General features: G+C 65.1%; 56 protein-coding genes and 1 riboswitch (2 of these 57 running past the window's edge). Of the genes, 23 read left to right on the plus strand and 33 right to left on the minus strand.

The features are described 5' to 3' along the window. The 6 genes from ppdK to BraRD5C2_RS32020 all read left to right on the plus strand — a co-directional run. Window positions 1-119: the end of a pyruvate, phosphate dikinase gene (gene ppdK, locus BraRD5C2_RS31995; protein WP_223975301.1), read on the plus strand. Its footprint begins 2,785 nt before the window's first position; 119 of the gene's 2,904 nt are visible here — the last part of the coding sequence; its start codon lies off the left edge, out of view; it ends in the stop codon at window positions 117-119. 398 nt (window positions 120-517) lie between these two features. Then, on the plus strand, window positions 518-1,999 hold the full coding sequence (locus BraRD5C2_RS32000) for a cell wall hydrolase (protein WP_223975303.1): 1,482 nt from the start codon (window positions 518-520) through the stop codon (window positions 1,997-1,999). A gap of 287 nt (window positions 2,000-2,286) precedes the next feature. After that, window positions 2,287-3,531, plus strand: a complete 1,245-nt coding sequence (locus BraRD5C2_RS32005) for an MFS transporter (protein ID WP_223975305.1) — start codon at window positions 2,287-2,289, stop codon at window positions 3,529-3,531. A 46-nt stretch (window positions 3,532-3,577) separates the two neighbouring features. Beyond that, entirely contained in the window at window positions 3,578-4,564 is a 987-nt protein-coding gene (gene acuI, locus BraRD5C2_RS32010) for an acrylyl-CoA reductase (NADPH) (protein ID WP_223975307.1), read from the plus strand. A 186-nt stretch (window positions 4,565-4,750) separates the two neighbouring features. Next, a complete protein-coding gene (locus BraRD5C2_RS32015) occupies window positions 4,751-5,329 on the plus strand; it encodes a hypothetical protein (RefSeq protein ID WP_223975309.1) in 579 nt (192 codons plus the stop codon). 137 nt (window positions 5,330-5,466) lie between these two features. Beyond that, window positions 5,467-5,700, plus strand: coding sequence for a DUF6894 family protein (locus BraRD5C2_RS32020; RefSeq protein WP_223975311.1), 234 nt, complete (start codon window positions 5,467-5,469; stop codon window positions 5,698-5,700). Between the two features lie 27 nt (window positions 5,701-5,727). Here the strand turns inward: BraRD5C2_RS32020 and BraRD5C2_RS32025 are convergent, their stop codons facing one another. The 5 genes from BraRD5C2_RS32025 to ygfZ form a co-directional block, all read right to left on the minus strand. After that, on the minus strand, window positions 5,728-8,427 hold the full coding sequence (locus BraRD5C2_RS32025) for a DUF2339 domain-containing protein (RefSeq protein ID WP_223975313.1): 2,700 nt from the start codon (window positions 8,425-8,427) through the stop codon (window positions 5,728-5,730). 210 nt (window positions 8,428-8,637) lie between these two features. Further along, window positions 8,638-9,144 carry a tyrosine phosphatase family protein gene (locus BraRD5C2_RS32030; protein WP_223975315.1) on the minus strand — a complete coding sequence of 169 codons (507 nt, stop codon included), beginning with the start codon at window positions 9,142-9,144 and terminating at the stop codon, window positions 8,638-8,640. 123 nt (window positions 9,145-9,267) lie between these two features. Then, the gene (locus tag BraRD5C2_RS32035) at window positions 9,268-9,879 is read right to left on the minus strand and encodes a YfbR-like 5'-deoxynucleotidase (RefSeq protein WP_223975316.1); all 612 of its coding nucleotides are present in this window, start codon (window positions 9,877-9,879) and stop codon (window positions 9,268-9,270) included. Next, window positions 9,876-10,502 carry a DNA-3-methyladenine glycosylase I gene (locus BraRD5C2_RS32040; RefSeq protein WP_223975318.1) on the minus strand — a complete coding sequence of 209 codons (627 nt, stop codon included), beginning with the start codon at window positions 10,500-10,502 and terminating at the stop codon, window positions 9,876-9,878. Before BraRD5C2_RS32040 ends, BraRD5C2_RS32035 begins: the two co-directional genes overlap by 4 nt. Further along, window positions 10,499-11,380 (minus strand): CAF17-like 4Fe-4S cluster assembly/insertion protein YgfZ, encoded by an 882-nt coding sequence (gene ygfZ / locus BraRD5C2_RS32045; protein WP_223975320.1) that lies wholly within the window; start codon window positions 11,378-11,380, stop codon window positions 10,499-10,501. The genes BraRD5C2_RS32040 and ygfZ overlap by 4 nt, the downstream gene beginning before the upstream one ends. Before the next feature lie 128 nt (window positions 11,381-11,508). Here ygfZ and BraRD5C2_RS32050 point away from each other — a divergent pair, with 128 nt between their 5' ends. Next, complete coding sequence (locus BraRD5C2_RS32050; RefSeq protein ID WP_223975322.1) at window positions 11,509-12,843, plus strand: dihydroorotase; 1,335 nt, start codon at window positions 11,509-11,511, stop codon at window positions 12,841-12,843. 83 nt (window positions 12,844-12,926) lie between these two features. On the opposite strand, the gene BraRD5C2_RS32055 is transcribed toward BraRD5C2_RS32050, so the two are convergent. From BraRD5C2_RS32055 to BraRD5C2_RS32075, 5 genes are all read right to left on the minus strand, one after another. After that, entirely contained in the window at window positions 12,927-13,193 is a 267-nt protein-coding gene (locus tag BraRD5C2_RS32055; RefSeq protein ID WP_097675200.1) for a hypothetical protein, read from the minus strand. Between the two features lie 157 nt (window positions 13,194-13,350). Then, window positions 13,351-14,007: an HAD family hydrolase gene (locus tag BraRD5C2_RS32060; RefSeq protein ID WP_223975324.1), complete on the minus strand. Its 657-nt coding sequence runs from the start codon at window positions 14,005-14,007 to the stop codon at window positions 13,351-13,353. Beyond that, on the minus strand, window positions 13,997-14,374 hold the full coding sequence (locus tag BraRD5C2_RS32065) for a TIGR02301 family protein (protein ID WP_223975326.1): 378 nt from the start codon (window positions 14,372-14,374) through the stop codon (window positions 13,997-13,999). The genes BraRD5C2_RS32060 and BraRD5C2_RS32065 overlap by 11 nt, the downstream gene beginning before the upstream one ends. A gap of 85 nt (window positions 14,375-14,459) precedes the next feature. Next, on the minus strand, window positions 14,460-14,879 hold the full coding sequence (locus BraRD5C2_RS32070) for an NUDIX hydrolase (RefSeq protein ID WP_176529753.1): 420 nt from the start codon (window positions 14,877-14,879) through the stop codon (window positions 14,460-14,462). A gap of 38 nt (window positions 14,880-14,917) precedes the next feature. Then, entirely contained in the window at window positions 14,918-15,418 is a 501-nt protein-coding gene (locus BraRD5C2_RS32075; RefSeq protein ID WP_223975328.1) for a hypothetical protein, read from the minus strand. 62 nt (window positions 15,419-15,480) lie between these two features. Between BraRD5C2_RS32075 and BraRD5C2_RS32080 the strand changes: the two genes are divergently transcribed. Next, a complete protein-coding gene (locus BraRD5C2_RS32080; protein ID WP_223975329.1) occupies window positions 15,481-16,242 on the plus strand; it encodes an SOS response-associated peptidase in 762 nt (253 codons plus the stop codon). Between the two features lie 360 nt (window positions 16,243-16,602). Here the strand turns inward: BraRD5C2_RS32080 and BraRD5C2_RS32085 are convergent, their stop codons facing one another. The 3 genes from BraRD5C2_RS32085 to BraRD5C2_RS32095 are packed head-to-tail and all read right to left on the minus strand — an operon-like array spanning window position 16,603 to window position 17,910. Further along, a complete protein-coding gene (locus tag BraRD5C2_RS32085) occupies window positions 16,603-16,989 on the minus strand; it encodes a RidA family protein (RefSeq protein ID WP_223975331.1) in 387 nt (128 codons plus the stop codon). 4 nt (window positions 16,990-16,993) lie between these two features. Continuing rightward, window positions 16,994-17,470 (minus strand): DUF6691 family protein, encoded by a 477-nt coding sequence (locus BraRD5C2_RS32090; protein ID WP_223975333.1) that lies wholly within the window; start codon window positions 17,468-17,470, stop codon window positions 16,994-16,996. Between the two features lie 2 nt (window positions 17,471-17,472). Further along, the gene (locus BraRD5C2_RS32095; protein WP_223975334.1) at window positions 17,473-17,910 is read right to left on the minus strand and encodes a YeeE/YedE family protein; all 438 of its coding nucleotides are present in this window, start codon (window positions 17,908-17,910) and stop codon (window positions 17,473-17,475) included. A gap of 206 nt (window positions 17,911-18,116) precedes the next feature. Here BraRD5C2_RS32095 and BraRD5C2_RS32100 point away from each other — a divergent pair, with 206 nt between their 5' ends. Then, window positions 18,117-18,551, plus strand: coding sequence for a hypothetical protein (locus BraRD5C2_RS32100; protein WP_223975335.1), 435 nt, complete (start codon window positions 18,117-18,119; stop codon window positions 18,549-18,551). Between the two features lie 92 nt (window positions 18,552-18,643). Here the strand turns inward: BraRD5C2_RS32100 and BraRD5C2_RS32105 are convergent, their stop codons facing one another. Next, window positions 18,644-19,159, minus strand: a complete 516-nt coding sequence (locus tag BraRD5C2_RS32105; protein WP_223975336.1) for a mismatch-specific DNA-glycosylase — start codon at window positions 19,157-19,159, stop codon at window positions 18,644-18,646. A gap of 198 nt (window positions 19,160-19,357) precedes the next feature. On the opposite strand from BraRD5C2_RS32105, the gene BraRD5C2_RS32110 reads away from it, so the two are divergent. Next, the gene (locus BraRD5C2_RS32110; protein ID WP_308444464.1) at window positions 19,358-19,777 is read left to right on the plus strand and encodes an HD domain-containing protein; all 420 of its coding nucleotides are present in this window, start codon (window positions 19,358-19,360) and stop codon (window positions 19,775-19,777) included. A gap of 258 nt (window positions 19,778-20,035) precedes the next feature. On the opposite strand, the gene BraRD5C2_RS32115 is transcribed toward BraRD5C2_RS32110, so the two are convergent. Further along, entirely contained in the window at window positions 20,036-20,431 is a 396-nt protein-coding gene (locus BraRD5C2_RS32115) for a hypothetical protein (RefSeq protein ID WP_223975337.1), read from the minus strand. A 166-nt stretch (window positions 20,432-20,597) separates the two neighbouring features. Between BraRD5C2_RS32115 and BraRD5C2_RS32120 the strand changes: the two genes are divergently transcribed. Together BraRD5C2_RS32120 and BraRD5C2_RS32125 are read left to right on the plus strand one after the other, a co-directional pair. Next, window positions 20,598-22,268 (plus strand): flavin-containing monooxygenase, encoded by a 1,671-nt coding sequence (locus BraRD5C2_RS32120; RefSeq protein WP_223975338.1) that lies wholly within the window; start codon window positions 20,598-20,600, stop codon window positions 22,266-22,268. A gap of 222 nt (window positions 22,269-22,490) precedes the next feature. Then, complete coding sequence (locus tag BraRD5C2_RS32125) at window positions 22,491-23,462, plus strand: MBL fold metallo-hydrolase (protein WP_223975340.1); 972 nt, start codon at window positions 22,491-22,493, stop codon at window positions 23,460-23,462. Window positions 23,463-23,641: 179 nt separating this feature from the next. Here BraRD5C2_RS32125 and thiC read toward each other — a convergent pair whose 3' ends face one another. The 6 genes from thiC to BraRD5C2_RS32155 all read right to left on the minus strand — a co-directional run bounded on the left by thiC (window position 23,642) and on the right by BraRD5C2_RS32155 (window position 29,229). Then, window positions 23,642-25,540, minus strand: a complete 1,899-nt coding sequence (gene thiC / locus BraRD5C2_RS32130; RefSeq protein WP_223975342.1) for a phosphomethylpyrimidine synthase ThiC — start codon at window positions 25,538-25,540, stop codon at window positions 23,642-23,644. Window positions 25,541-25,678: 138 nt separating this feature from the next. Then, complete coding sequence (locus tag BraRD5C2_RS32135; RefSeq protein WP_223975344.1) at window positions 25,679-26,287, minus strand: thiamine phosphate synthase; 609 nt, start codon at window positions 26,285-26,287, stop codon at window positions 25,679-25,681. After that, a complete protein-coding gene (locus BraRD5C2_RS32140) occupies window positions 26,274-27,056 on the minus strand; it encodes a thiazole synthase (protein WP_092116008.1) in 783 nt (260 codons plus the stop codon). The genes BraRD5C2_RS32135 and BraRD5C2_RS32140 overlap by 14 nt, the downstream gene beginning before the upstream one ends. A 171-nt stretch (window positions 27,057-27,227) precedes the next feature. Further along, window positions 27,228-27,425 (minus strand): sulfur carrier protein ThiS, encoded by a 198-nt coding sequence (gene thiS, locus BraRD5C2_RS32145; RefSeq protein ID WP_223975346.1) that lies wholly within the window; start codon window positions 27,423-27,425, stop codon window positions 27,228-27,230. Beyond that, a complete protein-coding gene (locus tag BraRD5C2_RS32150; RefSeq protein WP_223975348.1) occupies window positions 27,416-28,429 on the minus strand; it encodes an FAD-dependent oxidoreductase in 1,014 nt (337 codons plus the stop codon). Before BraRD5C2_RS32150 ends, thiS begins: the two co-directional genes overlap by 10 nt. After that, window positions 28,417-28,560: riboswitch (TPP riboswitch) on the minus strand. (Overlaps the previous gene by 13 nt.) 129 nt (window positions 28,561-28,689) lie before the next feature. Next, entirely contained in the window at window positions 28,690-29,229 is a 540-nt protein-coding gene (locus BraRD5C2_RS32155; protein ID WP_223975349.1) for a lytic transglycosylase domain-containing protein, read from the minus strand. Between the two features lie 378 nt (window positions 29,230-29,607). Here BraRD5C2_RS32155 and BraRD5C2_RS32160 point away from each other — a divergent pair, with 378 nt between their 5' ends. Next, entirely contained in the window at window positions 29,608-29,802 is a 195-nt protein-coding gene (locus tag BraRD5C2_RS32160; protein ID WP_050403193.1) for a hypothetical protein, read from the plus strand. Between the two features lie 46 nt (window positions 29,803-29,848). On the opposite strand, the gene BraRD5C2_RS32165 is transcribed toward BraRD5C2_RS32160, so the two are convergent. Further along, a complete protein-coding gene (locus BraRD5C2_RS32165; RefSeq protein ID WP_223975350.1) occupies window positions 29,849-31,204 on the minus strand; it encodes an ATP-binding protein in 1,356 nt (451 codons plus the stop codon). A 2-nt stretch (window positions 31,205-31,206) separates the two neighbouring features. Beyond that, window positions 31,207-31,944, minus strand: coding sequence for a response regulator (locus BraRD5C2_RS32170; RefSeq protein WP_223975351.1), 738 nt, complete (start codon window positions 31,942-31,944; stop codon window positions 31,207-31,209). 311 nt (window positions 31,945-32,255) lie between these two features. Between BraRD5C2_RS32170 and BraRD5C2_RS32175 the strand changes: the two genes are divergently transcribed. Then, window positions 32,256-32,633 (plus strand): PRC-barrel domain-containing protein, encoded by a 378-nt coding sequence (locus BraRD5C2_RS32175; RefSeq protein ID WP_223975352.1) that lies wholly within the window; start codon window positions 32,256-32,258, stop codon window positions 32,631-32,633. 370 nt (window positions 32,634-33,003) lie between these two features. After that, complete coding sequence (locus tag BraRD5C2_RS32180; protein ID WP_223975353.1) at window positions 33,004-33,525, plus strand: PRC-barrel domain-containing protein; 522 nt, start codon at window positions 33,004-33,006, stop codon at window positions 33,523-33,525. An 85-nt stretch (window positions 33,526-33,610) separates the two neighbouring features. On the opposite strand, the gene BraRD5C2_RS32185 is transcribed toward BraRD5C2_RS32180, so the two are convergent. The 4 genes from BraRD5C2_RS32185 to BraRD5C2_RS32200 form a co-directional block, all read right to left on the minus strand. Then, window positions 33,611-35,008, minus strand: a complete 1,398-nt coding sequence (locus tag BraRD5C2_RS32185; protein WP_223975354.1) for a glycerophosphodiester phosphodiesterase family protein — start codon at window positions 35,006-35,008, stop codon at window positions 33,611-33,613. A gap of 202 nt (window positions 35,009-35,210) precedes the next feature. Next, window positions 35,211-36,182 (minus strand): HlyD family secretion protein, encoded by a 972-nt coding sequence (locus BraRD5C2_RS32190; RefSeq protein ID WP_223975355.1) that lies wholly within the window; start codon window positions 36,180-36,182, stop codon window positions 35,211-35,213. Then, window positions 36,169-38,520, minus strand: a complete 2,352-nt coding sequence (locus tag BraRD5C2_RS32195) for an ABC transporter permease (RefSeq protein WP_223975356.1) — start codon at window positions 38,518-38,520, stop codon at window positions 36,169-36,171. The genes BraRD5C2_RS32190 and BraRD5C2_RS32195 overlap by 14 nt, the downstream gene beginning before the upstream one ends. Next, the gene (locus tag BraRD5C2_RS32200; protein WP_223975357.1) at window positions 38,517-39,488 is read right to left on the minus strand and encodes an HlyD family secretion protein; all 972 of its coding nucleotides are present in this window, start codon (window positions 39,486-39,488) and stop codon (window positions 38,517-38,519) included. Before BraRD5C2_RS32200 ends, BraRD5C2_RS32195 begins: the two co-directional genes overlap by 4 nt. A 486-nt stretch (window positions 39,489-39,974) precedes the next feature. On the opposite strand from BraRD5C2_RS32200, the gene BraRD5C2_RS32205 reads away from it, so the two are divergent. From BraRD5C2_RS32205 to BraRD5C2_RS32220, 4 genes are all read left to right on the plus strand, one after another. Then, entirely contained in the window at window positions 39,975-41,720 is a 1,746-nt protein-coding gene (locus BraRD5C2_RS32205) for a CocE/NonD family hydrolase (RefSeq protein WP_223975358.1), read from the plus strand. Between the two features lie 24 nt (window positions 41,721-41,744). After that, the gene (locus BraRD5C2_RS32210) at window positions 41,745-42,533 is read left to right on the plus strand and encodes an enoyl-CoA hydratase/isomerase family protein (protein WP_223975360.1); all 789 of its coding nucleotides are present in this window, start codon (window positions 41,745-41,747) and stop codon (window positions 42,531-42,533) included. Window positions 42,534-42,627: 94 nt separating this feature from the next. Then, window positions 42,628-43,305 (plus strand): TetR/AcrR family transcriptional regulator, encoded by a 678-nt coding sequence (locus BraRD5C2_RS32215; protein ID WP_223975361.1) that lies wholly within the window; start codon window positions 42,628-42,630, stop codon window positions 43,303-43,305. Between the two features lie 216 nt (window positions 43,306-43,521). Beyond that, on the plus strand, window positions 43,522-43,824 hold the full coding sequence (locus tag BraRD5C2_RS32220; protein ID WP_223975362.1) for a hypothetical protein: 303 nt from the start codon (window positions 43,522-43,524) through the stop codon (window positions 43,822-43,824). Window positions 43,825-43,938: 114 nt separating this feature from the next. Here the strand turns inward: BraRD5C2_RS32220 and BraRD5C2_RS32225 are convergent, their stop codons facing one another. The 3 genes from BraRD5C2_RS32225 to BraRD5C2_RS32235 form a co-directional block, all read right to left on the minus strand. Continuing rightward, entirely contained in the window at window positions 43,939-45,153 is a 1,215-nt protein-coding gene (locus BraRD5C2_RS32225) for an ABC transporter substrate-binding protein (protein ID WP_223975363.1), read from the minus strand. Window positions 45,154-45,288: 135 nt separating this feature from the next. Next, window positions 45,289-46,857 (minus strand): DUF4403 family protein, encoded by a 1,569-nt coding sequence (locus BraRD5C2_RS32230; protein WP_223975364.1) that lies wholly within the window; start codon window positions 46,855-46,857, stop codon window positions 45,289-45,291. Between the two features lie 212 nt (window positions 46,858-47,069). After that, window positions 47,070-47,759 carry a L,D-transpeptidase gene (locus BraRD5C2_RS32235; RefSeq protein WP_223975367.1) on the minus strand — a complete coding sequence of 230 codons (690 nt, stop codon included), beginning with the start codon at window positions 47,757-47,759 and terminating at the stop codon, window positions 47,070-47,072. A gap of 250 nt (window positions 47,760-48,009) precedes the next feature. Between BraRD5C2_RS32235 and BraRD5C2_RS32240 the strand changes: the two genes are divergently transcribed. Beyond that, a complete protein-coding gene (locus tag BraRD5C2_RS32240; protein ID WP_223975369.1) occupies window positions 48,010-49,230 on the plus strand; it encodes an acyltransferase family protein in 1,221 nt (406 codons plus the stop codon). Between the two features lie 25 nt (window positions 49,231-49,255). Here BraRD5C2_RS32240 and BraRD5C2_RS32245 read toward each other — a convergent pair whose 3' ends face one another. Further along, window positions 49,256-50,038, minus strand: a complete 783-nt coding sequence (locus tag BraRD5C2_RS32245; protein ID WP_223975371.1) for a sulfite exporter TauE/SafE family protein — start codon at window positions 50,036-50,038, stop codon at window positions 49,256-49,258. A gap of 111 nt (window positions 50,039-50,149) precedes the next feature. Continuing rightward, window positions 50,150-51,535, minus strand: a complete 1,386-nt coding sequence (locus tag BraRD5C2_RS32250; protein WP_223975373.1) for a TAXI family TRAP transporter solute-binding subunit — start codon at window positions 51,533-51,535, stop codon at window positions 50,150-50,152. A 138-nt stretch (window positions 51,536-51,673) separates the two neighbouring features. Between BraRD5C2_RS32250 and BraRD5C2_RS32255 the strand changes: the two genes are divergently transcribed. From BraRD5C2_RS32255 to BraRD5C2_RS32265, 3 genes are all read left to right on the plus strand, one after another. Further along, window positions 51,674-52,729, plus strand: a complete 1,056-nt coding sequence (locus tag BraRD5C2_RS32255; protein WP_223975374.1) for a glycosyltransferase family 4 protein — start codon at window positions 51,674-51,676, stop codon at window positions 52,727-52,729. Between the two features lie 35 nt (window positions 52,730-52,764). Then, on the plus strand, window positions 52,765-53,454 hold the full coding sequence (locus BraRD5C2_RS32260; RefSeq protein WP_223975375.1) for a class I SAM-dependent methyltransferase: 690 nt from the start codon (window positions 52,765-52,767) through the stop codon (window positions 53,452-53,454). A gap of 243 nt (window positions 53,455-53,697) precedes the next feature. Further along, window positions 53,698-54,315 carry a hypothetical protein gene (locus BraRD5C2_RS32265; protein ID WP_223975376.1) on the plus strand — a complete coding sequence of 206 codons (618 nt, stop codon included), beginning with the start codon at window positions 53,698-53,700 and terminating at the stop codon, window positions 54,313-54,315. 296 nt (window positions 54,316-54,611) lie between these two features. Here BraRD5C2_RS32265 and BraRD5C2_RS32270 read toward each other — a convergent pair whose 3' ends face one another. Further along, window positions 54,612-54,642 carry the 3' portion of an aminotransferase class III-fold pyridoxal phosphate-dependent enzyme gene (locus BraRD5C2_RS32270; RefSeq protein ID WP_223975377.1) on the minus strand. The gene runs 1,634 nt beyond the window's last position, so only the last 31 of its 1,665 coding nucleotides appear in the window; its start codon lies off the right edge, out of view; its stop codon occupies window positions 54,612-54,614.

Here is a 54,642-nt window from a genome sequence, read left to right on the forward strand (position 1 = left end):
TCGCGTTCTGCCACGAGGTCGGGCTCGATTACGTCTCGTGCTCGCCCTATCGCGTGCCGATCGCGCGTCTCGCAGCCGCCCAGGCCGCGCTCGGCAAGGAGATCGCCAGCCAGGCGTGAGTGATCGCGCAGCGGCCAACAAAGTCATGCCCGGGCTTGTCCCGGGCATTTTCGTTTGAGCACCGCCAGAAGACATCGTCATTGCGAGCGGAGCAAAGCAATCCATCGCGCCGCTTGCGGTGACGTGGATTGCTTCGCCGCTGGCGCTCCTCGCAATGACGGAGGCCTGCAACACTTTGTTCACCATCTCCGTTGACCTGTTGTTTACGACTTTCATGCGCCGCGCATTTACCAAGCCGCGTGATGCGACGCGCGTCGGGTGTGCGATCGCCTGAGTGTAGCGCGCGGGCAACGCCGATTAACTCCGCGGCAACCTAAACAAGTTAGCAACGGGAAAGGTCGAACTGCGCGGATGTACCGCGTTCGATTGCACTCAGTAAGCGTTGCGTGAGCGTACGATGTTTGTGTCGCGTAACCAGCCGAAGGGCGCACGTCTTGCGCTCTTCGGTCTCGGTCTCAGCATCTTCGCCTTGATGCCGACCGAGCTCGGATATCAGGATATTGCCTCGCTCCTGGCCCGGCAGCCCGGCGTCGCCGAGCGCTGGCAGAAGCGCGTCTTCGCCTCCGCGGTCGGCTCCATCCAGGTCGCGACCTACAGCTTCGGCCGTCCGATCGGAACTTCCGCGCCGCAGGATCCGCAAATCCTGCTCGCACGGCTGGACAGTTCGAGCGTCGACATCACCGGCACGGTGACGCGCAATCCGATCACAGCAACGCCGCCGCGCTACCAGGCATCGGATTTTCCCAAGGTCGATCGCACCCTGAAGGGCGATCGTCTCGTCGTCGGACGGCCCGACCAGGCCGATCCTGCACAGCCCGCCAATACCGCTCCGGCGAACGAGGATCCCGCGACGTCGAATGCGTCGGTCAAGGGCATGAAGACCGCGACCGCGCCGGCCGATAACGCGCCGCTCGATCCCGAATTGCAGGAGGCGCTGCGTGCGCCGCCACTGCCGCAATATACCAAGCCGTCGCCGCAGCAATACGACGTGTCGATGTCGCTCGAGGCCAGCCCGCTCGACGATCTGAAGCCTGTGCCCGCGAAGCCTGCCGCTGCGCCGCCGGTCGATGCAACGCATGCGCGCGATCCGTTTGCATTCAAGACCGCCAGTCTCTTTTTTGGCTCGTCGCTCGGCACGCCCGAAAATCTCGAGCGCTGGCAGCCCGGCGAGGCGCCGGTCGTGGTGGCGCCCGCGGTGCAGCCCGATCCCGACCTGAAGGTGATGGCGTCACTGCCGGTCGATGCCGACGGCCCGGTCAAGGCCGGTGAGATGGGCGAGAGCATCGCGCCGAAAGGCGAGGTCAACGCCGACGATCAGCACACCAAGACGCCGGCGGAACGGCTCGGCCTGTTCGACGAGAAATCGCGCGCCAAGTCGGAGAAGTGCCTCGCCGAGGCGGTCTATTTCGAGGCGCGCGGCGAAGCGGTGCGCGGCCAGATCGCGGTCGCCCAGGTGGTGCTGAACCGTGCGTTCTCCGGCAAATATCCGGAGACGGTGTGCGGCGTGGTCTACCAGAACAAGAATCGCCATTACGCCTGCCAGTTCACCTTCGCCTGCGACAACATCCCCGACGTGGTCCGCGAGCCCGACATGTGGGACCGCGCCAAGAAGATCTCGAAGGCGATCCTCGACGGCAAATTGTGGCTGCCGGAAGTCGACCGCTCGACCCATTACCACGCCTATTGGGTGCGGCCGTCCTGGGTCAGTGAAATGAAGAAGACGTACAAGTTCGGCGTCCACACTTTCTATCGCCCGCGCGCCTGGGGCGACGGCAGCGATGCGCCGAGCTGGGGCAACCCGGCCGAGACCGCCAAGATCTCGGCGCAACTCGCCGAGGCCGCCCAGAGCTCGGCCGAGCAGGCCAGCGCCAAGCGATAGCAGCTGATACGTCATTCCGGGATGGCCCGTAGGGCCAGACCTCAGATGCGCGCAGCGCATCGGGGAATCCCGATGTAAGGGGCAATCCCTCGAGATTCCCAGATGCGCAATTGCGCATCTGAGGTTCGCTCTTCGCGCGCCCCGGAATGACAGCCGCATAATCTGCAGAGCTGCCTTGCGAGCGAATATTTTTCTCCGCCTCCTCTTGGGATTTTCATGCATATGCATTAACTCCCCGTAATGTTTCGCGGGGCGGTTCCCCCGCAGCAGTTGCGGGGGAAGACAACATGGCCGTTACCAGCGGGGATCTTCGACCGACGTCCGGCACCTGGCGCACGCCGCTCGTCATCATCGTCTGTGGCTGTGCGATCGCGCTGCTGAGTTTCGGCCCACGCTCCAGCCTCGGCTTCTTCGTGCAGCCGATGGGCCGCGAATTCGCCTGGGGCCGCGACGTGTTCGGCCTCGCCATCGCGCTGCAGAACCTGTTGTGGGGGCTCGGCCAGCCGATCGCAGGCGCCATTGCCGACCGCTTCGGCTTGCTGCGCGTCATGGTCGTCGGCGCCTTGCTGTACGCCGCCGGCCTGCTGCTGATGCGCTACTCGACCACCTCATTGTCGCTCGACATCAGCGCCGGCGTGCTGATCGGCTTCGGCCTGTCGGGCTCGTCGTTCAATCTGGTGCTGGCGGCATTCAGCAAGCTGTTGCCGCCGGAGAAGCGCGGCATCGCGCTCGGCGCCGGCACCGCGGCCGGCTCGTTCGGCCAGTTCCTGTTCGCGCCGTTTGGCGTTGCGATGATCGACAATTTCGGCTGGCAGACCGCGCTCGTCGTGTTCAGCGCGCTGATGCTGTTGATCGTGCCGCTTTCGCTCGCGCTGGCGACGCCACCCGCCGCGACCGGTAATGTGCCGGCTGTCGACCAGCAGTCGTTCAAGACCGCGCTCGCCGAGGCGTTCGGCCATCGCTCCTATGTGCTGCTGGTGCTCGGTTTCTTCACCTGCGGCTTCCAGCTCGCCTTCATCACCATCCATCTGCCGGCCTATCTAGCCGACCGCGGCATTCCGGCGACCACCGGCGGCTGGGTGGTTGCGGCGATCGGCCTGTTCAACATCGTGGGCTCGCTCAGCGTCGGCTGGCTGCAGAACTTCTTTCCGAAGCGCTATTTGCTCTCGGTGATCTACTTTTCGCGCGCGCTGGCGACCGTCGCCTTCATCTCGTTCCCGGTGACGCCGTTCTCGGCGATCGCGTTCGGCGCAGTCTCGGGGCTGCTGTGGCTGTCGAGCGTGCCGCCGACCTCGGCGCTGGTCGCGCTGATGTTCGGCACCCGCTGGTTCTCCACCCTCTATGGCTTCGCCTTCGTCAGCCATCAGGTGGGCGGCTTCCTCGGGGTCTGGCTCGGCGGCGTCGTGTTCGAGCAGTATGGCTCCTACACGCCGATCTGGTGGCTGTCGGTGCTGTTCGGCGTGCTGTCGGCGCTGATCAACCTGCCGATCGTCGAAAAGCCGGTCGTGCGCCCGGTTGCGCAGCCTGCCTGATGGGTTAAACACTCCCCCGAAACCAGAATTACGGGGAGTGCTTATCGTGGCAACGTTCAAGGCAATCAGGATCGACAAGGCGGACAAGGGTACCACCGCCGCACTGACCCAATTCGACGACGCGGAATTGATGGACGGCGACGTCACCGTCCGCGTCGAATGGTCGACGCTGAACTACAAGGACGGCCTGGCGCTGACCGGCAAGGCGCCGGTGGTGCGCCGCTTCCCGATGATCGCCGGCATCGATTTCGCCGGCACCGTCGAGCAATCCAGCCATCCCGACTGGAAGGCGGGCGACAAGGTCGTTTGCAACGGCTGGGGCATGGGCGAAACCCATCTCGGCGCCTATGCTGAAAAGGCCCGCGTCAAGGGCGACTGGCTGGTGCGGCTGCCGGACGGCATTTCGGCCCGTGACGCGATGGCGGTCGGCACCGCCGGCTATACCACGATGCTCTCGGTGCTGGCGCTGGAAAAGCAAGGTCTCACGCCGAAGAGCGGCCCGGTGGTGGTGACGGGCGCCGCCGGCGGCGTCGGCTCGGTGGCGATCGCCGTGCTGTCGAAGCTCGGCTATCACGTCATCGCCTCGACCGGGCGGATGTCGGAGGCCGACTATCTCAAGGGCCTCGGTGCCACCGAGGTGATCGACCGCGCCGAACTGTCGGGTGCCCCCAAGGCGCTTGCGAAGGAGCGCTGGGCCGGCGGCGTCGACAGCGTCGGGTCGACCACGCTCGCCAATCTGCTTTCGATGACCAGGTATGGCGGTGCCATCGCGGCCTGCGGCCTGGCGGCCGGCATGGACCTGCCGTCGTCGGTCGCGCCCTTCATTTTGCGCGGTGTGTGCCTTCTCGGCATCGATTCCGTGATGTGCCCGATCGAGCTTCGCAGGACCGCCTGGCGGCGTCTTGCCAGCGATCTGGATAAGGCAAAACTGGCTGATATCACTCATGAAATCGCCTTGGACGATGTCATGGGTTATGGCGCGAAAATCCTCAATGGCCAGGTCCGCGGCCGCATCGTGGTAAAAATAGTCTGAGGACGTTCAGACTTTACCAACCAAGCTGCTCCAATGTTGCCACGGTTGGTATGGTAAGCAGCGGGTAAAGAGACTTGCGGCATGATCCCGGGGGGCCGGGTGTCCTCGCGCAGACGTCGAGAAGCGTCGGTGTGGGGATCATGCTCAACAAGGAGCGGGTGCCCGCGCTCGTAAGTGGAGTAGCTCATGCTTGCGCGTTTGGTGTTGGGGGCCGTCACGGCCGGAGCAATGGTCGTGCCGGCATTCGCAGGCAGCATGAACGCCGATGAGGCCCGCAAGTTCGTCGCGGGCAAGGTGTTCGCCTTCACCTGTTTCGACGGCACAAGGGGTGCCGGCCGTATCCTCGACGATCTGGGCGCGACAGGCTCGATCCAGTTCTCCGGCTCCGGACCGATCCGCCACGTGCGCCTGCCCGGCAATACGCTGCAAATCCGCGGTCAGAGCGTGTGCGCCTCGCTGAAGGGCATTCCGTTCGAACCGTGCTTCAATCTCGACAAGCAGGACGACCGCACCTTCCGCGGCTCGGTCTCCGGCATGGGCTTCGCCTATTGCGATTTCCATCACCAGGGCGGCCAGCAGATGCTGATGGCACGCGCGGTGGCGCGTCCGCGTTCGCTGCACCCGCGCACCCGATCCGCGGATGCCTCGCCGACCGAAGTGTCGCGCGTTGAGACGCCGCAGGTCGAAAGGGCGAAGCTCGAGCCGGTCAAGGCCGAGCCCGCCAAGGTCGAGAGCGCGCCGGAACTACGTCGCTCCACTGACTAACATTTCATCTGCGCGCTAGCGGGAATAGCTGCCGAGCCGTAGTCATACGGATGGCGGTCGCCACGCGTTGATAGCTACTCAATACCTTAGCGTTCGCCGACAGGCGGGATGACGAGGACACCGATTTGAGTAGTCATATGGCGCAGTATTTTTTCCGTATCAGTGATGGCGATTACGCTGGTGCGTCCGACCACGCGACGGAGTTTGAGAGCCGTGACGTGGCCTGGGCCGAGATGACCAAGGTCTGCGGCAATTTCCTTGGCAGCATTTCGCGCAACATGAAGCAAGACAGCGAATGGCACATGGAGCTGCTCGACGAGAGCCACAAGCCCGTGTTCAGGATTCGGCTGGTTGCCGAATCCGTCGACTGAGGCGTTCGCCGTTCAGGACGACTAACTTCAACCCTCAGCCTGCGGGACAGGCGGAGCGGCCCGCCTGCGGAACAGGATCCGCTGATACAGCCAGCCGATCGCGACCAGCACGATGCCAAGACACATGAACGACAGCGCTCGGTAGACACCTGACAGCGTCGACATGTCGACCAGGAACGCCTTCAGGATCGTAAGCCCGATCACCGCGGCGGAGGCGAGCCGCGCCCGCTCTGAGTTGACGACGATGCCGATGCCGAGCAGCGCGACGCCGAACATCAGCCACGCGATCGAATAGGTGTATTGCTCTGCGCCCGTGGTTTCGCCGCGCGTCAGCACCGGTCCATGATAGAGCCTGCGGATTTCGAACGTGACGTAAGCGAGCGCAAGCACCAGCGCGCCGGCGGCGATCGTGTTGGCGTAGCTTGCGGGACGATGCCCCGCCACCGCGTAGGACAACAGCAGCGCCAGCACGGCCGGCAATGCATAGCCGAGCAGCAGCAGATTGATGAAGTTGCCGCCGACGTCCTGCCACCACAGCATCGGGTTCTCCAGCCCCAGCAGCCCGAACAGGCTGGCAAGGCCGGCGAACGCGGTCAGCAGCACCGCGCCGACATTGTGGACGATGCTGCCGCTGCGCAGCCGCAGCCGCTCCAGCCCGATCGCCATCGCCAGCGTCACGCCGACCTGCAACGCGACCTCGGTCAGTCCGGCGCTTTCCCGATAGACGTCGCCGGCATTGACGGCGTGGCGGATCTCCATGAAGGCGAGCAGCACCGTGAACAGGATCGCGGCGGATTCGACCATGCGCAGCGGGACGTCGTCGCCATTGCGGCGCAGGAAATGGCTTCCCGCCCAGAACGACAGCGCCGGAGCGCCGTAGCCCCACAGCAGCCAGTTGAAGATCGGCGTGGTGCCGACGGCGTCGCCGGCGATGCGCGGCTCGTAGCCGATCCGCAGCACCACGATGCCGGCCAGGATCGCGGCGAGCCAGCGCAGGAACGGGATCGGCCGCTGCACCGACAGCCATGCCGTGCCCATCGACACCAGCGCCAGCGCGATGGTGAGCCAGCCCTTGTCGAGCGCGAAGGTGAGCGCCAGCGCCAGCGAGGCGAGGGCGCCGGTGGCCGACAGCGCGATCGAGGGCGACAGCTCCGGTCGCTCGCCGCGCCGGGTCAGTGCTTCGGTCGCGGCCGCGTAGGCGGCTGCGAGCAGCACGGCGAGGATCGCGAACGGGATCGAGCGATCGAGATGCGCGATACGTGCATAGAGTGCGACCAGCAGCGCGACCGGCGTGAACACGGCTGCTGCGGCCCAGGTCACCGTGATCTTCGTGGTGGCAAAACGGAATTGCGCGAGGAAGCCGACGATGCCGAAGGCGGCCGCGAACAGCGCGGCGGTGACGAGATGCAGCGAGACCGAGCCGTCGGTCGCGGACGAGCCGATGCCCGGGATCGCCCCGCCGGGCAGCACCAGCATGTCGACGTTGCGGCGGACGGCCCACTCGCCGAACACGATGAAGACGAATGCCGACGCGGCGGCGATTGCGCCGGCAGCGGCGGGCGCGCGCCAGGCGACGAAAAGGCTGCCCGCCGTCAGCAGCGCGAAGCCGATCATCGCGCTGTCGGCATGCGCGCTGTTGAGCACGATCAGCATCGCGCCGAACAGATAGGCCGCGAGCGAGCCCGATGAGATCGGCTCGATCTCCTCGCCATCGCCGTCGGGACCGAACATGAAGCCGCAGACCACGAGCAGCGCCGCCAGCACGAAGCCCGCGATGACGTGGAAGACGTGCGGCGCGATCATCTCCGGCCCGCATTGCAGGCACGGCAAGGTCCATAGCAGCGCGAAGGCGATCGTCGTGACGGCGAGCCAGCGCCACAGCCGGATGCGCGCGAGGCAGAACGCCGCCGCCGTGACGATGGCGAGATAAATGTAGAGCGACCAGAAGTCGGGCTTGTCGGACGAGACCAGGATCGGCGTGACGAAGGCGCCGACGATGCCGAGCCCGGCCAGCGCTGGCCCGTGCAGCAGCGCGGCCGCGAGCGTGGCGAGTGCGACCATGCCGAGCAGGATGAAGGCGGTTGCCGGCGCGAGGAAACCATACAGCGCGTAAGCAGCGTAGACGGTCGCGAACGCCACTGCGGTGCTGGCGGCGGTGAGGATCGCCGGAATGTTGGCGACCGGCAGTGCCGCGATGCTGGAGATGCTTTCCTTGCGCCGCGTCCATTCGCCGGCGCCGAGCAAAGCGAGCGCAAATAGTCCGCCGAGCAGCGTACGCACGCCGGGGCCGAGCAGCCCGGCCTCGATCGAATAGCGCACCATGAAGAAGCCGCCGAGCGCGAGCGTCAGCCCGCCGATCCACACCACCCAGCGCGTGCCGAGCGTCTCCTCGAAGCCGGGCGCCGGGGGCGGCGGGGCGGGTGGTTCTGGCAGCGGCGGTGGCGCGGCGCCTGCCGCGGCTTTCTCTGCATGCGCATCCGGCTCGCTCGCGGCTGCCTCTGGGAGCGGCGGCGGCGCGACGGGAGGCGCTGCAGGAAGCGTCTGCTCGAACGCCTCGAGCGGCGCCAGCGGTGGCGGCACGGCCGTCCGCGCGGCGGACACGCCCGCGGCCTCGACCGCATCCAGCCGGCGCTGCAGCACCGTAATCTGGCCCAGCGCCTTGCGCGCGAAAATGATCGCGACAATGGCGATAACGAGCGTGAGGAAATCGAACGGCGAATCGAACATCGGGCCTCCGGCAGGACGCGCCGGACCATCGGCCAGCCGGCCGCCCGTCGCAACCTAGAGCATGATCCGGAAAAGTGTGTGCGGTTTTCCGAAAAGATCATGCTCAAATCAAAGAACTAGAGCGGGATGACGATTCGAAGAAAGTCATCCCGCTCTAGTAGTGCAGTTGAGCGGACTGGAAGTTCAAGCGCTCGGGCGTGGCAGGCCGCGTTAGTCCAGATCGATGTGGAAGGGCCGGCCCTCGACGCTCATGCTGCCGGGGCCCATCGCATCGAGCGCGCGCAGCATCCGGCCCTCGCGCCCCAGCGCCTTGTCGGCAAGGCTGACGATCAGGCGGTTGGGTGCGGCGATCGGCGAGGCCTCGCGGATCAGCCGGGCGATGGACATTTCGTCGCGGTGCGGATTGAGCGCGCAGACGGTGGCGAATGCGCTTGCGGTCGAGCGGCTGATGCCGGCGTAGCAATGCACCACCATCGGCGCGCGGCGATCCCAGCCGCGCACGAAGGTCAGCACGCGCTCGATATGGGTCTCGTTGGGGGCAACGAATCCGTCCATCTGTTCGACGATGTCGTCCATCGACACCTTCAGATGGTTGGCCGGAAGCACGGAGGGCGGCCGCTGCACCTGGTCGACATTGGCCATCACGGTCAGCACGTGGCTGGCGCCGGTGGCACGAACCGTGTCGGAGAGCGCGGCAAGCGAGCAAACGTGAAGCATGATGGTCCTTGGCTATCGGTACGCCCGATTATAACGGCTGCTCCCGGGCGGGCAAAGCCGGGCGGCGCGATGCCCGCGCTGCGTTTTGCGGCGCAACCGGCAGCAAGCTTCGTGATGCCGCGCCTACGATGCGTGCAATGCGTTGAAGCGTTCGAGGAACTGCTTTTCGGCCCTCGCTGCGGTCCATGGCGTCAGATAGTCGCGCTCGGTGGCTTCCGGCAATTCCGGATCGCGGCCGAACAGCCGCCTGGCTTCGGCTTGCGAAAACCCCGCCAGATGCGTCGCCTCGAGATAGGCGGCGCCGCGATCGGCGGCCTTGATCTGCTGGGTGATCTCGTCCGCCAGCACCGCCGGCAGGCCGAAGCGGATATGGATCGCCGACAGCAGCCGCTTCTCCACCACCTTGTATTCACCGGCAAGCACGGCCTTGAACGGCGAGATCATGTCGCCGATGACATATTCCGGCGCGTCGTGCAGCAGTGCTGCGAGACGATGGCTGATATCGACGCGCGGCGTCTGCTGGCGCATCACGGCCTCGACCAGCAGCGTGTGCTGGGCCACCGAGAAGATGTGCGCGCCAGAGGTCTGCCCATTCCAGCGCGCGACCCGCGCCAGTCCATGCGCGATGTCGACGATCTCGATATCGAGCGGCGACGGGTCGAGTAGGTCCAGCCGGCGCCCCGACAACATCCGCTGCCAGGCGCGGGTGGTCTCGGTCGATCGACGCGCAGTCATTTCTTCTTGAGCCGCGGTGTGCGGAGCTTGCCGCTGCACGCCTCGTGGCAGAAGCAGGTGACGAGGTGATCGTTGACCATGCCGGTCGCCTGCATGAAGGCGTATACGATGGTGGGGCCGACGAATTTGAAGCCGCGCGCGCCGAGCTCCTTGGAGACCTTGATCGAGACCGGCGTCGAGGCCGGCACGCTCGCGGTGGTCTTGAACTGATTGACCTTCGGCTTGCCGTCGACGAAGTCCCACAGGAATTTCGCGAAGCCGGGGCCCTTCTCCATGATCTCCAGATAGCCCTTCGCGCTCGCTATCGTGCCTTCGATCTTGGCACGGTTGCGAACGATGCCGGCATCGTTCATCAGCGCATGCACCTTCTTGTCGGTGTAGCGCACGATCTTCTCGGGCTGGAAATCGTCGAAGGCTTTGCGGAAGTTGTCGCGCTTGCGCAGGATCGTGATCCAGGACAGGCCGGCCTGGAAGCCGTCGAGGATCAGCTTTTCATAGAGTGCGCGGTCGTCATATTCCGGCACGCCCCACTCATTGTCGTGATAGGCGACGTAGAACGCGTCCTCGCCCGGCCACGGGCAGCGCGTCTTGCCGTCGGGATGCAGTTGTGCGGTACGGCTCATGCAACGGTCTGTTTGGGTGTGATGCGGACAGCGTCCGGTTCGGCGAGGTGAAGCGCAAGCCCGCCTGCGGTCAGCGGCAGGCCGGCGTCGATCGCGTCGGCGACGCGGTCGATGCGCACCAGCGCGAGGCCTTTGTCGCCGGCGGTCGAGCCCATGGTGCCGACCTGCTTGTCGCCAGCCTGGATCGTCGCGCCGGTCTCGGGGGAGGGGCCGTCGAGAATGATCTTCACCGTGCGGGTGCGCGCGGTGCCGCGATGCTGCATGCGCGACACGACTTCCTGGCCGACATAGCAGCCCTTGTCGAAATCGACGCCGTGGAGACGGTCCATATTGGTCTCGTGCGGGAAGGCGTCGCCATACATGAAGTCGAGCCCGCCGCGCGGCACGCCGGTCGCGATGCGATGTGCCTCATAGGCACTGCTGTCGACGAGATCGGCGCCGACCAGGTCAGCGAGCTTCTGCTTCAGATCTTCCGGGATCAGGACGCGCCAGCCGAGCGCCGGGTTGCGCGGATCGGCGAAAGCGAGATCGGGGATCGCCGCCGGCTCGCCATCCCAGGCGGCCAGCACGCCGAGGCTGTCGGAGAGGTTCTCGACCACGACCTTGGCGCGCAGCTTGTAGAAGCCGAGCTTGTCGGCAAGCCCCTTGGCGAGGGCGCGCGGCGCGTCGATCAGGAAGCCGCCGCCATGACCTGGGGGTATCTCGGTGATCAGAAAATCGACGATGATCTTGCCCTGCGGCGTCAGCAACGCGCCAAATCGGGCCAGTCCCGGGGCCAGCTGCTCGACATCGGTCGTGATGAGGCCGTTGAGGAAGTTGCGGGCGTCCTCGCCAGAGACCTTGATCACGCCGCGATCTGGAAGAAACGCTGCTTTCATTCGCAAAATTGGCTCTTTTCCAAGTTCCTTGGGAAACGCGCGGCGCGCGGATATCCCCAGCCAAGCTAAGGCGCTACAGTGCGCCGAACAAGGCCCGCGCGACACCCGAAAGCGGGCGCCGAGGACCGATGAATCAGCATTTTGACACCATTCTAAAATCCGGCACCGTGGTCAATCAGGACGGCGAGGGCGTGCGCGATATCGGCGTCACGAATGGCCGCATTGCCGCGATCGGATCGCTCGGCCAAGCCTCGGCCGGCGAAGTGATCGACTGCAAGGGTTTGCACATCCTGCCCGGCGTGATGGACACCCAGGTGCATTTCCGCGAGCCCGGGCTGACGCAGAAGGAAGATCTCGAGACCGGCTCGCGCAGCGCCGTGATGGGCGGCGTCACCGCCGTGTTCGAGATGCCGAACACCAACCCGCTGACGGTGACCGAAGAGGCGTTCACCGACAAGATCAAGCGCGGCCACCATCGCATGCATTGCGACTTCGCGTTCTTCATCGGCGGCACCCGCGAGAACGTGCAGGACCTGCCGGAGCTCGAGCGCGCGCCGGGCTGCGCCGGCGTCAAGGTGTTCATCGGCTCCTCCACCGGCGCGCTACTGGTCGAGGACGACGAGAGCCTGCGGCGGATATTTCAGGTGATCCGGCGCCGCGCCGCGTTCCATGCCGAGGACGAGTACCGCCTCAACGAGCGCAAGCCGCTGCGGATCGAGGGCGATCCACGCTCGCATCCGGTGTGGCGCGACGAGACCGCGGCGCTGATGGCGACTGAGCGGCTGGTCAATCTCGCGCGCGAGACCGGCAAGCGCATCCATGTGCTGCACATCTCGACCAAGGAAGAGATTCTGTATCTGCGCGACCACAAGGATGTCGCCTCCTGCGAGGCGACGCCGCACCACCTCACGATGGCCGCGCCGGAGTGCTACGAGCGGCTCGGCACGCTGGCGCAGATGAATCCGCCGGTGCGCTCGGCCGATCACCGCGCCGGCATCTGGTACGGCATCGAGCAGGGCATCATCGACGTGCTCGGCTCCGACCACGCGCCGCATACGCTGGAGGAGAAGGCCAAGACCTATCCGGGCTCGCCGTCGGGCATGACCGGCGTGCAGACGCTGGTGCCCTTGATGCTCGATCACGTCAACGCGGGTCGGCTGTCGCTGGCGCGGTTCGTCGACCTCACCAGCGCGGGGCCGGCGCGCCTGTTCAACATGGCCTGCAAGGGCCGCATCGCGGCGGGCTACGATGCCGACTTCACCGTGGTCGATCTCAAGCGCAGCGAGACCATCACCAACAAATGGATCGCCTCGCGTGCGGCCTGGACGCCCTATGACGGTGTGCGGGTGCAGGGCTGGCCGGTCGGCACCTTCGTGCGCGGCAAGCGGGTGATGTGGCAGGGCGAGGTCACGACGCCGTCAACCGGCGAGCCCGTCCGGTTCCTCGAGACGTTGAAGGCCTAGCGCATCAAATGCGCTAGATTCTTGTTTGACGCGTTTTCTTGACGCGAACCGGTGCCCACTTCGCTCGAAAGCGCTTTGTGGGATTACTGCCGGGCCAATGCCAGCGAGAATTCGCCGTTGCGCACGCGCGCGGCGAGACCCTCGGCAAACTTCGCCACTGCGTCCTCGCCATAGGTGCCGACCAGCTCGGCGAGCGCCGCAAACAGGCTCGCCTGCGCCAGGCAGTCGCCATCGACGCCGTCGTGACGCGCTTCCGCCCAGGCCTCGTTCAGGTAGCCCAGCGCGGCCTGCTTCTGTTCGTGATCGGGACGAGGGTCTTGGTGATGGGGGGAAGACGCTGGATGGCGCATGAAACTCTGCAAAATGAATGCGCGCGGTCCGAGGAGCGAACCACTGCGAGGCCCGCGAGATGTATCACGCATGCGGGTACCGCCTAGCCCACATCTTTCGAAAAGGTTAACGGCCGGGACGGCATTTAAAGGGGAATTCCTGACGCCGCCGCCGCGATCAACCAAATGAGCTGTGGATATGGTCCAGCACCGCGCGCGGCGAGGCGCACAGATGGCTGGCGCCGGCTGCGACCAGCTCCTCCGGCGTGCCGTAACCATAGGTGACGCCGATCGCGCGGATGCCGTTGCGATTCGCACCGACCACGTCGTGGCTGCGGTCGCCGATCATCACCGCTTTGCTCGGATCGACCCCGGTCTCCGCCAGCGCGTAGGCCAACAGGTCGACCTTGTTGACCCGGGTTCCGTCGAGCTCGGAGCCGAACACGTGGTCGAAATACGCGCTGAGGCCGAAATGCGCCACGATCCGCGTCGCGAACACGTGCGGCTTCGAGGTCGCAACAAAGATGCGCGCCGGCGCCTGCCGCAGCTCCGCCAGCACATCAGCGATATCGGGATAGACGCTGTTCTCGAACAGCCCGACATCGCCGAACCGCTCGCGGTAGAGCTCGACGGCGCGGTCGGCGAGCTCGTCGCCGCCGAGCAGCATGGCAAAGCTCGCCCGCAGCGGCGGCCCGATGCACCAGGTCAATTCGTCCTGCGACGGAACCGGCCGGCCGAGCTTTGCCAGCGCATACTGGATCGAGCCGGTGATGCCGGGCTTCGGGTCGGTCAGGGTGCCGTCGAGGTCGAAGAAGATCGCGCGGTCAGTTGGCATAGCGGGCCGTCAGGTCGCGCGAGATCTTCGAGCCTTCCTCGATATAGCGGCGGATCGCCACTGACGCCGCAGGGGTGCAGGTCCGGTAGGTCTGCTGGAACCCGTTGTAGCCACGGTTGAAGCCGGCGACCATGCGGGCGCGGCGGTCGCCGGAGGGGGTTTCGGCGTCGATCAGCGCCTGCATCTCGTTGCGCCACTTGGCGCCTTCGTTGGAGCCGCAGATGCCGCGCAGATAGTGCAGGGCGCCGAGGATCTCGGCCAGCCGCTGCAGGTCGCCGTCGAACGGCGCAGCCGCATCCTGCGCCCGGACGGGCGTCGCGAGGCATGCCGACATCAGGATCACAACGGCGAGAAAGGCTCTGATCATCAGGGGTTCCGGAATCGCCGTGGTATGCCTCCTCAATGCGCCCGAGGCAAGGCGGCAAGGCTCCGATACCGCCCCAAAACACGCCTCAAACCAGCCGCCGGGCGGCCGCAATGACCTCGTGCAGCCCGCCGGTGACCTTGAGATCGCCGATCTCCTCCGGCGCCAGCCATTTGAAATCGTCGTGCTCGTCGTTCAGCACAGGCTCGCGGGAGGCCCAGCGTGCCGCGAACGTCATGATCAGATAGTGCCCGGTGCCGGGACCGGTCGGCAGCACCTCGCGCCAGCCGGCCAGCCCCAAAATCTCGACCCGCAAGGCGGTCTCCTCGTCGATCTCCCGGTGCAGGGCGGTGTGCAGCGTCTCGCCGAATTCGACCCGGCCGCCGGGCAGCGAATAGAAGCCCTTGCCAGGCGAGCGGGCGCGGCGGACCAGCAGCACCTTGCCGTCGCGGAAAATCACGCCGGAGACGGCGAGCTGCGGGCGGATCGGAGGTTCGGGAGAGCTCAAGACGACAACCAGTTTTGACGACCATCATGCCCGATAAATCAGGCGCCGGCCATGATGCTGTCGACATCGGCCTCGGCGGCGCCGTTGATGACACCGGCGGTCTGCATCACCAGCGGCTTGACCCAGACGATGGCCTGCTCGGCCAGCGCGACCCGGCTCTTGTCCTGATGCAACTGCCGCATCGCGGCGCCGACCTCGGTCAGGATACTGGTCATGCTGGCGGTGAGCTGGTCGAATTCGGCCCGGATTCGAGCGTCCGCGGTCTCATAGGCCTCGATCGCGAGGTCGCGCGCCTTGAAGTTGGACGCGGTGAAATGCTCGGCATAGGACAGTGGCTGCCATTCCAGGAAATCGCTGGCGCATTCCGGCAGGTCCGGCACCATCTCCAGCAGCATGATGGCTTCGTTGAAGTGATTGAGGTAGTCGGTCGCAAGCCCGGTGCGGGGATTGATGTTGGCGGCGCGCAACTGCGCCGCCCGCGCCTCGTCGGGGTACGTCGGTCGCGGGCGAGAGCCCGCTATGGCGGCCGTTGAGGTCATTGGTCGCAGTCTTTAACGGTCCAAGTTAAGGCGGAATAAACGGATACCACCCTGGACAGGATATGTGCGGACGCTTTGTCATTACCTCGCCGCCGGCGGCCTTGCGAGAGATGTTCGGCTACATCGAGCAGCCGAATTTTCCGCCGCGGTATAATGTTGCGCCGACCCAGCCGATCCCGGTCGTGCTGCTGCAGAATGGCGGCCGGCATTTTCAACTGATGCGCTGGGGCCTGATCCCGTCCTGGGTCAAGGATCCCCGCACGTTCTCGCTGCTGATCAACGCCCGCTCCGAGACGGTGCGGGAGAAGCCGGCCTTCAAGAACGCGATCAAGCGGCGTCGCGCGCTGATCCCGGCCGACGGCTATTACGAATGGCAGGATGCCGGCGGCCGCAAGCGGCCGTTCTTCATTCATCGCCGCGACGGCCATCCGCTCGCCTTCGCAGCGCTCGCCGAAACCTGGATGGGACCGAACGGCGAGGAGCAGGACACGGTCGCGATCGTCACCGCGCCTGCGAGCCCCGACCTCGCGCAACTGCATCACCGCGTGCCCGTCACGATCCGGCCCGAGCAATTCGCCCGCTGGCTCGACTGCCTGCCCAACGATGTCGACGACGTGATGCCGATGCTGAAGGGCCCCGACGTCGGCGAGTTCGCCTGGCACCAGGTGACGATGCGCGTCAATGCCGTCGCCAACGATGACGCGCAATTGCTGCTGCCGATGACCACGGAAGAGATCGCGGCGGAAGACGCGCCGGCGGCGAAGAAGGCCGCAGCGCGCAAGGCGCCGGTGCGTGAGGACGACGGGCAGGGGTCGTTGTTTTAGGGGCTGGCTGAAGAAGCGCGGTGCAGCGTGGATTTGCGCCTAGCTCTCTCCACATCGTCGTCCCGGCGAAAGCCGGGACCCATAACCACCGAATTTGCTTGTGAACGGGAACGCGGCCCCAGCGCCGCGCAACAATCGAGATGCGGGGTAATGGGTCCTGGCTTTCGCCAGGACGACTGCGAGTGTGTTGCACGGCCCGGATTCTAAAACTCGCAACCCCGCGTTCTCGCGATGCGTTTTGTCCGAGCTTTCGCGATGTGCCAGCTTCGTAGGGCGGGTTAGCGAAGCGTAACCCGCCGTCTTCCTTGCCGGAGCATCGGTGGGTTACGCCTTCGGCTAACCCACCCTACGATCGCGGCATCACCCCTTCACGGACGCCACGCCCTCGATCTCGATCAGCATCTTCGGATTGGGCAGCGCCACCACGACGCAGGTGGTGCGTGCGGGGTAGGGCGCGGGGCCGAACGCGCCGGCATAGAGGACGTTCATCGTCGCGACGTCAGAGGCGCGGGTCAACAGCACGTTGACCTTGACGAGATCGCGCATCGTTGCGCCGGCCTCGGTCAGCACGCGCTTGAAATTGGTGACGACGTTGGCGAACTGCGCCTCGAAGCCATCGGGCAGCTCGCGGTTGGCGTCGAAGCCGGGAATGCCCGAGATGAACAGCAAATCGCCGACGCGGGCGCCGAACGAGAGCGGTGGCGCCGTGACGCCGGGCGGAGGAGGGAAGTGCTTGATCGTTGGCATGGGATCACCCGTCTGCGCGAGATGGAAGTGGAGGATTTTCGAGGCGCGGCGCCAGCGTACGCCGCCGCCAGAGATTCTTGCCGAACAGGTTCTGGCCGATCATGCCTGCCAGCATCGCGACGACGAACACCACGATCGGCAGCGAGAGCCCGGCGAGATTGACCAGTGCGGGCCCGGGGCAGATGCCGGCGAGGCCCCAGCCGATGCCGAACAGCACGGCGCCACCGACCAGTGGCGCATCGATGTCATTGCGGTCGGGCCAGAGGAAGCGCGCCGAGAAGGCGGGCGCCGCACGCCGCTGCGCGATCGCAAAGCCTGTTGCTGCGACCGCAACGGCTCCCGCCATCACGAAGGCGAGTGTCGCATCCCACGCGCCGAACAGATCGAGGAAGCCGAGCACCTTCTGCGGATCGGTCATGCCCGAGATCAGAAGGCCCGCGCCGAAGATCAGGCCGCACACGAAGCTTGCGAAAAGGGGCATGGCTAGCCTCCGATCCCGTGCCTGACGATCGCAACTGTTACGATCGCCGCCGTCATGAAGATGAACGTGGCCACGATCGAGCGGCCGGACAGCCGCGCGAAGCCGCAGACGCCGTGGCCCGAGGTGCAGCCATTGCCCATCCTTGTGCCGAAGCCGACCAAAAGGCCCGCGATCGCGATCACCACGAGGCTCGCATGCATCGCCGGCCGCGGCAGCGGCGCGCCGAACAATGCCGCAATCAGGGGCGCCGCGATCAGCCCCGCGATGAACGCGATGCGCCAGGAACGATCGGCGCTGCGGTCGGCGATATCGGGCTGGAGCAGGCCGCCGACGATGCCGGTGACCCCTGCGATCCGCCCGGTCAGCAGCATCAGCAGCGCCGCGGCGAGGCCGATCAGCGCGCCGCCGAGAAGGCCGGAAACTGGGGTGAAATCGTGCATCGATGCAGGTCCCTGTTGCGCAAACTCCTCAGCGATGGCGCAAAGCGGTGGGCGCACATGCGCCAATGGTCGCGTGGCTGCGTGGGCGATGATAGACTCCGCAATAACAGGAACAAGCGCAATCCTGCATGTTTTGCCGGCATTTCAATGTGCCGCCGCTCGGTCGGATTGCCGCGATTCGCTTCACTTCGTCCGGAGAACTCCCCATGAGATTGTCATCCGCTGCTCGCGCCGTGCTGTTCGCGCTGGCGCTGCTCACCGGCTCGTCCGCCGCACTGGCCGACGAGGGCGCGGTGACGCTCGTCATCTTCAAGGGCGGCTGGATATTCGGCGGCTCCGCCGGCAAGGGCGTGCTGACCTTCCACGGCCAGACCTACGGGCTCACGGCGGGCGGGCTGGATTACGGCCTCGTGTTCGGCGGCTCGCAGACCACGTTGCAGGGGCGGGTGCGCAACATCCGCCGCGCCCAGGATATCGCCGGCGTCTACGCCGCGGCGGGCATGGGCGTTGCGGTCGGCGCCGGCGTGCGCGGCATCCTCTTGACCAACCAGAACGGCGCCGTGCTCGAATTGAGCGGCAAGCAGATCGGACTGATGGCCAATGTCGATCTCAGCGGGCTTGCGATCACGCTGAAGGAGTAACAGCCCGGTGCGTAGGGTGGGTTAGCCGAAGGCGTAACCCACCGACTTATGTCCGCGATTGAAGATGGCGGGTTACGCTGCGCTAACCCGCCCTACGATTCTACGATCCACTGCGCCAGCTCACGCCACGGCTGCAAGCTCCAGTGCCCGGACGCCGCACCTGACGGTGACGGCAATACGAACACATCTGGAAAACCGCTTGTCGCCGGCTGCCGGCCGAGCGCAAGCGCACTGGTCGGCCTGTCGTAAAACAGGCTCGCCGCCTTCTTGCTGGTAAAGGCGATGGTCTTTGGCCGAACGATCTCTATCTTCGTCCTGAAGCCCGCGACATCGAACGAGCCGCGCGCGATCTCATGATCCATCCCGGCGCCGGTCTTGGAGAGATCGGTGAAGCCGATGCCGAGTTCGAGCAGCGCTGCGAACTCGTCCGGCCGATAGCGCCGCGGCGTGATGCCGGCCTCGTGCAGCACACGCCAGAAGCGGTTGCCGGGATGCGCGTAGTAATGTCCGACGGCGGCGGAGCGCGTGCTGGCCGCCGTGCCGACGAACACCAGCCGCAGATCGGCGCGGAGCTGGTCGGGGAGGCGATGAGTGTCGTTGTCGGGCATTGAGATCGTGGAAGGTGCCGCCGGTGTGACGGACCCGACCGCTACCATTTCCGCCGCTCCCGTCATATACCTCGGCGATGACCCGCGAAGAATTGGTCGCCGCCTACACGGCGCCCGGCCGCCACTATCACAACCTTGCGCATATCGACGACTGCCTCGCGGCGCTGGCTCGACGATCTTTCCGCGGCTGAGCGCGAGATGTTGTCGGAAGCGATCTGGTGGCACGATGTCGTCTACGATCCGACCCGGCCTGATAATGAGGAGCGCAGCGCGCAGCTCGCCGAACAACACGTTCGCGCCGACCTCGGCCATGAGGTCGGCCGCCTGATCCGTTTGACGAAGACGCACGACGTTGAGGCCGATGATCGCCTCGGCGCGATCCTAATCTCAATCGACCTCAGCATTCTCGGCGCCGAACCCGCGCACTACGATGCCTATGCCGCGGCGATCCGGCAGGAGTTCATCCATGTCGCCGATGCCGACTATCGCGCCGGCCGCGCCAAGGTGCTTCGCCACTTCGCCGCGCGCCAGGTCATCTTCCCCGATGCCGGTTTCGCCGCGACCTATGACCGCCGCGCCCGCGACAACCTCGCGCGCGAGATCGCGTCGCTGGGGTGAGGGGCTCCATCCGCATATGTCCTGCCTCCGCAGGGGCGCATTGCCAAAATATCGAAAACAACCCCATGCACAGTAGCCGGCGGCGTGCCGGCATTCGACGTGGCCACTTGACATGTCGGGCAAATCAGTGACATTATTCTATTATTCCGAAATGACGCAAGCGCGCCTCACCCTCCGCGACGCGACGCGACGCGACGGGACGTGCCTTGCCGCAAGCGGGGCGAGGTCGCGACTCGATTGCCCTGATCTCATCAGGTGCTAGCGCGCCGGCTCCTTGACCTCGTCTTCCGCCGCGACCGCTTGCGCCGGCCCCGTCGCGCGCAGCATCAAGAACCGTCCCGAGAACGCCGTGCCGCGGATGCTCCAGCGGCCGTCGATCTCGGTCGCGTCGGCATTGACGGCGCCTTCATAGTGGACGGTGTCATAGCCGTAGCCCGGCGGCTCGTAGCGTTTGACGAACGACACCGCGCTGCCGGAGCGATGACCCGCGAGCGAGGCATTGTGGGTGCTGAGCGGGCAGCCCGGCCTCACGCAGGGTTCGGTCACGCTGCCGCCGAGTGCGCCGCCGGCGTCGATCAGCGTCGCCAGGAAGGTGACCATGCCACTTGGCTGAACATAGCTGCCGTCCCAGACGCCGGTGAGATTGTCGGTCATGCTGCTCGTCCGGATTGCGCGCGTCGAATTGCAGAGATCGATGTGGTGCAGGCAGCGCCTCAACGCAAGTCGCGCGAGTGGAGCGCACGCCGCGCCCGGTTGCCTGATCAGGCAAAAGGGTCTGTAATCCGGCCCAACAGATCAAGAAGAATTTCGGGAGCAGGACATGACGGGAGAGCCGAAGACCCATTACGAGGTGATCGTGGTCGGCGCCGGCGTCGCCGGCATCTACCAGATCAAGCGGCTCGCCGATCTAGGCATCGACGCCACCGTGCTCGAAGCCGCACCCGATCTCGGCGGCACCTGGTATTGGAACCGCTATCCGGGCTGCCGTTTCGACTCGGAAAGCTATACCTACGGCTTCTCGTTCTCGCGCGAGCTGCTCGACGAGTGGCACTGGAAGGAGCGCTTCTCCGGCCAGCCCGAGAATCTGCGCTACCTCAACTACGTCGCCGACAAGTTCGACCTGCGCCGGCACATGCAGTTCAACTGCAAGGTCGAGGCCATGCAGTTCGACGAGACGCGCGATCTCTGGCAGCTCAAGCTCAGCGACGGCCGCACGCTGACCTGCCGCTTCGTCGTGCTCGGGATCGGCTTGCTCTCAGCGCCGACCATGCCGCGCGTGCCGGGCACCTCCGACTTCAAGGGCCGCTCGTTCCACACCTATTACTGGCCGCACGAGCCGGTCGATCTCGCGGGCAAGAAAGTCGCGGTGATCGGCACCGGCGCGACCGGCATTCAGGTGATCGGCGAGATTGCCGACAAGGTAGGCCAACTCACCGTGTTCCAGCGCCGGCCGAACTGGAGCGCGCCGCTCAACAACAGCGCGATCTCGGAAGCCGAAATGGCCGACATCCGCGCCCGCTATGACGAGATCTTCGCCGCCTGCGCACTGACGCCCGGCAGTTTCGTCCATGGCCCCGACAAGCGCGGCTTTTACGAGGTGAGCCGCGAGGAGCGGCTTAAGCTGTGGGACAAGCTCTACGATGAGCCTGGCTTCGGCATCTGGCTCGCGAATTTTCGCGAGATCTTCATGGATGAAGCCGCCAATGCGGAGCTCTCCGAATATATCGCCGGTCGTATCCGCCGCCGCGTGAAGAATCAGAAGGTCGCCGAAAAGCTGATCCCGCGCGATCACGGCTTCGGCGTGCAGCGGCTGCCGCTGGAGACCCGGTATTTCGAGGCCTACAATCGCGACAATGTGCATCTCGTCGACCTCAGCGAGACGCCGCTGGTGCGCGTCACCGAGACCGGCCTGCGCACCACGGCGCGCGACTACGAGTTCGACATCATCGTCTACGCCACCGGCTTCGATGCCATCACCGGCGCCTACGACCTGATCGACATCGAAGGTATCGGCGGCGCGAAGCTATCGGACAAATGGAAGCAGGCGCCGTCGACCTTCCTCGGCATGCTCGTGCACGGCTTCCCGAATTTGCTGATGCCGACCGGCCCGCAAAGCGCGTCAGCTTCGACCAACTTCCCGCGCGGCATCGAGAACGGCGTGAACTGGTGCACCAATTTGCTGCAATATATGTGGGACCGTGGCCTGACCCGCGCCGACGCCACGCTGGAAGCGCAACAGCGCTGGACCGCGCATGTCGCCAAAATGTACGAGATCATGCTGATGCGCAAAGCCAAGTCGTGGTTCACCGGCTACAACTCCAACGTCGCCGGCCACGAGGAGGGCACCGTCCGCTACTTCGTCTACAACGGCGGTACGCCGAAGTTCTTGGGGATCATCAACGGCGTGGCGGCGGAGGGGTATCGGGAGATTGAGTTTGGTGCGGTGGCAGCAGTCGGTACGCAGGTGGCGGTTGGCGCCTCGGCGTCGTAGGGTTGGTTAGCGCAGCGTGTCCCACCATTGTCTCGTCGAGCAGCCGGCGGGTTACGCCTTCGGCTAACCCCCCGTGCGTACGAATACATAGATTGAGATGTCCGCTTTCGACGGAGAGCGGCCACGACTTCGGAATGTCGGCTTGTGACCCAAAGCAGACGTTGACTGCGCCACAATTAAAGATCAGCCTTTTGGTTTCGCCGATAACGAAAGGTTGCGACGATGTCTAAGACGCTCGCTTCATTCTTCGGATTGTTGGCCTTCCTACTCGGTGCGACGGTCGGTGCGCAGGTCAAAGCTGATAGCGATTTTAGAGTCACGCTGCTTGGCACCGGCACGCCAATTCCCGATGCCGATCGGTTCGGCCCGAGCACGCTAGTAGAAGCGGGAAATCAGAGATTGCTGTTTGACGCTGGGCGCGGCGCGACGATCCGCTTGCGGCAAATCAACCCGACGCAAAACACGATCATGAGCAAGATCAATGCACTCTTCCTTACTCACTATCATTCGGATCACACCTTGGGCATCCCCGACCTATGGCTTACTGGGTGGCTGAATAACAGTCGAAAGGAGCCATTCCGATTGATCGGCCCGGTTGGCGCGAGGTCGCTGATGACCGGCCTAGAGGCCGCTTACGCCCTCGACATCAAGATCCGGCTGGAGGACGAGAAACTGCTGCCTGAGGGCATCGCAACTGTCGTGGAGGAATTCGAGAAGGACGGCGTCGTCTATGAGAGGGACGACGTCAAGGTCATTGCTTTCACGGTCGATCACGGGGCTGCCATCAAGCCTGCCGTAGGTTACCGTATCGAATACAAAGGTCGCGCGGTGGTGATTTCGGGCGATACTCGCTACGACCAGAACGTCATAAAATATGGCGCCGGCGTTGACCTGCTCATTCACGAAGTCTGTGCCGCTCGACCCGAATTGCTTTCCTCAAATCCGTACATGCGGCGCGTGATGGACCACCATACTAATCCCAGGGAAGCAGGACAGGTGTTTTCTTTGACCAAGCCTAAGCTGGCGGTTTATTCCCATCTCGTCTTTCTCGGCAGCGACAAGATCCCTCGTGCAACCGTTGACGACATCGTGGCGGGCACCCGCGAGACTTATAGCGGGCCGCTGGAGGTTGGTGAGGACTTAATGTCCTTCGAAATTGGCGATATAATTACGGTGCGCCAACGCAATCCGTAAGGTGCAATTTGTGACTGTGCTCTCATCAAGCTCAAAACCACGAGCATGAGTCTGCCTTTTGGCCCTATGCATCGTTGATGAGCGCGGGCCCTCGAAGCAAGGCCGGGCTTTCGCCCGGCCTTTCATCTAGTGCGAGAACGCGCTTCTGCGCGGACATGACGAACGGTAAGGAGGTGCCCTTACAACACCCGATTGCTCTCCTTCACCTTCTCCGCATCGAGATACAGGTTCTCGCCCATCTCCTTGAACTTGGCGCTCATCGTCGCCATGCCGTCCTCGATGGTGCCTGAGATCGACGCGCCGACGCCGGTCGGGTCGTTGAGCGTCGCGGCGTAGTCGCGGACGTCCTGGGTGATCTTCATCGAGCAGAACTTCGGGCCGCACATCGAGCAGAAATGCGCGACCTTGTGGGCTTCCTTCGGCAGGGTCTCGTCGTGGAAGTTCTTCGCGGTCTCGGGATCGAGACCGAGGTTGAACTGGTCCTGCCAGCGGAAGTCGAACCGGGCGCGGCTGAGCGCATCGTCGCGGAGCTGCGCGGCGGGGTGGCCCTTGGCGAGATCGGAGGCGTGGGCCGCGATCTTGTAGGTGATGACGCCGACCTTGACGTCGTTACGATCAGGCAGGCCGAGATGCTCCTTCGGCGTGACGTAGCAGAGCATCGCGCAGCCGAACCAGCCGATCATCGCCGCGCCAATGCCCGAGGTGATGTGGTCATAGCCCGGCGCGATGTCGGTCGTCAGCGGGCCCAACGTATAGAACGGCGCCTCGCCGCATTCCTTGAGCTGCTTGTCCATGTTGATCTTGATCTTGTGCATCGGCACGTGGCCGGGGCCCTCGATCATGACCTGGCAGCCCTTGTCCCACGCGATCTTCGTCAGTTCGCCGAGCGTCTCCAGTTCGGCGAACTGCGCGCGGTCGTTGGCGTCGGCGATCGAGCCGGGGCGCAGGCCGTCGCCGAGTGAGAACGAGACGTCATACTTGCGCATAAGGTCGCAGATCTCATCGAAATGGGTGTAGAGGAAGCTCTCCTTGTGATGCGCGAGGCACCATTTCGCCATGATCGAGCCGCCGCGCGACACGATGCCGGTGACGCGGTTGGCGGTGAGGTGGATGTAGGACAGCCGCACGCCGGCGTGGATCGTGAAATAGTCGACGCCCTGTTCGCACTGCTCGATCAGGGTGTCCTTGTAGAGCTCCCAGGTCAGCTTGACGGGATCGCCTTCGCACTTCTCCAGCGCCTGATAAATGGGCACGGTGCCGATCGGCACCGGCGAGTTGCGCAGGATCCATTCGCGGGTGGTGTGGATGTTGCGGCCCGTCGAGAGGTCCATCACGGTGTCGGCGCCCCAGCGGATCGCCCACACCATCTTGTCGACCTCTTCCTCGACCGACGAAGTCACCGCCGAGTTGCCGATATTGGCGTTGATCTTGGTCAGGAAGTTGCGGCCGATGATCATCGGCTCAAGCTCGGCATGGTTGATGTTCGAGGGGATGATGGCGCGGCCGCGCGCGATCTCGCTGCGCACGAATTCCGGCGTGATGAAGGCGGGGACCTCCGCGCCAAAGCTCTCGCCGTCGGCGAGCGCTGCCTCCGCGCGCTCGAGCTGCTGCTTGCGGCCGAGATTCTCGCGTTCGGCGACGTAGATCATCTCCTTGGTAATGATGCCGGCGCGAGCGAACTCGAGCTGCGTGATCTTGTGGCCGTCGAGGCCACGCAGCGGCGTGTGGTGCGCGGTGAAGGCCTTGGCGGCGTGGGAGGCGCCGACATTGCCGTTGTCCTCCGGCTTGATGTCGCGGCCGACATATTCCTCGACGCCGCCGCGCTCCTTGACCCAGGCGAGGCGATTGCGCGGCAGGCCGCTGTTGACGTCGATCGTGACGGCCGGATCGGTGTAGGGGCCCGAGGTGTCATAGACCGGCAGGTTCGGCTCGCCGGCGCCCTCGGAGAGGATGATCTCGCGCAGCGGCACGCGGATGTCGGGCGCGGCCTCCGGCGTTGCAAAGATTTTTCGCGATGAGGGCAGCGAGCCGGTGGTGACGGCGGGGAGCGTGGTGTCGGGGTTGGAGCGGATGTTCATGGGATCCTCCGGTTTATTTCGCGTCAGTTGAATTCGTCATTGCGAGCGCAGCGAAGCAATCCATGGTCCCGCAAGCGGAGGGATGGATTGCTTCGTCGCTTGCGCTCCTCGCAATGACGGTGGTGAGATTGGTGGCCATCACGCGGCCTCCGCACGGATGCCGAGCCATTGCCGCACCCGCGCGTCGGGGTCGGCGTTCTGGGTGACATCACTGACGACGGCGATCGAATCGGCGCCGGCGGCGAAGATCTCGGCCGCGTGCTCGAACTTGATGCCGCCGATCGCGACAAGGGGAATGGCGCCGATCCGCTTCTTCCACTCGGTGATCTTCGGAATGCCCTGCGGCGCGAACCGCATCGACTTCAAAGTGGTGAAGAAGATCGGGCCGAGCGCGACATAGTCGGGTTTCGCCGCGAGCGCGGCGTCGAGTTCGGCATCGTCATGGGTGGAGACGCCGAGCGTGAGTTTCGCTTTGCGGATCTCGGCGAGGTCGGCGTCGGCGAGGTCTTCCTGGCCGAGATGCAGATGCTCGGCGCCGGCGACAACAGCCGCGCGCCAATAGTCGTTGACGACGAGCTTGGTCGGCGTGCCCCTGGTCACGGCCAGCGCGTCGGTGACGATCTGCAGCGCCTCGGCATCGTCGAGCTCTTTGGCGCGGAGCTGGATGGTGCCGACGCCGAGCTTGGTCAGTCGCTCGACCCACTTGACGCTGTCGACGACGGGATAGAACGGATCAGGATACGGCATGCCAGAACGGGGTCCCAACGACAGGGGTGGAAGGGGAAGCGAAGTCGCGGGCTTCCATCAGCCCGGCTTCATAGGCGGTACGGCCGGCCTCGACGCCGAGCCGGAAGGCGTTGGCCATCGCAACCGGATCGGCGGCTTTCGCCACCGCGGTGTTGAGCAGCACGGCGTCGTAGCCGAGCTCGAGCGCTTCGGCGGCATGCGACGGCGCGCCCAAGCCCGCATCGACCACCAGCGTGATGTCGGGCAGGCGGTCGCGCAAAAGCTTCAGCGCATCGCGGTTGGTGATGCCTTTTGCACTTCCTATTGGCGCGGCCCACGGCATCACCACCTTGCAGCCGGCCTCGACCAGCCGCGAGGCGACCGAGAAATCCTCGGTGCAATAGGGGAACACTTCAAAGCCGTCCTTGATCAGGATGGTGGCGGCCTCGACGAGGCCGACCACGTCGGGCTGCAGCGTGTCGTTGTCGGCGATCACCTCGAGCTTGATCCAGGGCGTGCCGAACAATTCGCGCGCGAGCTTTGCGGTGGTGACCGCCTCGCGCACGCTGCGGCAGCCGGCGGTGTTGGGCAGCACGGTGACGCCGAGCTCGCGGATCAGCGCCCAGAACGCATCGCCGGTCTTGCCGCCGGCCGCCTCGCGGCGCAGCGACACCGTGACGATGCTGGCGCCCGAGGCGCGGATCGCGCCCTGCATGATCGCGGGCGAGGCATACAGCGCCGTGCCGATCAGGAGGCGCGAGGGGAAGGATTTGCCGTAGAAGGTGACCATGTGTCTCCTCACACTATGCCGTCGTCCCGGCGAAGGCCGGGACCCATACGCCGCGGCCCTTCAATGTGGCGCGCTGGGCGACGTTCTTTCCGACAATTACCGGTCGTGGTTATGGGTCCCGGCCTTCGCCGGGACGACGAGGGGAGAGAGCTTGCATGAAATGTCATCACATCACCCTCCCTGCCGCGGCGTGATGATCTCGATCTCGTCGCCGGCCTTGAGCGCGGTGTCGGCCCAGCGCCCCTTCGGCACCACGTCGTAATTCACTGCGATCGCAAAATGCGTGCCCTCGTAGTCGAGCTCGGCCAGCAGCGCGTCGACGCTGGAAGCCGCGATCTCCCGCTGCTCGCCGTTGACGATCACGCGCATTGCATCACCTCATTGTCGATTTCGCCCCGCGAAAGAAAGGCGAGCGTCAGCTCGGCCAGCGCCGGCGCGAGCAGGAAGCCGTGACGGTAGAGCCCGTTCACCGTGATGCGTTCCTGCTCGATTTTGATCTTGGGCAGATTGTCCGGAAAGGCCGGGCGCAGGCCGGCGCCGAATTCGACGATGCGCGCCTCGCCGAACGCCGGATGCACCACATAGGCGGCCCCTAGCAGCTCGAGCGCCGAGCGCACGCTGACGCCGTTGTCCTCGGCCTCGATCGAGGTCGCCCCCAGCATGAAGCGGCCGTCGCCGCGCGGGATCACGTAAAGCGGCCAGCGCGGATGGATCAGCCGCACCGGGCGCAACAATTCGACTTCCGCGGTCTCGATGACGATCATCTCGCCCTTGACGCCGCGCAAATTCGGTTCGCGGTCGCGCGCGGCAAGACCGCGGCAGTCGATCACGAGGCCGTCGAGATCGTCAGCCTCGGCGTCGCTGCCGAATTTGATGTCGCCGCCGGCGTTGGCGATCGCGGCATGCAGCCGCGGCAGCACGCGGCGCGGCTCGACATGACCCTCGTCGGGATAGAACAGGCCACTACCGAAGCGGCCCTCGAGCGACGGTTCGAGTTCGCGGACGCCCTCGGCGTCGAGCCGGCGATAACCTGACGTGAGGCGCGCAAAGCGCTCGAAATCGGCGCGGTCGCGCGGATGCGCCACCACTAGCGAGCCGTTGAACGCCGTTTCCGGAAGATGCTGCCGCCAGAGGTCCAGCGAGCGGATGCCGAGCCGCGAGATCACCGGCTCGGAGGCCTCCGCCTCGCACCACGGCGCCAGCATACCGCCGGCGAAGTGGCTTGTGGATTGCGTCATCGCGGCGTCACTGCGCTCATGCAGGGTAACCGCACGTCCGGCCTCTGCGAGCAACAACGCATGCCAGGCGCCGGTTATGCCTGCGCCGATGATGGAGACGGGGGAATCCCCCCGCGGTCGTAACGTCTGATACATCCCTGTCCCTTCGCCGGCATGACCCGGATCAGGTTCAAAGGGTCACCGCGGTCCCGAACCAATCGCCGTGATGGCGAAGTCCAAGCTTGCGGTATCTCAGCTCCTCCTTCGGAGCACCCCTCGGAACGCCCCTAATGTAGGCGGATGGGCGGTCGTGTCAACTTGTATGCCAGGAGCGGCACCGCGGTGGGCGCAGGGCGCGCTGCTCCGAAAGCAGCGCAGCGCGACAGCGGTGCGCCGCGTCCGGGACACGCAAGCAGCTATTTGGGAGCCAGTTCCGGCTTCGGCTCGGCGGTATCGGCCGACATTTGGTCCGGCATCAGGTCCTGTTTGGCGAGCTCCTTCGGTGGCGCACTTGCGCCTCCATGCATCGCCTCCTTGAGGTGACCGCCGCGCTGCCGCTTTGCGACGTAGTAATACCCGCCTGCGAAATAACGCACGGCTCGGTCGAAATCGCCATTGGCGGCGCGATAGGCGCCGGCGAGGTATTTGACGCCGTATTCGAGGTTGGTCGCGGCGTCGCGCAGACCTTCGGCGGTACCGGTGTAGCCGACCCCACGGGCGGTCGCGAGCTTGATCTGCATCATCCCGATGGCGCCGCCGCGCCCGATCAGCTGCGGATGGTACTTGCTCTCGCGCACGATGACGCGATGCACCAGCTCTTCCGGCACCAAATTGGCCTGGGCCTCCGCCGCCACCATCGCCTCATATTGCGCCCGCGATTGTGCATGCGCACCGGCGCAGGACGCCAGCACCGCAATCGCGGCGGCAAGGCAGCTAAGGCTCTGAAGGATCTTCATCTCGGGTTGCCCGGGTGATCAAACGCGCGTCGGTTCTGCGGTCTCATTGGTACGGCGAGCAGGCAGGAATGTGGCAAAACCTTCGCGTCAGCGAAACGTTCTGCGTCCGTGATTGTTCGGGTGCGGGTGAAGCGGACGACGCTTCTGCGCAGACAGATGCTTCAAATTGTTTGCTTCAATCGTCTCAGCCGAAAATTGCTTTCGCGTCCAATTTTCTTCTACGATTTTCTCGCCCGCGTTTTACCGCACACTATCCACAGCGGATTGTCGTGCAAACGACGCGATGAAGGTTTACACTCGTCAGTGACAGCGAGCGTGTTGAGTCAGCACGTCTGTCCATTCAAAAGCACGCAAGAAACAACATTCGGGAGATGCGCCATGGTCCGTCAGGACACCGGCTATATGCCTCGCGAAAATCCCTGCGCGCAATGCGGCAAGCCGATCGCCCGGCCCGATTGGGTGGAGCACAGCGAGGGGCGCACGTCGTTCCTGTGGAATTGCCGCGCCTGCAATTACCGCTTCGAGGCCATCGCAATCTACGACACAGCGCAGCTCACGCCGCTCGCCGCCTGATGCTCTAGGTTATCGGTCCGCTTCGTCGCCGATCAGCTCCAGCTGATCAGGCTGCGGATTTCCGCGGCTGCAATTGCTGCTGCCGCGCCGGCAGTTCGATCCGGACCACCAGCCCGTGCGGCTTGCGATCGTGCAGCGATAGCGTGCCGCCATGCGCGAGCACGATTGCGTTGGCAATCGACAGGCCAAGGCCAAAGCCTTCGGCCTCGTCCATGTTGCGCGCCTGGTCGCCGCGCACGAACGGCTCCAGCACGCTTGCCTTGTGCGCGTCCGAAATGCCGGGGCCGTCATCCTCGATGTCGATGACGAGGCGATCCGGCTTGACGTCGAGGCGAACCGCAACTTCGCCGCCGAAGCGCACGGCATTGTCGACCAGATTGGTGATGCTGCGATGCAGGTCGGCCGGCCGCGCGGTCGCCATCGCGTGCTGCGGACCTTCGTAGCTGACCTTGTGTCCCATGTCGGCGAACTGGTCGGTGACGAGGTGCAGTGTGCTCGCGATGTCGACCAGCGTCATCTCCTCGAGCTTGCGGTCGTTGCGCAGGAACGACAGCACCGATTCCAGCATCGAGCGCATCTGGTCGAGGTCGCGCAGCATGCGGTGGCGATGGGTCTCGTCCTCGATGAATTCGGCGCGCAGCCGCATCCGCGTGATCGGCGTGCGCAGGTCGTGGCTGATCGCGGCCAGCATCTTGGTGCGGTCGTCGATCAATGCCGTGATGCGCTCGCGCATCCGGTTCAGCGCCTTGGCCAGCGAGCGGATCTCTTCGGGGCCGCGTTCGGGCAGCGGCGCGGCAGCGCCGCTCAGGCTGAAGGTCTCCGCGGCCTTGACGAAGGATGACAGCGGCGCCGTCAGCGCCCATGCCGCCCACAGGCCGAGCAGGGTGACGCTGATGACGGCGAACAGCACCGTCATCATCCATGGCCCGCCCCAGAACGGCCGCATGTGCTGGTCCGGCATCAGGTTCGCGGCGAACATGCTGCCGTCGGGCAGGCGGATCGCGACGCGGCGAATCTCGTTGTCATGCGGCGTGCCGCCCGCCTCGCGCGGCAGAGAGTAGACGTGATAGCCGGCGCCGAGCCGGCGCAGCGCGTGCAGGCTCGGCGGGTCGGTCTCGGTGAGGGCGCCGGTATCGGACGTGAAGTCAGCGATCGCAAGCTGCGGGAAGGCTCTGATGACGTCGGCCTGGAGCCGCGGCCGCTCCGATGCCGGCGCGTGCCCGAGCAGTTGCGCGGCGGCGGCGAGCTGGGTGTGCCAGCGATCGGACGGCTCCGGCCGGTCCGGCCGATGAATCAGGAAGGTGGCGGTGATGATCAGGTGCAGCGCGACGATCGAGACGACGACCAGCGCCGCCATCTGGGCGCCGATCCCCCGCAGACTCAGCACGCGCAGCAGCTTCATGGTCAGTTGCTCGTGGCGGCAACCGCCCCCACCCTCGGAGTGAACACATAGCCGCCGGAACGCACCGTCTTGATCATGGTGGCTTCCTGCGGATCGGGCTCGATCTTGCGTCGGATACGGCTGACCAGCACGTCGATCGAACGCTCGAACGAGCCGGCGCTGCGGCCTTGCGTCAGGTCGAGCAGGCTGTCGCGCGACAGCACGCGGCCGGGCCGTTCGCAGAAGGTGCGCAGCAGGTCGAACTCGGCGCTGGTCATGGCGACGCGCGCCCCCTCGGGGTTGCGCAGCTCGCGCAGGCGGATGTCGATGCGCCAGCCGAGAAAGGTCAGCGTGGTCGCGCCCTCGATCGCGCTGGCGTTGCGCGCCGCGGCCTGCCGGCGCAGCACCGCGTTGATCCGCGCCAGCAGCTCGCGCGGGTTGAATGGCTTGGCCAAATAGTCGTCGGCGCCCATCTCGAGGCCGAGGATGCGGTCGACGTCCTCGCCGCGCGCGGTCAGCATGATGATCGGCGTCTGCGACTCTGCGCTTACCTTGCGGCACAGGCTGAGGCCGTCCTCGCCCGGCAGCATGACGTCGAGCACCAGCAGATCCACCCGGTGGTCGGTCATGGCCTTGGCCATCTCGCGGCCGTCGGAGGCGGTCGTGACATGGCAGGAATTGGTGCGGAGATATTTTGCGATGAGAGACCGCGTTTCGCGGTCGTCCTCGACGACGAGGATATTGGGCGCAGCCTGGGTCATACCGACTCTTTTGTCCGTGATTCGGGGGAAGCGGCTCAGGAATTTTGTTTCAGTGCATTTCTGGAATCTTGCCCAGCATAACGAGTTAACAGGTCGGCGCTGTGGAGAAAAGTTATCGTTCTGTCATCAAGCCTAATCCGTTGAAATACGGGCGGAAATTTCCGATGCCGCACGTCGGGTCCGTGGCGCCAGGGCCGCCCGGAAAAGGGTAGGGCGGCTGTCATATCCAGCGCCGGAACCCGTTCCCAGGCGACGCGTTGTTTCTCTTTCAGGCCAGACGCGTTGTTTCTCTTTCAGGCCAGGAGGGTGAGATGGCTGTCGAGGTCATGGCAAGGCCGCATCAGCTCATTGCAAGCGATCGCGTCGAGGGGACGGCGGTGCGCCGCGCCAACGGCGACATGATCGGCCATATCGAGCGCCTGATGATCGACAAGGTCTCGGGCAAGGTGTCGTACGCGGTGCTGAGCTTCGGTGGTTTCCTCGGGATCGGAACCAACTTGATCCCGCTGCCGTGGGGCCGGCTGCACTACAATACGAAGTTCGAGGCCTACGAGCTCGACATCGAGGATGACGAATTGAAGCGCGCGCCATCGTTCCGTGCCGACAAGGAATTCGATTGGGGCGACCGCTCGCAGGAAGTCGAGCTGCATCGCTTCTACGGCGTGCCGCCCTATTGGGGCGGCTTCTGAACGGCACATCGCGCTCGATCGGCTTTCGTGATGCGGGGCGCGCTGCGAGATGCGCGTGCGGATGATTTTGCGCAAGCGCGGTTCGCCGGGACGACTTAGTGAGCCAAACATCGTCACATCGGGAACTGCGCGTCCGGCGCAGTCGTGGGGCTCAACCGCAACCCACTTGAGAGATCACGGTCGTTTTCGTCAAGGACCGCAACGTTCCATGCGGTGCGCAATTCTCGGGCTTGCCGCATCGCTTCCATCGCGTTGCCAGCATGGTGTTCCCAAGCATCGGGGCGGCTTTTGACCGCAGGTGCATTAGGAACGGTCACGCAAATCACGGGTTCTCCCAGCATCGATTTTGCGAACTGAGGAGAGCGCAACAATGTTGGTTAGATCCATCATCGCCGGCGTCGCCGGCTCCGCCTTGCTTGCAACCGTCGCGATTGCACAGACACCCACCGACAAGGGCGACAAGATGTCTCCTGCGGCGTCGACGACAACGTCGACCACGTCGGCGACCTCGTATCATGGCGACTGGCGCGCGTCGAAGGTCGTCGGCCTCAGCGTGTACAATGACAAGAACGAGAGCGTAGGCTCGATCAACGATCTCCTGATGGACAAGGGCGGCGCCATCAAGGCTGTCGTGATCGGCGTCGGCGGCTTCCTTGGCGTCGGCGAGCATCTGGTCGCCGTGCCGCTCGACAAGGTGAAGTTCGCAAGTGAGCCGGTCGCCTACACTGGCGCCTCGAACGCCGGCAGCACGACCAAGTCCACGACCACCACCGGCGCGGCGCCCGCGGCGGCGGCGGCGAAGCCGAATCCCTGGTATCCGGATCACGCGGTGTTCAGCGCGACCAAGGATGAGCTGAAGGCGATGCCCGAGTTCAAGTACGCGACCGAGTAACGCGCATTGCGTTGCCTGAAAGACGAATGCGCCCGGCGATGCCGGGCGCATTTTGTCGCAAGGTGCAAGAAATCTGCGCCTGTTTTTACCAGCCCAGTTCGCGCAAGTACGCCGCGCGGGCAGCGACGCCGGTGTGGGTGAAATCCGTGAAGACCCCGTCCACGCCGAGACGGAAGAACTTCAGATATTCCAGACCGGGATCGCCGCGGTAGTCGGCAGCCAGATATTTCTTCTCGTTCCGGAACGTGAAGACATGCACGAACAGGCCGAGCTTGTGCGCGTCGGCAATGACGCTGGTTGGTTCTTGCGTCGTAGCCTCTGCCGTCGATCCCTTGTAGGGCTTGCCGTCGGCGGTGCTGTCCTTCCACGGTGAGACCTTGTAGGGGACGATGTAAGCCTTCCATGGACCGATGCCGTCGGCATAGGTCTTGATCTCGGCGAGGCCTGCGGGCGTCAGCATCGCATCGAAGGTGCGGCTGTCACCCGCGACCGTCCAGTCGTATGGACGGGAATTGGCGATGTTGTTGAGCAGCACCTTGCCGGTCTTGAAGTCGACGCCGTTGCCGTCGATCAGCTGGACCTGCCGGGTTTCCAGTCCATGGCTGCGCAGGTATTTCAGGCTGCCGGGCTCGAAGCTCTGCACGATGATCGGCGCGTCCTTCGCGTTGAGGCCGTTCTCCTTGATGATCTTGATCAGGGCATCCTCGAGCGGGTGGCTGCCGGGCGCGCCGCAGCCATTGGCGATCGCCTGGGCATTGTTCCAGGTCGGATTCTTGGTTTCCGGATAGACCGCGATCGAACGTCCCGTCGCCTTGCTCTTGGCTTTGGCGATATCGATGATGTCCTGGAAGCTGATGATCGGAAACTTGCCGTTGAACAGTTTTGGCCGTTCGTTGGCCGCATCATAGGTGGTGCCGGCGATCCAGCTCTTGAGCTCGTCCATCGTGAAATCGGTGATCGACCAATCATTGGTGTGGTCGTCGCCGTCGACGATCAGCGCCTTCAGCACCGATTTGGGATCGGCCGGATCAACGAGGTCGGTGGGATATTCGGCCGGCCCGCTGGTCGGCGTTTGCGGCCATTTCACCTTGACGGCAACGCCCGGCGCCGTGCGCTTGCGTTTCGCGACTTCCGCATTGGTCTTCGCCACTTCGGCAACGTTGGTGTTGTCGCCGAGCCATGGATTGTGGCGTGCCACCAGCACGCAATCCTTGGTCAAATGCAGGTCCTCTTCGAGCGCGTCGGTGCCGAGGTCGGCAGCCAGCTCATACGAGGCCTCGGTCTCTTCGGGCACGAGGCCCGGCACGCCGCGATGTCCGATCACGAGCGGCAGCTTGCCGTCGACGGTCAGGAACGGCTTGGCGCCCGCCGGCGCTGAGCCGGTTTGCGCTGATGCCATCGACGGCAGCAGGACCGCCAAAGCCGCCGCACCGAGCAGCATCGCGCCAACATGCATCTTCCGTCGCGAACGAATCTGCCTCACGGCCAAGTCTCCATCTTTTGCGTGGCATCGGGGCGATGCCATGAGGGCCGAGCCGCATAGGGCCGCCGCTGTTGTCTTCTTTGTCGCAATCTTCTGACAGTCCGATGACTATTCGGCGAGGCGGGCAGACACAAGCTTCCGCGACGCGCCGGAGGGCGACAGTTCGCGCGTCATTGCGGCTCGCGACCGGCGCGGCGCGTTGTCAACGCTCGATCCGGACGCTCATGCCGGGTTCGAGACTTTCCGCGGCGCCTGCGGGATCGAGACGCAGGCGCAGCGTGTTGCGATCGTGATCGCCGATCACGCGCTCGGCCTGCCAGGTGGCGAACACCCCGAGCGGCCGCAATTCGGTGACGGCAGCCTTGGTGGCGGCGCCGGAGCCGTTCGGTATCACGCTCACGGTCTTGCCCATCGCAAGGGCGTCGAGATGGTCCTCGCGCACATTGAACGACAGCCATTGCTTGCCGGCCGCCGCGATCATCAGGATCGGCTGACCCGCCCGCACGTTCTCGCCCAATTCCGCTGCGATCACGCTGACCACGCCGTCTACCGGCGCGCGCAGCACCATCTTGTCGAGACGGCGCTCGAGCACCGCGACGGCAGCCGCAGCCGCCTGCACCTGCGCTTCGGCGATGGCGCGCTCTTCTTTGGTCGGCCCTGCCACACCCGCATCGTAATTGGCCTGGGACGCCGCCACGCCGGCGCGCGCTGCGGCAACGTCGTTCTCGGCCTGGTCGAGCGCCTGCTGGGTTTCAAAACTCTGGCTCGCCAAGGTGGTGATCCGCTTGAGCTGGGTCTCCACATAGTCGAGGCGCGAATTGGCCTTGGAGATCGCGGCTTTCAGCGAGTCGACCTGCTCGCGGCGTACGCCGGCATAGACGTTGTTGCGGCTCGCCACCGCGGCGGCGAGCGTGGCCCGCGCCTGGTCCGCCTGTGCGGTCAGCTCGACGGCTGAGAGTTTGGCGAGGACGTCGCCCGCGCGCACCTTGGCGCCTTTCTCGACCGCGATCGACACCAGCTGGCCGTTCACTTCCGGCTCGATCCTGACCTCGGTCGAGCGGACCACGCCGACGATTGCGGGGACAGGCGTCGCGCGGCTCTCGGCGTAGATCAACGCACCCGCGACGAGCACAAGCGGGATCGCGACAATGGCTGCGCGCCTAGCGTTGGGCATCTTGCTGTCCTCTCTTGAACACCAGCGCGGAGATCACGGCGAGCACGAAATAGCCCAGCGCCAGGCACCACAGCCTGAGCCAGTCATGCGAGACCTCCCAGATGCTGGCGCCGAGCTGGTTGATACGCACGAGGCCGTCGATCGCCGAGTCGGCCGGAAACAGCCGCCCGAGCGCGGTCGCCGCAGGAGGGATGGCCTCGCGCGGCCACGCGAAGCCGGCGGTGAAGAATTGCGGCAGGCTGGTCGCCAGCAGCAGGATGGTGGCGTTCTCCGGCCGCGTGAACCAGGCGCCGATCGCCTGTCCCAGGAAGCTCGTCGCCAGCAGGAAGACGGTCGCCAGCGCGAAGATCTGCGGCAGATGCCCGAGCGTCGAGAAACCATAGATCCGCGGCAGCACGATCAGATAGAGCGCGAGCGCCGGCAGATAGATGGTCAGATGGGCAATGCCGCGCCCGAACACGCCCGCGACCAAGTTGCGAGAGTTCGCAACAGTGTTGCGCGAGTTCGCCAGCGCCGTGCCGGTCAGCATCGCCGCGCCGATCAGCAGCGTCTGTTGCAGGATCAGGATGAACGCCGCCGGGACGATGTAGCTCGCATAGCCGCCGACCGGGTTGAAGATCGGTTGCAGCAGGACGTTGGCCGGGCTGAGGCTCGCCAGCCTTGCCTTGGCAAGACTTCCCTCGGAACGGGCACCCCGCGAAGCCAGCTGCGATGTCAGCGTGCCGATCGCGGTGGCGACGCTGCTTGCGGTCGATCTGAAGACGAACAGATAGGTGGCGTCGGCGTAGACCGGGATATGAGCCGTCAGACCCTTGAGCACGTCGCGCTCGGTGCCCGGCGGAATCTGGATCGCGGCTAGCGCGTCGCCGCGATCGATCGCGGTGCGCGCCTCCGCGAGGGTGCGGGCGCGGACCGTCACGCTCAACGTTCCGCTGGCATCGAGCGTCTCGACGATCTGCCGGGAGAGTTCGCTCAGATCGTCGTCGACGATCGCGATGGGCAGCTTGCGCAGGATCTGGTTGAGATAGGGTTGTGGATAATAGATGCCGTAGATCACGGGGGCCAGGAACAGCAAAGTGAAGGCGCTGCGCGTTCCGAGCACGCGCCGCCACTCCGCCAGGAACGCGCCGCCGACGCCTGGCGGTGTTGGCTCACTCGCCGGCTCTTCGGCGGGCCGCGCCGTCTCGAACCAGCCCCTGTGCGTGAGGCTCGCCATGCGCAGCCATGCGAGGCCGGCGAACAGCAATGTGAGGCCGGCGAGCGCCGCAAAGGGAACGGCGGATTCCGAGGGCGGCAACCCGCGCGCCGCCTGTCCCATCAGGACCGCCATGTACCAGCGTAGCGGCAGGATCGCGCTCCAGACCTGCGCGAACGTGTTCATGCCGATGGTCGGAAAGCCAACACCTGCATAGCCGAAGGCGGGGGAGGCGATCAGGCCGGCAAGTCCCAGCCCCGTTGCGAGGTCGCCGACCAGAAGCTGCAACAGCGCGCCGAGCGACAGATAGGCGATGATCAGGAGCGAGCCGGCCGCGACCATCAGCAGCACGTCGCCCTTGAAAGGGATTCGCAGCGCACCCTCCAGCGCAAGCGTCACGGCCAGCATGATCACGACGAAGATGCAGAATAGCGGCGCCAGCTTGCCGGCCAGCGCGGCGACCGGATTGCCGCCGGCGCTTGCGAGCCACTCGCGGGCGTTGCGGCGGCGGAATTCGGAGCCGACCGAATAGCCCGCGGCGAGGGTGATCACCACATGGATGATGGTCGGCAGCAGCGCGCGCAGCAGGAACTGCGCGTAGTTCTTCTGCGGATTGACCAGCGCGATGGTCTCTGCGCTCAGCGTGCCGATCGCGGCCGGCGCCGCGGCGGCGCGCCTGGCGGGCGCGCCGGCGTTCGCCGCGGCAGTCAGGCTGTCGCTCAGTCCTGAGGACGCGATGCCGGCGGCGGTCAGGAATTGCTGGTTGTAGAAGCCGACCACCTGCGGGCGGCGATCGGCCCGCAGGTCGCGTTCAAAATTCGGCGGGATGAAGATCGCCGAAATCGACTTGCCGGACCGGATGTCGTGCACTGCGGTCGACAGCGACCCGGAGTCGTCGACGATTCTCAGGTTCGGCGACGCCGCCACGAGCTGCGTCAGTACGCGGGAGGCATCCGACTTGTCGGCGTCGACGATCGTCACCCCGAGCCCGCGGATCACCGGCTGGCTGAACACGGTGGTAAGCACCATGAACGCAAACAAGGGCACGCCGAAGATCAGCAGCAGCGCGACGCGGTCGCGCAACAGCCATCGGCACTCGCGCTGTGCGACCCGCCAGAATCCGGGCTGCGATGCCAGCCTCATTGGCGCGACCGCCAGTCGAGATAGGCGCTCATGCCGGGCCGCAGCTGGGGCACCGGCTGCACCGGATAGGCGCGGATCGAGAATGTCCGCAAGTCGAAATCGCCGGTGGCGCGGGTCGCCCGCCAGCTCGCATATTCGCCCTTGGTGGCGATCAGCTTGACTTCGACCGTGACATGACGGTCGTCGAGCGCCGGAATCCGGACGTCGAACTTGTCGCCGACCTTCATGCCCTTGACCAGATCCTCGCGCAGATCGAAATGGATCCAGAGATCGCCGAGATTGATCAACGTCACCAGCGGCACGCCCGGCGAGACGAATTCGCCCGGCTCGACGTTGCGCTGATAGACCTGCGCCGCGACCGGCGCGTACACCGCGAGCTGATCGATCACCGACTGGACGCTCTGAATGTCGGCTTCGGCTTTCTCGACATTGGCTTTCGCGATCGCGCGTTCTTCCTTGGTGTAGCCGTTGACCGCCTGCTCATAGGCCGATTTCGCCTGATCGAGCCCGCGCTCGGCTTCGTGCAGCGTATCGGTGGTCTGGTCGAGGCGCGCCTGTGGCGCGTTGCCTTGCTCGGTCAGTGCCTTGGCGCGGTCGAAGGTCTTCTGGGCCAGCACCTGCGCGGCCTCCGCGCGCGCCATTTCCGCCTTCCGCGCGGCGATGGTCTCCGCCCGCGTTCCAACCAGGACGTTGGCGAGTTGGGCGTCCGCGACCGCCTTGGCGGCGCGCATCTGATCTTGCTTTGCCAGCGTTTCCGGATTGTCGATCTTCACCAGCACGGCGCCCGCCGCCACGTTCTGGCCGCGCTCGACCGGGATGTCCTTGACCCGTCCGTCGACGCGCGCTGCGATATCGAGCCGCGTCGCATCGACCTCGCCCTGCACGAGCAGCGGCTCGGGCCGCAGCAGATAATAGATCGACAGCGCAACGATGATCGCGGCAATCACGCCGACAATGATCGCCGGCATGCGCGTTGCCGTGTGCGCGTCCTGGCGTGGTGCTTGTGGTGGCTCCGACGTGCTTCGGCTCTCGCTACCAGAAGGTGACACGTCCATAGCTGACCCCACATTGGCTCACGACCAGGATAGTCATTCACTATGGCGTGGATGTTAAATCCTGCCAACCTCGCCAGCCTGTCCGATCCGGCTCGAATTTGACCGGAGCAACCGCGTCCGGTGCTGCTGACGCGTGCGCGTGGCGCACGGGATGCCGTCCATCTCAGATGGAGATGGCGGGCGCATCGAACCTTCCAGCCGCGCCCGCCACCACGATCATTTCGGGATTTTGGAACTGTCGCGGAATATCGAGCCGTTCCGTCGTGTTCCGAGGGAATGAGATTTATATACTTTACGATAGTAAAGTTTTATGCCATGGTGCGTTCGACCGGGCGGGCAGGGTGCCTCCACCGCCGCGGGCCATCGACCGAAAATGGTCGCGAACACCGGGATGAAACGATGATCGAGGAACGCGACATCAGCGTTGCCATGAGGGACGGGACCCGTCTTGCGGTCGACGTCTACCGTCCGGACGCAGCCGGCCGATACCCCGTGCTGTACGCCTCGGCGCTGCACAACAAGGACATCCAGGGCCCGGACATTGCGGACGTCTTGCCGCCGCAGCCGGCTCACGCGCCGTTATGGTTCGGTCCAATCGAGGCGGGCGATACGCGTCGCTTCATCGCCAACGGCTACGTCCACGTGATCGCGCAGCCGCGTGGTTCAGCCAAGTCGGAGGGGCATTACGGCCACGAGGACACCGACCATTATGACCTGATCGAATGGATCACGCAGCAACCATGGTCCGACGGAAAAGTCGGGATGGTCGGAATCTCGGGATTTGCCGGCGAGCAATGGCGCGCGGCCGCGCAGGGGCATCCCGCGCTGAAAGCCATCTTCCCCTATGATGCGTGCAGCGCCTATGGTGGCATGTTCGGATTTCGCGACTTCAATCCCGGCGGCGTGCTGCACAGCTTTCCCTATCTGCTCGACGTTTTCAGCACCATCCATGAATCGCGCGACCGCCCCGCCGAGCTGCCGCCCGCCGAGGAAGAGCTCTGGCGTCGGGCCATGCGCAACCCGGACTTCAAGCAGTACATCAACCTCTACAACATCCTGACCCAGAAGGGACAGCGCACCTTCATCATGTATCTCATGATGACGCATCCCTGGGAGGTGGACGGCACCGTCGAGCGCGCGGAAGAGACTTTCCGGAAGATCAAGATTCCGTTCTACACGGGCTCGGGCGCATATGCGTATACCTACAAGCTGCATTGGCTCGGAGCGCAGCACTATTTCCAGAACGTCGATGCGCCGAAGAAGCTGCTGTTCACCGGGCCGGCGCATCTCGAGCGGCCGTTCCATCAGCACCACGATGAAATCATCCGCTGGTACGATCACTGGCTGAAGGGGCACGACACCGGCATCATGGACGAGCCGCCGGTGCGCTATTGGCTGATGGGCGCCAACGAGTGGCGGACCGGCACGAACTGGCCGCTGCCGGAAACGCGGTGGACCAAATACTATCTCTCACATTGGGAGACGCTGTCGACCGAGCCGCCGCGGCCGGCCGCGGAGGTCGGCGCTTCGGCGCGCGAGCCCGATGTCTTCACGCAGATGCCGGTGACGCGGACGACCAAGGTGGAGCGGCTGCGCTACATGACCGAGCCCTTGCCGCACGACGTCACCGTCGCCGGCCCGATCACGCTGACGCTGCATGCTGCGATCGACCAGGACGACACCAACTGGATCATTGTGCTCAAGGATGTCGGGCCGGACGTGTCGGTGCGCACCGCGCGCGAGGGCGAACGCGACGTTCCGTCGACATTGCCGGAGCGCGAGCTGACGCGGGGCTGGCTGAAGGCGTCCTATCGCGCGCTCGATGAGCAGCGCTCGAAACCCTGGGAGCCATTCCACAGACTGACACAGGATGCGATCGCGCCGGTGACGCCGGGAGACGTGGTCGAATACCAGATCCAGATCCTCGCCACCGCGAACCAGTTCAAGGCGGGCCATCGCATCTGCCTCGATATCACGTCGATGGATGTCCCGACCGGCACGGGAGCCATGACCAACGTCGAGTACATCCCGTACCACGTCTGCAGCAGCAAGACCGTCACCCACAAGATCTATCGCGATGCGGAGCGGCCGTCCCATCTGCTGCTGCCGATCATTCCCTCGTCCGCTGACCGGCGTCCGGCCTGACATCTCATAGAAGGAAACGCGACCATGAAGACGATCCGATTTGAAAGAGATGGCGCCGTCGGCAACATTGTCCTCGCCAACCCGCCATTCAACCGCCTCGACGCACGTTTCGCGGAGAACCTGCGCGCGGCGGTGCGTGAGGCGAGTCAAAGCGACATTCGCGTGCTGGTGGTACGCGCCGAGGGACCGCATTTCAGCTTCGGCGGCGAGGTGCGGGAATGGCCGGGCAAGGACGTCAACTGGTTCAGGACGTTCGTTGCCGACGTGAACATCGCCTATCGCGCCATCGAGATGCTGAAGATCCCGACAGTCGCGGTGGTGCAGGGGATAGCCTTCGGCGGCGGCTTCGAGCTCGCATTGGCGTGCGATTTCCTCGTTGCAGCCGATAACGCGACCTTCCGTTGTGTCGAGGTCACGACGGCGATGCTGCCGATCGCCGGCGCGTTGCAGCGCATCGCCGAGCGCGCCGGGCGGGCGCGTGCATCGCGATTTGCGATGCTCGGCGAGCCGATCTCCGGAGCTGAAGCGGGCACGCTCGGAATTGCCACCCATGTGGTGCCCGAAAGTGCGTTGACGGCGACGGCGACTGCATTGGCGCGGCAGCTCGCGACAGGACCGACCAGGTCATATGCCGCGACGCGCACCCTGCTCAAGGCGTGGTCAAGCGGCGGCGTCGCCGCAGCGGATCTCGTGATGCTCGATGTCACGATGGAGCTCTACGACGGCCCCGACGCCCAGCGCGGCTTTGTCAATACGGCGGCGGCCTTCGACAAGGATATCGAGCCGCCGCCGCTGGTGTTCGAAGGCAAATAGACCGACTGCGCAACAAGGACGGCATGGTGCTGGCGATGGGCTCGTGGACACGTCGGGTGACGTCGGACCGGAAACCATGTTAGGCCAAGGCCGCATGACGAAGAAAGCGAGCCCGGCGGCTGCGCGGCGCGGCCGCCCGCGGCAGAGAGCCGAACAACAACGTTCGATCGAGACCCGAGCCTCGATCCTCGATGCAGCCATCGCCGAATTCGCCGAACGCGGGTTCGAAGCCGCAAGCATTCGTGCCATCGCCGATCGTCTCGGCCTGCAGCATCCGCTGATCACCTATCACTATCGCAGCAAGGACATCCTGTGGCGGGCGGCAGCGGAGCACGCCTTCGCCCAGATTCGCGCCGGTTGGGATATTTCGGCGCCCGAAACATCCGATTTGTCGCCGCTGCAGCGGCTCCGCCAGGAATACACGACACTGTTCCGGTACACGGTCGCATTTCCTGAATTTCACCGCTTCATGCGGCAGGAGACGCTGACGAACAATCAGCGGCTGAAATGGGTGGCGGAAGCGATCCTGGCTCCGCTGCTGGAGCGATTGCTGCCGCAGATCATCGCGGTTCAGAAGCAGGGTTTGCTCCCCGCCGTCGACCCCATGCTGTTTCACTACATGATGGTCAGCCTGACCGCGACGCTTTCCGAGTTTGGGCCGGAAATGCAGGTGACCGGCGGACTGTCCTCCGCGGACCCGAAGGTCGTCGAGGCGTATTGGCGCCTCGTTGACGAGACGGTGTTCGGGGCGATGCCCAAGGAACGCGGCTGAGGCACTTGCGCGCGTCGCCGACGCTGCAGCCGTGCCGCGCGATCAGACCTGCCCTGCAAGCTGCGCAAGATCACCCGTTTCACACGGATATTTGAAGCCCCGCGTCCGAATAAATCGCATCCGATTAAATCGGGATACTTGAAGCCCGGTCGTGCCATGCCTTTATCAGGCGCGAACGAATTAATCGTATGCGATGTAAATCGCGGGAGCGTTACCATGACTACCAGGATTTCCCATCTCGCCAGGACGTTCAGGACCAGGACGTTGAAAACCGTCGCGCTGGTCGTGGCGCTGTCGGCCATCACGGCGACGGCGGCCTCGGCCCAGACCGCGATCTCCGAGCCGGCCGCCTACCAGGCGCTGTATCCGTATCGCGACGTGCTCAACAACGGCGCGCCGACCCCCGCTGCCAGGCTGGTGTTGCTGCCGCCCGCGGTGCTGCAAGCGCTGCAGGCGCAGGAGAGCGGCATCGGCATCGTTCATGTGCCGCGCCGCAGTGCGCATCATGCCCGGCGCTGAGGGCTCACACAGCTACGCAAACAAAAAGAGGATGCGGATCGATCGACCCGCATCCTCCAAATTCAACCTTCGATGGCCGCCGCACCCAGAGCGAATGCGTCGACGCTCGGCTGGCTAGTTCGACTTCACCAGCGGGCAGCCGCCCTTGTCGAGCGGGCGGAAGGCTTCGTCGCCGGGCACGGTGGCGATCAGCTTGTAGAGATCCCACTCGCCCTTGGATTCCTCGGGCTTCTTGGTTTCGAACAGATACATGTCGTGCACCATGCGGCCGTCGATCCGGATATGGCCGTTCTTGGCGAAGAAGTCGTTGACCGGCGTCTTGCGCATCTGCTCCATCACCTTCGGAGCCTCATCAGTGCCGATCGCCTCGATCGCCTTCAGATAATGCATGGTCGCCGAGTAGAGGCCGGCCTGGATCATGGTCGGCATGTGGCCGACCTTCTCGTTGAAGCGCTTCGAGAAGGCGCGGGTCTCGTCGTTCATGTCCCAGTAGAACGCGTCGGTGACGATCAGGCCCTGCGTCGCCTTCAGGCCCAGCGCGTGGGTGTCGGTGATCTCCATCAGCAGAGCGATCATCTTTTGCCCGCCCTGGGCGAGGCCGAACTCGGCGGCCTGCTTCAGCGCTGTGGTGGTGTCGCCGCCGGCATTGGCGAGCGCCACGACCTTGGCCTTGGAGGCCTGCGCCTGCAGCAGGAAGGACGAGAAGTCCGGCGAGTTCAGCGGAGCTCGTACCTCGCCGAGAACCTTGCCGCCGCTCTCCTTGACGACGTTGGCGGCGTCACGTTGCAGCGCCATGCCGAAGGCGTAGTCGGCGGTGACGAAGAACCAGGTGTCCTCGCCGCGCTTGACCATCGCCTTGCCGGCGACGTTCGACAGAGCGTAGGTGTCGTAGGTCCAGTGCACGGTGTTGGGCGAGCAGGCACTGCCGGTGATGTCGGAGGAGCCGCCGCCGGAATTGATGTGGATCTTGTTCTTCTCGCGCGTCAGCGCGGAGATCGGCAGGGCGACCGAGGAGGTCGGCACGTCGAGGATCGCATCGACCTTGTCGTTGTCGTACCAGTTGCGCGCGATGTTGACGCCGACGTCGGGCTTGTTCTGGTGATCGGCCACGACGACCTGGATCGGCTTGCCCTTCACCTTGCCGCCGTAATCTGCGACCGCCATCTCGACCGCGGCGACCGAGCCCTTGCCGGTGGCGTCCGCATAGAGGCTCGACATGTCGGTGAGCACGCCGAGCTTGACGACGTCGTCGGAGATCTGGGCGTTTGCCGCGGTGCCGGAGACCGCCAGCGCGAGGCCGGCCGCTGCTGCGGCCAAGAGCGATTTCATCTTGTTTCTCTCCCTGATTTTTCGTTCGAGGTTGCTTCCACGGGGCACCTTCTATCCGGTGCGGCAACCTGTCGCAAAGACGACTTTTTGGGCATGCGTAGGGCGCGGGGCGGATGGAACGCCGGGATTCGCGCCCTACAGCGCCGGCAGCGCGCTGACGGCAGCCTTGATGGTGCCGTCGGTCTCCACGATCACCCGGAGCGTCTTCGAATCGAACGTGATGCCGGCAAGGCGGATGCTGTTGACGTCGGCATCGACGCGGATGCCTTCCTCGTTCTTCTGCAGGTCGGCGATGGCGGCGGTGATCTTCCGCTGCGCGTTGGTCGCGAATGGCTTCAGGTCGACGACCAGCCGGTCGGCGAGCGCCTGCTGCAAATGCGGGATCGCCGCGCGCGCGGCGGCGCCGAGCAGACCGAACGCGGCCTCGGACTCGACCGCCAGCTCGACGTCGGTCAGCCGCAGCGTCTGCGCCGCCTGGTCGAGCCGTGGCCGGCCCCAGATGTGCACGGTCGCCTCGGCGCCGAGGCCGAAGAAGCTCTTCTTCTCCTTGGCGCGCACCAGAAGCGAGATCAGGAGCCGGTCGCCGGAGGCGGCGATGCTCGCGCTCTTGACGGTGACGTCGACCGGGCCGGAGCCGTCCTCGGGGAAGGTCTTGCCCTTCAACTGCGCCTCGACCAGTTGCGTCAGCGTGGTGAAGGACATGTCGACCGGCAGGCCGACCGAGACCTTGCTCGGCATCGGCGGCACGATCGCGAGTTTATCGGGGAACGGGCAGTTCGGCGTGGTCTGCGTCTCCGTGATCCGTGTCTCGGCCTCGATCCCCATGGTCAGGATCAGCGAGGACGCATCGACCTTCGGCTGCGCGGCGATCGCGCGGGTCGGCCGCAGCTCGAGCCACATCGGCGGCATCGACGCGGTGCCGCCGGTGCCTTGCAGCGGGATCGAGCGGCAGGCCTTGGTCCATTGCGTGCGGGCGGCGTTCTGGAACACCGGATTGTTCTGCAACCGCGCCTCGACCACGGATATCTGGTCGGCGACCGCCTTGTCGATGACCGGCTTGACCTGGGCCGGCACGCTGATGCGGACGCCGGCGGCCGACAGGCTGGTGTCGCCGAGATTGACCTGCGCCTGCAGGTTCGGCTCGATCCGCCAGGACGCGCCGAGCTTCGGCCGCGCGGTCAGCGTGACGCTGCCCTTGATGTCGGCATTGGCGTTGATGTTCTTGATGTTCACGGCGCCGATCTGCTTGGCGACGTTGCCGCCGAGTAGGCTGCCGAGTGCGTTGCTGACCGCGCCGGTCGCCTGCGCCGACAGCGAGCCGGTGACCTTCAGCGTGCCGTTGATCGGGGTCGTCAGCGTCAGCACGTCCTGCGCGCCGGTGGCTGCGATCGGCCCGCGCGAGGCGGTCCAGCCGATGTCGGCATTTTGCAGGATCTGCTGGACCGGGTTGTCGGCCTTGCCGCCGAAGGTCTTCGGCGCGCCGCGCTCGGCGGCATCGCGGATCGCCGACAGCGCGACCGAGACCTGCGCCACGACCGTCGAGGACCGCGGCGCCTGCGGCAACGGCGGCAGCTGCACCAGCGGCGGCGCCTGCACCGTGACGCTCGGCGCGAGCCAATCCATGGCCTTCAGGCTGATCGCGAACGAGACCAGCACCACCGTGAGCCCGAGCGCGATCGTTCTTGGATGCATCGGTAGACGCATCATTCCCCCGGATGAAATCAACTTGACGGGTTGTACAGGCCCGCCGACGAGGGCGCCAGTGTGGCGGGATCAAGCTGCTTCAGGGGCGGCCGCCCAAGATCACTTGGACGTTAGCGACCTGGACGCTAACGACCCGGACGTTAGCGATTATGAACGCAACAACGGCCCCGGCATGATGCCGGAGCCGTCGTCAATGTCTGAATGTGTCGGGCCTAGCGGACGGCCGAGCCGAGGTCGGCGCGGCGGTCGGTCATCGGCAGCACGATCACCTTGGTGCCGACGCTGACCCGCGAATAGAGGTCGGTGACGTCCTCATTGGTGAGGCGCAGGCAACCCGAGGAGACGTGGGTGCCGATCGTCTCCGGCGCGTTGGTGCCGTGGATGCGGTACACGGTGCCGCCGAGATACATGGCGCGGGCGCCGAGCGGGTTGCCGGGGCCGCCGGCCATGTGGCGCGGCAGATAGGGCTGACGGGCGATCATTTCCGGCGGCGGGGTCCAGTCCGGCCACTCCGCCTTCTTGGTGATGGTTTGGGTGCCCGACCAGGTGAAGCCGTCGCGGCCGACGCCGATGCCGTAGCGCATGGCCTGGCCGTTGCCGAGCACGAGATAGAGGTAGGTGTGCGGGGTATCGATGATGACGGTGCCCGGCGCCTCGCGGGTCGGATAGGCGACGACCTGGCGGCGCAGGCGGGCGGGCAATTCGACGGAACGGTCTTCCTCCTGCGCCTGCGGCATCGTCTGCACCGGCGGCTGCACCGCCTCGGTCGGCGGCGTCAGGATGAAGGGGAACATCGGCAGCGGCGCGGCCGCGGCGGAATTCGAGAAAGCGACGGCGCCGATCGCCAGCGCACCGAAGGCGGCGGCAGCGAGACGTGCGTTCAGCTTGATGGAATTGAACATTGTCGACCCCTGTTGTTTGCGCCCTGCGCGCCGGTTCCGGCGCGTCGTTGGGTCAAACCAGTACAGGTGAGGCGTTTCAGGACGTTTGCACGAAATCGCCAAAATGGTTTCGTGGCGTTAGGGATTTGTTTCGTCCGTGTTTCGTCGCACGGTTAAGGGAGCGTTGCCGGGTAGGTTGTACCGCATCAGGACATCTATCCCGGCACGAGGCTTGCTGTCCGAAGGCGTGGTTTGGAATGGAGTGGAAGTCATGCCAGCGCCTTCGATCGGGAGCATGCTGGATCAGCAGAAGGGCTTTGGTCCCGGGTTCGATTTTCTCCGCGTTGCGCTCGCCATCGCCGTCGTCGCCGGCCATACGCCCTACGTCGCCACCGGTCGCGGTGACACCGATCCGACGTCGGTCCTCTGGTTTCCGCAATTTGCCATCCTCGTGATGTTCTTCGCATTGAGCGGATTCCTGATCGCCGCAAGCGGGCTGCGGCTCAGCGTTAAGGAATTCCTGATCAATCGCGGATTGCGGATCATTCCGGCGCTGGCGGTCGAGATCGTGCTGTCGGCGCTGATCCTCGGGCCGATCTTCACGACGCTGCCGCTCTGGGACTATTTCACCAGCGCCGGCACCTGGAAATATTTCACGAACGTCGTCGGCCTCGTGAACTACACCCTGCCGGGCGTGTTCAGCGACAATCCCGCGCCGGAGGTCAATAGTTCGCTGTGGACGGTGCCGTTCGAATATGGCTGCTACGCGGTGATGGCGGTCATCATGGCCTTGGGGCTGCTGCGCAAGCCGGCCCTGATCGTGACCGGCGCCGTCGTGCTGGTCGGTATCGGCTTCGCCGTGCAGTTCACGGGGCATGCCGCAACGCCGCCCCAACTGCCTGCCGGCGTCGCAGGCACGCTGCATGACAGGATCTTCAGCACGGCGCTGTTCCTCGGGCGCGGTGCGAAATTGCCGGTCGCCTGTCTGCTTGCAATCGCGGTCTACCTTTACCGCGACCGCATTCCCTATGACGGGCGCATTCTCGCCGCCTGCTGTGCGCTCTGCCTCGGCGCCGTGCTGCTTGGGCCGGCGGCGTGGATGACCCAGCCCGTCCTCAATGCCGTCATTGCTCCGGCGCTGGTCTACATCACCGTGTTCCTCGGTGTCTCGAAGCTTCCGCGGCTGCCGCTGCTTTCGAGGGGTGACTATTCCTACGGGATCTATCTGTACGGTTTCCCGATGCAGCAGGTGGTGAAGGTGTGGCTGCCGTACGCGTCGCTGATTGTCCAGTTCGCCGTCGCGCTGGTGCTGATCACGGCGTTCGCGGCGTTCTCCTGGCACTGGATCGAGAAGCCGGTCCTGAAGCTGCGTCGCCATTTCTCGTTCGTGGCGCGCAAGCGGCTCGAGCCGGACGATATGGCCCGAACGCTCGAGGGGATCGGGCCACTCGCCGTCAGCGTGAGCGGCAGCCGGAGCGCGCGATCTTCCTGACGGGCAGCAACAACGTCGCCCGCGCTCAGAGCTGAACGTATCCGGCCAGTCCGTCCCACAGCAGCTTGGCCGCAGTGACGACGAGAATGGCATAGCAGAGGCGGTAGAGCGCGCGCTGGTCGAGGCGTTCGTGCAGCCGCCAACCGGCCCAGACGCCGACCGGCACGGCCGGTATGCAAAGCGCCATCAGCATCCACAGGCTTCGCGACGGCGTGGCGAGCACGAGCCACGGACCGGCCTTCAGCAAATTGCCGAACGTGAAGAACAGGCTGGTGGTGCCGGCGTAGAGCGCCTTCGACATGCCGAGCGGCAGCAGATAGATCGCAAGCGGCGGCCCGCCCGAATGCGCGACCATCGTGGTGACGCCGGAGGACAGCCCGGCGAAAGTGGCCTTGATCGTCGAGCGCGGCCGCGGCTTGATCTCGCCGCCGCCGATGAACCACAGCGCGGCGAACACCAGCGTCACCAGGCCCATCACGATCTCGACGGCATGCCGGTCGAGATCGCGCAGCACGAAATAGCCGAGGCAGATGCCGACGACGAGCGCCGGCAGCAGCATCGCGAGGTCGACGCGCGACCACGTATTGGGGCGCCAGAACCGCAGCGCCGTGATGTCCATGACGACGAACAGCGGCGCGAGCAGCGCGCCGGCCGCGATCGGATCCATCGCCAGCGAGAGCAGCGGAATGCCGACGATGGCAAAGCCGCCGCCGAATGCGCCCTTCATGAAGGCGATCAGGAACACGCCGGCCAGCGCGACCGCGAACACAAACGGCGCGGGCATGTCGGCGATGATGGACGTGATCATGGTGTCGTGCCGAGCGTTGTGGTCGTACTCAACATGGCCACGCGCGCATGCGCGCGCAATCCAAACATTGCTCTCGGTGCACATTGCTCTCGGAGCAATCGGCGTGCGCGCCTAGCTTGCGCGCATCCTCGGCAGGCCCGGCCGGTCGCCGCTGATCACCGCCCGGCGATCGGAGACGGCGTGATGGAATTGCTCGAGCGTCAGCCCGATCACCGTGAGATCGCCTTCCTCGATCGCGCCGTCGTCGTAGCAATCGAGCGCTTCGCGCAGCAGTGCATCCGCGTCACCCTGCATTTTCGCGAGCTCCTCCGGCGTCTCGGCGGCGCGTACCCGCGCGATCAGCGTCAGCAGACCGTCGCGATGGGTGATGTAGCGCTCGCGCTCGTCACGCTTGACGTAGTGGCGCAGCCAGGCGCCCGCCGTGCCGAGGCCGGAGACCAGCAGGACGCCGCCCCAGATGTAGTCGGAGTATTTTTCGAGGAAGGTGCGCTCGGTGCCGTCGATATAGGCGGCCGCGCCCTGATGCGCCGGCAGTGCCGCATCCTTGTCGGTGTCCGGCTTCTCGATCTTGGCGGCCGCCGGCAGATCGCGCGCGACCTGGAGCCGCTGCGTGAACAATTGCCGGTCGAGCGCGCCGACGGTCGCTTCCTCCAGCGCATGTTGCGCGATGATGAGGTGATTGACGCTGACGGTCTCGACCTTGTCTTCGGGCCTGGCCGGCGACGAGGAGAAAATGCTGCCGGCGATCTCCTCGGACTCATAGAGCGGATGCTTCTGCGCGATCGCTTCCGAGACATCGACGGGAAGGAATTTCGGTTCGCCGCGCGCGGCCGCTGTGGCCGCGATCGCCTCCGCCGTGATCTTGCTGTCGAGCGGCCCGACGGTCATGTAGGCGTCGAGCGAGGGATCGCGCGCGAGATCGGCGACCTTGTTGACGGCGAACTGACTGATCGTGACCTTGTCGGGGTTGACGCCGGACTCGGTCAGGATCACGCGCAGCAGCGTGACGTTGGCCTGGGTGCTGCCGACGACGCCGACCTTGTGGCCGGGGAGATCGTCGATGCTCTTGATCTTCGCGGACCGCGGCTTGCCTTTGCCGCCTGACGGTGCCCACAGCACGACGACATTCTTGCGCAGGATCGCAACCGCCTCGGCGCTCGCCGGCAGGCTGAGATCGCCGCGCACGACCGCGAGGTCGACCTTGTTCGCGGTGAACAGCGCGATGCTTTCGGCGGCGCCCTGTGTCGTGACCGGCTTCAGCCGCACCGAGTGGCCGTCACGCGCAAAGGCCTGCGCGAAGCCCTGGATGAGCTTGACGTCGTCACTGCCGGTCGGGCCGACCGCGATCTTCAACGTCACCGGACGCAGCCCGTAGAACAGCAGGCCTGCGACGACGGCAAACACGAAGATGCCGGCCGCCAGGATCAGGAGCGACGAGTTTCGCCGTTTGAGCCTGCGGCGCGTGGTGCCGGGATGTTCACTCTGCTGCTCTGACATCTGACTGTCATGTTACACGAAAAACCGGCAGTTCGCCGTGAAAAACAACCTAACATTTCGATGACGTCATACGTTTGAAACATCCATGTCAGAACGTCGTGCGAGCAGAATCAAGATTAACGATTTGGGTCTCCTGCGATGCGCATACTCGTTGCGACCGATGCCTGGCATCCGCAAGTCAACGGCGTGGTTCGGACGCTGACGTCGCTCGCGCGCAGCGCAGCGACCCTCGGCGCCGAGATCGAATTCCTCACCCCCGACGGTTTCCGTTCGGTCGGCGTGCCGACCTATCCGGGCCTGCGGATGGCACTGCCGAACCGCCGCGAGATCGCGCGCCGGATCGAGGAGGCCGCGCCCGAGGCGATCCACATCGCGACCGAAGGACCGATCGGCTGGGCGGTGCGCGGCTATTGCCAGCGCAACAAGCTCGCCTTCACCACCTCCTATACAACGCGCTTCCCGGAATATGTTTCGGTGCGCACCGGAATTCCCGACAGCGTCGGCTATGCCGTACTGCGCCACTTCCACGCATCCGGATCGATGACGATGGTCGCGACCGACTCGCTGCGCACAGAGCTTGCCGAGCGCGGCTTCCGCAAGCTCGGCTTCTGGACCCGCGGCGTCGACACCAAAATTTTCAATCCGGACCAGCCGGCGCTGCTCGATCTGCCGCGGCCGATCTTCATGACGATGGGCCGCGTCGCAGTCGAGAAGAATCTCGACGCCTTCCTGTCGCTGGACCTGCCGGGTTCCAAGGTCGTGGTCGGCGACGGCCCGCAACGGGCGGCACTGCAACAGAAATATCCCGACGCGATTTTCCTCGGCGAGAAGAAGGGCCAGGATCTGACCTCGCACCTCGCCGCCGCCGACGTCTTCGTGTTCCCGAGCCTGACCGACACCTTCGGCGTCGTGCAGCTCGAGGCGCTGGCCTGCGGCACGCCGGTCGCGGCGTTCCCGGTCACCGGCCCGAAGGACGTCATCGCGGATCATCCGATCGGCGCGATCGACAACGATCTGCGCAGCGCCTGCCTGCGCGCGCTGAACATGTCGCGCGCGGACTGCCGCAATTTTGCGTTGGAGCGTTCCTGGGAAAACAGTGCGCGTCAGTTCATCGGCAATCTGGCCACGTTGCAGCCGAGCCGCGCGCCGCGACCCGCCCGCCGCGTCGCCGGCCGCAGTGCGGTTCCGAATTAACGGTTCAAACGAACGAAAGACGAGAGACCTAATCTATGGCTGAAATCATCAAGCTGGGCGCCGACCGTTCCATGGACTTCGACCGCGAAACGGTCGAGCAGGCCTATGACCGCTGGGCCCCGATCTACGACCTCGTATTCGGTGGCGTGTTCAGCAAGGGCCGGCAGGCCGCGATCCAGGCCACCAACAAGATCGGCGGCCGCGTGCTCGAGGTCGGCGTCGGCACCGGCATCTCGCTGCCGCTCTATAGCCAAAATGTGCGCATCTTCGGCACCGACATCTCCGAGGCGATGCTGGAGAAAGCCAAGAAGCGGGTGACCGAGCAGGGCCTGAAGAATGTCGAGGGCCTCGCGGTGATGGACGCCGAGAAGCTCGAATTCCCCGACGATTCGTTCGACGTGGTGATGGCGCAGTACGTGCTGTCGGCGGTGCCGAACCCGGAAGCCGCGCTCGACGAATTCGCCCGCGTGGTGCGTCCGGGCGGCGAATTGATCATCCTGACCCGCGTCAGCGCTGATGCCGGCGTCCGCCGCTTCATCGAGCAGAAGCTGCAGCCGGTGGTGCGCCCGCTCGGGTTCCGCACCGCCGAATTCGCCTGGTCGCGCTACACCAAGTGGCTGGCCGGTGCACGCGGCATGGAGCTCGCGGAGCGCCGCCTGATCCCGCCGCTCGGCCACTTCTCGCTGGTCCGCTTCCGCAAGGCGGACGTCGCCAAGGCGGCCTGAGGCGGGCCTGGCCAAGGCGGCCCAGAGCCGCCGGTCCTTCCGGGTGAGGTGGCGCACAGCGCCCCAAGCCAGGAGGCTAAGATCTCCTCTGCCTTATCCCCGCAGATCTCGCCGGGATGAGGCAGGATCCTTCTCCGGTTGCGTCAAGGCGTCGCTCCGCATTGTCATATGTCATTATGATGATGTCACACGCGATACATCGAATCCCTGTAAATCCTGTCCCGAAAGATGTTGGGGGAACCAATGATCAAGAATTTTCTGCAAGAGCTGCGTACCCAGCGCTGGGATGACCATCGCTTCTACCATCACAGCCGGATCAACCAGAGCCTGCACTTCGTCAGCGCGCTGAGCTTCCTGTTCGCCTATGTGATGCTGTTCTTCGATCCGGTCGTGTCGGCTTTGGTCGGCTGGCTGGTCTCGATGACCTCGCGCCAGGCCGGTCACTTCTTCTTCGAGCCGAAGGGGTATGACCACGTCAACCAGGCGACCCACGAGCACAAGGAAGACATCAAGGTAGGCTACAATTTGCAGCGCAAGGTCGTGCTGATGGCGATCTGGGCGTTGTCGCCGATGGTGCTGTACTTCGATCCGACCCTGTTCGGCCTGTTCAAGCCCTGGGTCACGATGGGCGACTTCACCCGTCAGGTTGCCAAGGTCTGGCTCGTGGTCGGCATCGGCGGCCTCCTGTTCCGCACGATCCACCTGTTCTTCATCCGCGACGTCGAGACCGGCCTTGTCTGGATGACCAAGATCGTCACCGACCCCTTCCACGACCTGAAGCTCTATCACAAGGCGCCGCTGTTCCTGATGAAGGGCGAGCTGATCGATCCGGGTCTCGAGAAGCACGTCAGGCACGCCTGATCGTTGCTCCCAACGTCTTTGAACTGCGTCATGCCCGGGCTCGTCCCGGGCATCTACGTCTTGGGGCTATCGTGAAGAGACTCCGCCGCGCTGCTGGCTACAACGGGACTGCGCTCCCTCTCCCGCCTGCGGGGGAGGGTTGGGGTGGGGGTGTCGCCGCTTGCGATGGTCTTTATGGGGAGAGAACCCTCACCCAGATCGCATCGTTCGATGCGATCCGACCTCTCCCGCAAGCGGGAGAGGTAAGGGATGATGGGAAAGAGCGGGGCGAGGGAGCGCGAGAGCCGCGCGTCGCCTCAGCGCCCGAACCTCACGGCGACCATCTCT

Origin of the sequence: Bradyrhizobium sp. RD5-C2 (assembly GCF_019972155.1) — a bacterium.
Lineage (GTDB): Bacteria > Pseudomonadota > Alphaproteobacteria > Rhizobiales > Xanthobacteraceae > Bradyrhizobium.

Coding starts and splice junctions, on each gene's coding strand:
- BraRD5C2_RS32240 (WP_223975369.1), top strand. CDS start 48,010: ATGCCAGCGCCTTCGATCGGGAGCATGCTGGATCAGCAGAAGGGCTTT.
- BraRD5C2_RS32030 (WP_223975315.1), bottom strand. CDS start 9,144: ATGCTTCACGTTTGCTCGCTTGCCGCGCTCTCCGACACGGTTCGTGCC.
- BraRD5C2_RS32200 (WP_223975357.1), bottom strand. CDS start 39,488: ATGCCGGCGATCATTGTCGGCGTGATTGCCGCGATCATCGTTGCGCTG.
- BraRD5C2_RS32225 (WP_223975363.1), bottom strand. CDS start 45,153: ATGAAATCGCTCTTGGCCGCAGCAGCGGCCGGCCTCGCGCTGGCGGTC.
- thiC (WP_223975342.1), bottom strand. CDS start 25,540: ATGAACATCCGCTCCAACCCCGACACCACGCTCCCCGCCGTCACCACC.
- thiS (WP_223975346.1), bottom strand. CDS start 27,425: ATGCGCGTGATCGTCAACGGCGAGCAGCGGGAGATCGCGGCTTCCAGC.
- BraRD5C2_RS32215 (WP_223975361.1), top strand. CDS start 42,628: ATGACGAAGAAAGCGAGCCCGGCGGCTGCGCGGCGCGGCCGCCCGCGG.
- BraRD5C2_RS32125 (WP_223975340.1), top strand. CDS start 22,491: ATGTCTAAGACGCTCGCTTCATTCTTCGGATTGTTGGCCTTCCTACTC.
- BraRD5C2_RS32065 (WP_223975326.1), bottom strand. CDS start 14,374: ATGATCAGAGCCTTTCTCGCCGTTGTGATCCTGATGTCGGCATGCCTC.
- BraRD5C2_RS32235 (WP_223975367.1), bottom strand. CDS start 47,759: ATGTTCAATTCCATCAAGCTGAACGCACGTCTCGCTGCCGCCGCCTTC.
- BraRD5C2_RS32095 (WP_223975334.1), bottom strand. CDS start 17,910: ATGCACGATTTCACCCCAGTTTCCGGCCTTCTCGGCGGCGCGCTGATC.
- BraRD5C2_RS32000 (WP_223975303.1), top strand. CDS start 518: ATGTTTGTGTCGCGTAACCAGCCGAAGGGCGCACGTCTTGCGCTCTTC.
- BraRD5C2_RS32115 (WP_223975337.1), bottom strand. CDS start 20,431: ATGACCGACAATCTCACCGGCGTCTGGGACGGCAGCTATGTTCAGCCA.
- BraRD5C2_RS32190 (WP_223975355.1), bottom strand. CDS start 36,182: ATGCCCAACGCTAGGCGCGCAGCCATTGTCGCGATCCCGCTTGTGCTC.
- BraRD5C2_RS32265 (WP_223975376.1), top strand. CDS start 53,698: ATGATCAAGAATTTTCTGCAAGAGCTGCGTACCCAGCGCTGGGATGAC.
- BraRD5C2_RS32165 (WP_223975350.1), bottom strand. CDS start 31,204: ATGAAGCTGCTGCGCGTGCTGAGTCTGCGGGGGATCGGCGCCCAGATG.
- BraRD5C2_RS32100 (WP_223975335.1), top strand. CDS start 18,117: ATGAGATTGTCATCCGCTGCTCGCGCCGTGCTGTTCGCGCTGGCGCTG.
- BraRD5C2_RS32015 (WP_223975309.1), top strand. CDS start 4,751: ATGCTTGCGCGTTTGGTGTTGGGGGCCGTCACGGCCGGAGCAATGGTC.
- BraRD5C2_RS32205 (WP_223975358.1), top strand. CDS start 39,975: ATGATCGAGGAACGCGACATCAGCGTTGCCATGAGGGACGGGACCCGT.
- BraRD5C2_RS32005 (WP_223975305.1), top strand. CDS start 2,287: ATGGCCGTTACCAGCGGGGATCTTCGACCGACGTCCGGCACCTGGCGC.
- BraRD5C2_RS32060 (WP_223975324.1), bottom strand. CDS start 14,007: ATGCCAACTGACCGCGCGATCTTCTTCGACCTCGACGGCACCCTGACC.
- BraRD5C2_RS32170 (WP_223975351.1), bottom strand. CDS start 31,944: ATGACCCAGGCTGCGCCCAATATCCTCGTCGTCGAGGACGACCGCGAA.
- BraRD5C2_RS32175 (WP_223975352.1), top strand. CDS start 32,256: ATGGCTGTCGAGGTCATGGCAAGGCCGCATCAGCTCATTGCAAGCGAT.
- BraRD5C2_RS32050 (WP_223975322.1), top strand. CDS start 11,509: ATGAATCAGCATTTTGACACCATTCTAAAATCCGGCACCGTGGTCAAT.
- BraRD5C2_RS32040 (WP_223975318.1), bottom strand. CDS start 10,502: ATGAGCCGTACCGCACAACTGCATCCCGACGGCAAGACGCGCTGCCCG.
- BraRD5C2_RS32195 (WP_223975356.1), bottom strand. CDS start 38,520: ATGAGGCTGGCATCGCAGCCCGGATTCTGGCGGGTCGCACAGCGCGAG.
- BraRD5C2_RS32105 (WP_223975336.1), bottom strand. CDS start 19,159: ATGCCCGACAACGACACTCATCGCCTCCCCGACCAGCTCCGCGCCGAT.
- BraRD5C2_RS32245 (WP_223975371.1), bottom strand. CDS start 50,038: ATGATCACGTCCATCATCGCCGACATGCCCGCGCCGTTTGTGTTCGCG.
- BraRD5C2_RS32135 (WP_223975344.1), bottom strand. CDS start 26,287: ATGCCGTATCCTGATCCGTTCTATCCCGTCGTCGACAGCGTCAAGTGG.
- BraRD5C2_RS32080 (WP_223975329.1), top strand. CDS start 15,481: ATGTGCGGACGCTTTGTCATTACCTCGCCGCCGGCGGCCTTGCGAGAG.
- BraRD5C2_RS32055 (WP_097675200.1), bottom strand. CDS start 13,193: ATGCGCCATCCAGCGTCTTCCCCCCATCACCAAGACCCTCGTCCCGAT.
- BraRD5C2_RS32090 (WP_223975333.1), bottom strand. CDS start 17,470: ATGCCCCTTTTCGCAAGCTTCGTGTGCGGCCTGATCTTCGGCGCGGGC.
- BraRD5C2_RS32075 (WP_223975328.1), bottom strand. CDS start 15,418: ATGACCTCAACGGCCGCCATAGCGGGCTCTCGCCCGCGACCGACGTAC.
- BraRD5C2_RS32150 (WP_223975348.1), bottom strand. CDS start 28,429: ATGTATCAGACGTTACGACCGCGGGGGGATTCCCCCGTCTCCATCATC.
- BraRD5C2_RS32110 (WP_308444464.1), top strand. CDS start 19,358: ATGTTGTCGGAAGCGATCTGGTGGCACGATGTCGTCTACGATCCGACC.
- BraRD5C2_RS32155 (WP_223975349.1), bottom strand. CDS start 29,229: ATGAAGATCCTTCAGAGCCTTAGCTGCCTTGCCGCCGCGATTGCGGTG.
- BraRD5C2_RS32120 (WP_223975338.1), top strand. CDS start 20,598: ATGACGGGAGAGCCGAAGACCCATTACGAGGTGATCGTGGTCGGCGCC.
- BraRD5C2_RS32020 (WP_223975311.1), top strand. CDS start 5,467: ATGGCGCAGTATTTTTTCCGTATCAGTGATGGCGATTACGCTGGTGCG.
- BraRD5C2_RS32025 (WP_223975313.1), bottom strand. CDS start 8,427: ATGTTCGATTCGCCGTTCGATTTCCTCACGCTCGTTATCGCCATTGTC.
- BraRD5C2_RS32160 (WP_050403193.1), top strand. CDS start 29,608: ATGGTCCGTCAGGACACCGGCTATATGCCTCGCGAAAATCCCTGCGCG.
- BraRD5C2_RS32180 (WP_223975353.1), top strand. CDS start 33,004: ATGTTGGTTAGATCCATCATCGCCGGCGTCGCCGGCTCCGCCTTGCTT.
- BraRD5C2_RS32085 (WP_223975331.1), bottom strand. CDS start 16,989: ATGCCAACGATCAAGCACTTCCCTCCTCCGCCCGGCGTCACGGCGCCA.
- BraRD5C2_RS32210 (WP_223975360.1), top strand. CDS start 41,745: ATGAAGACGATCCGATTTGAAAGAGATGGCGCCGTCGGCAACATTGTC.
- BraRD5C2_RS32230 (WP_223975364.1), bottom strand. CDS start 46,857: ATGCGTCTACCGATGCATCCAAGAACGATCGCGCTCGGGCTCACGGTG.
- BraRD5C2_RS32260 (WP_223975375.1), top strand. CDS start 52,765: ATGGCTGAAATCATCAAGCTGGGCGCCGACCGTTCCATGGACTTCGAC.
- BraRD5C2_RS32255 (WP_223975374.1), top strand. CDS start 51,674: ATGCGCATACTCGTTGCGACCGATGCCTGGCATCCGCAAGTCAACGGC.
- BraRD5C2_RS32140 (WP_092116008.1), bottom strand. CDS start 27,056: ATGGTCACCTTCTACGGCAAATCCTTCCCCTCGCGCCTCCTGATCGGC.
- BraRD5C2_RS32220 (WP_223975362.1), top strand. CDS start 43,522: ATGACTACCAGGATTTCCCATCTCGCCAGGACGTTCAGGACCAGGACG.
- ygfZ (WP_223975320.1), bottom strand. CDS start 11,380: ATGAAAGCAGCGTTTCTTCCAGATCGCGGCGTGATCAAGGTCTCTGGC.
- BraRD5C2_RS32250 (WP_223975373.1), bottom strand. CDS start 51,535: ATGTCAGAGCAGCAGAGTGAACATCCCGGCACCACGCGCCGCAGGCTC.
- BraRD5C2_RS32035 (WP_223975316.1), bottom strand. CDS start 9,879: ATGACTGCGCGTCGATCGACCGAGACCACCCGCGCCTGGCAGCGGATG.